This is a genomic window from Salmonella sp. SAL04157 (assembly GCF_046551635.1).
GTDB lineage: Bacteria > Pseudomonadota > Gammaproteobacteria > Enterobacterales > Enterobacteriaceae > Salmonella > Salmonella enterica.
In genome coordinates this window covers 1-57671 of the sequence record NZ_JBGDVS010000013.1, presented here as the reverse complement: position 1 = coordinate 57671, position 57671 = coordinate 1, and the positions used below count along the sequence as shown (strand labels likewise).

Sequence of the window (57671 nt, the reverse complement as noted above, 5' to 3'; positions counted from 1 at the left end):
TGTTTACCTAAATCCATATCCTCCGGCGGCGCGTCCTCTTTATCCAGCGACTGGGCGAAACGTAGTGTCTCTTCGCCGGGCGCAGGAGTATAAACCTGAATCCGACACTTTTCGCGCAGCGGTTCCGGCATCGTGATATCGCTGTCCTGGTCATAATGCATATCGACATAATAAGAGGGATCAAACGTTGAAAAGGTATAAGTTTGACCGCTTAACGGCTGCGGTTCAGCCAGCGGCAGCGTAAAGGTCAATACCGCCTGATGCGCGTCACGCGTCATACCGTATTCTGTCGGCCTGTTTTTAAACTTCACTTTCGCGCCATTGCGCCACACTTCTGTAAAGTAGTGCTGCCCAAGTACGTTAGCCATCACTTCCGCCGCCAACTTTTTCCATATTTCTGACCCCGGCGCCGCGTTTCCGGCGTCATACAGCAGATCTGCGGACGTCAGCGCATCCATTGTCCAGCGCATTTTTAACGCCACAAATTGCTCATTTTCACTGACCACCTGCGTTTGCAGACGGATGAAGCTGTGCGGATGCGCCGCCGCCACGAAAGATAAAACGGCAAGAAATAGTGTTAAGGCGCTGCGTTTCACTGGCTTCATCTGTTCCTCGCGATAAAAATTCTGTGACGCTCCTCAGCATTCCTGGCCTAAAAGCACGCTTATCACATTTTTCACACGCAAACTTTAGCTATCCTTACCAGACAAACTAACGGGAGACCTGACAGATGATGCCGACAATTGCCCCACCATCTGTACTTTCCGCTCCCCAGCGCCGCTGTCAGGTATTGCTGACGCTTTTCCAGCCGGAGCCAATTGCCACGGTGGAAATCTTCAGCGCGCTTAATGGCGTTGATGATGATACTGCCCGTGAGGATATCACTGAGACAAGCCTGGAGATCCAGCGCTATCATCGCCTTGCCATCACAACATGCCAGAACGGTTGCTATCGGATCGAAGGTACAGCACTCGATCAGCGCCTTTGCCTTTTACACTGGCTCAGGCGCGGCCTGCGTTTATGCCCGACCTTCGTCACGCAACAGTTTACCCCGGCCTTAAAAAACGCGCTAAAACAGCGCGGTATCGCGCGTCCGCTGTATGATGATATTAATCTTCACGCGCTCATCAATCTGTGCGCCCGCCGGTTGCAAAAACCATTTGAACATCGCGACGTGCAGTTCCTGCGTCTCTTTTTACAGTATTGTCTGCTACAACACCATGCTGGCATCACCCCGGAATTCAACCCTGTGCAGCAGATTTGGGCGCAGTCGTGCGCGGAATATCCACTCGCCCAGGAAATTGGTCGTCACTGGCAGCGCCACGTGATGCAGGCCGCACCGCTCAATGAAGCGCTGTTTATGGCGTTACTGTTTTCAATGATTCGCCTCCCCGACCCGATTCGCGACACGCATCAACGGGCACAACAACTGCGACTGGAGGTGGCGCGGCTGGTGCTGCGCTTTCGAGAAAAAGGGAACGTACGCTTCAGCGACGAACAAGGGCTTAACGATCAGCTGTATGTCCATCTCGCCCAGGCGCTGAACCGAAGTTTATTCACGATTGGCATCGATAATACGCTTCCGGAAGAGTTCAACCGTCTTTATCCGCGTCTGGTTCGCACCACACGTGAGGCGCTCGCCGGGTTTGAAGCCGAATATGGTATCCACTTTTCCGAGGAAGAGACGGGGCTGGTGGCAGTGATTTTCGGCGCCTGGCTAATGCAGGATAACGATTTGCATGAGAGACAGATCGTATTGTTAGCGGATAAAAATGATGCGCTGGAGACGCATATTGAGCAGCAACTGCGTGAACTGACCCTATTGCCGCTGAATATCAGACGGATATCGCTCCAGGCGTTTCAAAAAGAGGGATGCCCGCGCGGCGTAGCGCTGATTGTTACCCCTTACGCCACGCCGCTACCGCTCTTCTCACCGCCGTTAATTCATGCGGATCGCGCCCTCACAGAGCACCAACAGCAGCAGATCCGCAAGATCCTGGAATCATGACGCGGCAACCACTTTGGGCCGAAGGAAGATAGCGGGCAATGCCACCAGCGCCATAATCCAGAATACGCCGCCGCCCAGATGTTGATACAGAAAACCGGCAAATACTGTCATAATCGCGATGCTGCCGCCCATCGCCACAGCGGAATAGACGGCCTGCAAACGAATCACCTCGCTTCCCTGACGCGCAGCGATATAGCGCATGGCGGCCAGATGGCAAACGGTAAACGTGCCACAGTGCAGGATTTGTATCACAATCAGCCACGGCAACGCCGTACTCCAGCCCATCAGTCCCCAGCGTACCACCCCACACACAGCGGAAAGCAACAGCAAGTCGCGGGCGCTAAACCGGCGGAATAGCTTTTTACTCAGGGCGAAAATGATCACTTCCGCCACCACGCCCAACGACCATAAATAGCCGACCGCCGATGCTGAATAGCCAGCCCCCTGCCAGTAGATGGCGCTAAAACCGTAGTAGGCGGCGTGCGCCCCTTGCAGCAAACAGACGCAGGCGAGAAAACGCCAACTTTGTGCCACCAGCGTACGCCAGGCGGGCCAGCCTGCGCTCTCCTGCTGACGGCTTTCCCCTTGCGGCGGCACGCTGGGACGTAACAACATACCCAGCAACATCGAGGCGACGCCGAGCGTCAGTAGCGCCAGAATCGCCTGGTAATCGTATAAACTCACCAGCTTACCGGTCAGCGCCGACCCAATCACGAAGGCGATGGACCCCCACAGCCGCACCCGACCATAGTCCAGGGTAATTTGCTTTTGCCAGGTATTAGCCAGCGCATCGGTCAGCGGCACCAGTGGTGAAAAGAAGAGGTTAAACCCAACCATCACCACCATTAGCCACGCGACATGCGTTCCTGCCCAAAATGCCAGCGCAAATACCAGCGTCAGCAATGCCAGTACGCGCAGCGCGGAGATCAACCGCGAAGGATCGCTTACGCGAGGCGCAATGAGCAGACTACCGAGAAAACGCGCGACCAGACCCACGCCCAGCAGAAGACCGATGGTTTCCGGCGTTAGCCCAAGACCTTTGAGCCAGACGCTCCAGAAGGGCAGAAAAATACCGTAACTAAAGAAGTAGGTGAAATAACTGAGCGCCAGCCAGCGCGTGGAATGCAATGCCATGATTCCCTCCCGTTTGGAGGCGATAGTCTGGCGGTAAACGGTTGCGCTGGCAAGGGTAACATAAGATTAACAAGCGGAGGGAGAAGTTCAAATGGTAACGCCGCCGGATAATGACTTCCGGTGGCGTCACGTTATGGCGTATAAGTAATGCCCGACAGACGCAGCGCCATCGGGCCATTTTCACAACATAAGCGCTTACGCGTAAACCGGGAAGCGGGCGCAGATATCCAGTACTTTCGCTTTCACGCGTTCAATGGTGGCTTCATCATTGATGTTGTCCAGCACGTCACACATCCAGCCAGCCAGCTCTTTCACTTCCGCTTCTTTGAAGCCGCGACGAGTAACCGCCGGGGAACCGATACGGATACCGGAGGTCACGAACGGGCTCTTCGGATCGTTCGGCACGCTGTTTTTGTTCACGGTGATGTTAGCACGGCCCAGCGCGGCGTCAGCTTCTTTACCGGTCAGGTTTTTATCCACCAGGTCCAGCAGGAACAGGTGGTTCTCAGTGCCGCCAGACACCACTTTGTAGCCGCGGTTCAGGAACACTTCTACCATCGCTTTGGCGTTTTTCGCCACCTGCTGCTGGTAAACTTTGAACTCCGGCTCCATCGCTTCTTTCAGTGCTACCGCTTTACCCGCGATCACGTGCATCAGCGGGCCGCCCTGCGCGCTTGGGAAGACGGCGGAGTTCAGTTTTTTATACAGCTCTTCATCGCCGCCCTTCGCCAGGATCAGGCCGCCGCGCGGACCCGCCAGGGTTTTGTGGGTGGTGGTGGTGACCACATGCGCATGGGGAACCGGGTTCGGGTAAACGCCTGCGGCAATCAGGCCCGCCACGTGCGCCATGTCGACAAACAGGTATGCGCCGATGCTGTCAGCGATTTCACGCATTTTTGCCCAGTCAACCACGCCGGAGTAGGCAGAGAAGCCACCGATAATCATCTTCGGCTTGTGCTCTTTGGCCAGCTTCGCCATCTCGTCATAGTCAATTTTACCGGACTCATCGATACCGTAAGGTACGATGTTGTACAGTTTACCGGAGAAGTTAACCGGGGAGCCGTGAGTCAGGTGGCCGCCCTGCGCCAGGTTCATACCCAGAACGGTGTCGCCCGGCTGCAGCAGCGCGGTGTAAACAGCGAAGTTAGCCTGAGAACCGGAGTGCGGCTGCACGTTAGCGTAGTCGGCGCCGAACAGTTCTTTCGCGCGGTCGATAGCCAGCTGCTCAACGACATCAACGTATTCGCAACCGCCGTAGTAGCGCTTGCCCGGATAACCTTCAGCGTATTTGTTGGTCAGCTGAGACCCCTGCGCCTGCATCACGCGCGGGCTGGTGTAGTTTTCGGAGGCGATCAGTTCGATGTGCTCTTCCTGACGTACTTTTTCCTGCTCCATAGCCTGCCACAACTCGGCATCATAATCGGCAATGTTCATTTCACGCTTTAACATCCGCATCTCCTGACTCAGCTAACAATAAAATTTGTGCCTGAAAAGGCAGTCCGTGGGACTTCGGCCAACAGTATAACCGAATCATTCTTCGATAACAGGTCTTGACAAAGGTTTTTACGCAAACGATTACCTATGCGTCAGATAAGGGTTTCCTGAACGAGAGCCTGATGAATTTCAACGGATTTCTTTTCAGCTTTGTGATGCAGATTTTTCACGTTGTTACCTCCATAACGTAAAGCAGAGAAGAACCATTTACAATGCAAGGGTATTTTTATAAGATGCATTTGATATACATCATTATATTTTCACATAAAGGAAGCACGTATGCTTGACGCACAAACCATCGCTACAGTAAAGGCCACCATTCCCCTGCTGGTTGAAACAGGACCGAAACTGACCGCCCACTTCTACGACCGTATGTTTACGCATAACCCGGAGCTCAAAGAAATCTTCAATATGAGCAACCAGCGTAACGGCGATCAGCGCGAAGCCCTGTTTAATGCTATCGCGGCCTACGCCAGCAATATCGAAAATTTACCGGCGTTGCTGCCGGCGGTAGAAAAAATCGCGCAGAAGCACACCAGCTTCCAGATTAAGCCCGAGCAGTACAACATCGTCGGGACGCATCTGCTGGCGACGCTGGATGAAATGTTCAACCCGGGCCAGGAAGTGCTGGACGCGTGGGGCAAAGCCTATGGCGTACTGGCTAACGTCTTTATTCATCGGGAAGCCGAGATTTATCACGAGAACGCCAGCAAAGACGGCGGCTGGGAAGGCACGCGCCCCTTCCGCATCGTTGCGAAAACCCCGCGTAGCGCACTGATCACCAGCTTTGAGTTTGAACCGGTCGACGGCGGTACGGTGGCGGAATACCGTCCCGGGCAGTATCTGGGCGTCTGGCTGAAGCCGGAAGGTTTTGCGCATCAGGAGATCCGCCAATATTCACTGACCCGTAAACCCGATGGCAAAGGGTACCGTATTGCCGTGAAGCGTGAAGACGGCGGCCAGGTATCAAACTGGTTACACCATCACGCCAGCGTAGGCGATGTGGTGCATCTGGCTGCGCCGGCAGGTGACTTCTTTATGAATGTCGCCGCTGATACCCCCGTTTCGCTGATTTCCGCTGGCGTCGGCCAGACGCCGATGTTAGCGATGCTCGATACGCTGGCGAAAGAACAGCATACCGCGCAGGTGAACTGGTTCCACGCGGCGGAGAACGGCGACGTTCATGCGTTTGCCGACGAAGTGAGCGAGCTGGGCCGTACACTGCCGCGTTTCACTGCCCATACCTGGTACCGCGAGCCGACTGAGGCCGATCGCGCCCAACGCCTCTTCGACAGCGAAGGGCTGATGGATTTAAGCAAACTGGAAGCCGCAATCAGCGATCCGGCAATGCAGTTCTATCTTTGCGGCCCGGTAGGCTTTATGCAGTTTGCCGCAAAACAACTGGTTTCACTTGGCGTGAATAACGAAAACATTCATTACGAATGCTTCGGCCCGCATAAGGTGCTGTAATTGCAAGAAATCCTCTGAAAAAACGGGCGTTATCGTTAAGGCGAACGCCCGTTTTCCTCCCCGTTCCCCTGCTTATTACACTGCTTTTTATGCCTTTCTTTTACAAAAAAGGGGAATAAAAAAAGTCTGTGCAAATCGTGTTATTATTAACGTTTGACTTAGCTCGTTAGGGCATCTTTTTATGCAGCAACCTGTTGTACGCATTGGAGAGTGGCTGGTTACACCTTCTGTTAATCAGATCAGTCGTCAGGGACGCCAGATTACTCTTGAACCACGGCTGATCGATCTTCTGATGTATTTTGCGCATCATCCGGATGAAGTGTTAAGCCGGGATAACATTATTGATCATGTCTGGATGCGCACCATCGTGACCAACCATGTTGTCACCCAAAGCATTTCTGAACTACGCAAATCATTAAGAGATGGCGGAGACAGCAATGCTGAATACATTGTTACCGTACCTAAACGCGGCTATAAGCTGACGGCGCCGGTTATCTGGTGCGAAGAAAATAGCGATGAGATCGATAATTCATCAACGTCGCCGCCGCCGCCGATCGCAGCAACGAATGCAGAACCGGCAGAGGGGGCTACTGCCGCTACGCCTGTGCCGCCCGCCTCTTTGCAAACGCCGACTAAAAAGGCGAAAAAGCCGCGTATCGCCGCTTTCTGGACGTGGGTAATGTTCCTACTCTCGCTGGCGACGCTGGTGGTGTTTATCGTGATGTCGGTGGTAGATCATAATGCCGCGGTAACAAAAACGCGGTTATTACTTAACCCACGAGATATAGATGTTCGTTTTGAAGGCGGCAATTCCTGTAATAACTGGGTCTCGCAGGAGTCCTACGCCATCGGTCTGGGCGGCTTAATCACCGACCTGCTGAACACCTACTCGACCTTTATGGTGCACGATAAAACTAATTACCGGGTCAATGAGCCAAGCAGCTCCGGTAAGACGTTAACCATTCAGTTTGTCAATCAGCGCCACTATCGGGCGCAGCAGTGCTTTATGTCTGTGGTGCTCATTGATAACGCCGATGGTTCAACCATGCTGGATAAGCGTTATTTCGTCACCAATACTAACCAGTTGTCCATCCAGGATGATCTGTTTAATAGTCTGTCTTTCGTTTTAACACAGCCCTGGCCTGATCGTATGCGAGAACAACTGGCCCTGTTCAGAACGCCGCAAAATACCGCGCTGATGCGTTTTTATGAGGCGCGCCAGCTTATTCTGAGCGGCGATGCGCAGGCGCTAGGTAAAGCCAGCGATATTCTGAATGGCATTATTAAGGAAACGCCTGATTTCAACTATGCCTATGAATATAAAGTGCTGGTAGATGTATTACGGCAATCACAGCAGCCGTTTGATAAAGAACAAGTGGCCGCACTGAACGAAGAGTTTAAAAAAATAGATCAAATTCCGGGCGTTGAGAAAACGTCTGTTTATTATAAAATCAAGACCGTTGATCTGTTAGGCAAAGGTGATATCGATGCAGCGTATGAGGAAATCAATAAAAGCATCGAGCTTGAAATGTCGTGGTTTAACTATGTCCTGTTGGGGAAAGTTTACGAAATGAAAGGTGAGAATCGTCTGGCCGCTGATGCCTATCTGACCGCCTTTAATTTACGTCCAGGTGAAAACACTCTGTACTGGATCGAGAACGGCGTATTTCAGACATCCGTTCAGAAAATTGTCCCTTATCTGAATAGTTTTCTGGCAGAAGATTAAATTTAACGCTGAACCATGACAAATAAAAGCGAAAAGATATTAAATTTTTCGCTTTTATTTTGTGAAAAACATGTTGCCAAAAATAGCTTATGTTAATTTTGGCAACATATTCATCGCAAAGATATGTAAATATAACTCTTTGTAATTAAACGATGTTTATCCTTTCATGATATTTTTCATGATATTTATATGTTAATTCAAAAAAATCAATCTATCAGTTTTTTCATGTTTGTGTTTATTTCACTTTTTCTTTAGGACTTATCTCAACCCATTCGTTAATCTTGTCGACAGTTGAACGGGCACGCAGCATATATGAAGCATAAGCCCGGTTCTTAAAAATACAGCTCAGGAGAAATGAACATGAGTTCTGTCAAAAAGATCGGGCTATTTGCCTGTACTGGCGTCGTTGCCGGTAATATGATGGGGAGCGGGATTGCATTATTACCCGCCAACCTTGCCAGTATTGGTGGCATTGCCATCTGGGGCTGGGTAATTTCTATTATTGGGGCAATGTCGCTGGCTTATGTTTATGCGAGGCTGGCAACCAAAAACCCTCAACAGGGTGGCCCTATCGCTTATGCTGGGGAAATATCTCCGGCGTTTGGTTTCCAGACCGGCGTTCTTTATTATCACGCAAACTGGATTGGTAACTTAGCCATCGGCATTACCGCTGTTTCTTATCTTTCTACATTCTTCCCGGCATTAAATAATCCAATACCGGCAGGTATTGCCTGTATTGCTATCGTCTGGCTGTTCACCTTTATTAATATGCTGGGCGGGGCCTGGGTCAGCCGCTTAACAACGATTGGCCTATTCCTGGTGCTGATCCCGGTAGTCTTGACCGCAGTCGCCGGCTGGCATTGGTTCGATATCGCGACCTATCACGCGAACTGGAACACGTCCACGACGACCGACTCTCACGCCATTGTTAAAAGTATTCTGCTCTGCCTGTGGGCGTTCGTTGGCGTTGAGTCTGCCGCCGTCAGCACCGGCATGGTGAAAAACCCGAAACGCACCGTACCGCTGGCAACCATGCTGGGTACCGCGCTGGCAGGCATCATCTATATCGCCGCGACTCAGGTTATCGCCGGGATGTTCCCAGCTTCCGTTATGGCCTCTTCCGGCGCGCCGTTCGCTATCAGTACCTCCACGATTCTGGGGGGCTGGGCTGCGCCGCTGGTTTCCGCCTTTACCGCTTTCGCCTGCCTGACGTCTCTGGGCTCCTGGATGATGCTGGTCGGCCAGGCTGGGGTTCGCGCCGCCAACGACGGCAACTTCCCGAAAATTTACGGTGAAATGGATAAAAACGGTATTCCGAAAAAAGGTCTGCTGTTGGCTGCGGTGAAAATGACGGCGCTGATGATTCTGATCACCATCATGAACTCCAGCGGCGGTAAAGCATCCGACCTGTTCGGCGAACTGACCGGGATTGCCGTACTGCTTACCATGCTGCCGTACTTCTACTCCTGTGTTGACCTGATTCGCTTCGAAGGGTTCAACATCCGTAACTCGGTAAGCCTGATTTGTTCTGTACTGGGCTGCGCATTTTGCTTCATCGCACTGATGGGCGCCAGCTCCTTCGAACTCTCCGGCACCTTTATCGTCAGTCTGATCATCCTGATGTTCTACGGTCGCAAAATGCACCAGCGCCAGAACAACGACAGCGACAACAATACGGCTGAAGCGCTTTAACCGCTAACTCCTTTTTCTCAAAGCCCCTTTCGTCACCTGCTATAGCGTAGCGGGAGGGGCCCACTTTACCAGGAACAAGACTATGAACGTTATTGCTATCATGAACCACATGGGCGTCTACTTTAAAGAAGAGCCTATTCGTGAACTGCATCGTGCACTGGAAGGTTTAAATTTCCGTATCGTCTATCCAAACGACCGAGAAGACCTGCTGAAGCTGATTGAAAATAACTCCCGCCTTTGCGGCGTCATTTTCGACTGGGATAAATATAACCTTGAGCTTTGCGAAGAGATTAGCAAGCTGAACGAGTATATGCCGCTGTACGCCTTCGCCAACAGCTACTCTACGCTGGACGTCAGCCTCAACGATCTGAGAATGCAGGTTCGCTTCTTTGAATATGCTTTAGGCGCCGCAGCCGATATCGCGGCGAAAATTCGCCAGAATACCGATGAATACATCGACAATATTCTGCCGCCGCTGACAAAAGCGTTGTTCAAATATGTGCGCGAAGGGAAATATACTTTCTGTACGCCTGGCCACATGGGCGGGACCGCTTTCCAGAAAAGCCCCGTCGGCAGCATCTTTTATGATTTCTTCGGCCCGAACACGATGAAATCCGATATTTCGATTTCCGTTTCCGAACTGGGTTCGCTGCTGGACCACTCCGGCCCGCATAAAGAAGCGGAAGAGTATATCGCCCGCGTCTTTAACGCCGAACGTAGCTACATGGTGACGAACGGCACCTCTACGGCGAACAAAATCGTCGGTATGTACTCCGCGCCGGCAGGCAGCACGGTACTGATTGACCGTAACTGCCATAAATCGCTGACCCATCTGATGATGATGAGCGACATTACGCCGATTTATTTCCGCCCAACCCGTAACGCCTACGGTATTCTTGGCGGTATTCCGCAAAGCGAGTTCCAGCACGCCACTATCGCTAAACGGGTAAAAGAGACGCCTAACGCAACCTGGCCGGTCCATGCTGTTATTACTAACTCAACCTATGACGGTTTGTTGTATAACACTGACTACATCAAGAAAACTCTGGATGTGAAGTCCATTCATTTTGACTCCGCCTGGGTGCCTTATACCAATTTCTCCCCTATTTATCAGGGTAAATGCGGTATGAGCGGCGACCGTGTAGAAGGCAAAATCATTTATGAAACCCAGTCCACGCATAAACTGCTGGCGGCGTTTTCACAGGCATCCATGATTCATGTTAAAGGCGACATTAACGAAGAAACCTTTAACGAAGCCTACATGATGCATACCACCACTTCTCCGCACTACGGTATCGTAGCGTCTACTGAAACCGCAGCGGCGATGATGAAAGGTAATGCGGGTAAACGCCTGATTAACGGTTCTATTGAACGTGCGATTAAATTCCGTAAAGAAATTAAACGCCTGAAAAGCGAATCCGACGGCTGGTTCTTTGACGTATGGCAGCCGGAACATATCGATGGGGCTGAGTGCTGGCCGCTGCGTTCAGATAGCGCATGGCATGGCTTCAAAAATATCGATAACGAACACATGTACCTCGACCCGATCAAAGTCACTATCCTGACGCCGGGGATGAAAAAAGACGGTACGATGGATGAGTTCGGTATTCCGGCAAGTCTGGTCGCCAAATATCTCGATGAACGTGGCATCATCGTAGAAAAAACCGGTCCATACAACCTGCTGTTCCTGTTCAGCATTGGTATCGACAAAACCAAAGCTCTGAGCCTGCTGCGCGCGCTCACTGAATTTAAACGCGCCTTTGACCTGAACCTGCGCGTCAAAAACATTCTGCCAGCACTGTACCGCGAAGCGCCTGAGTTTTATGAAAATATGCGCATCCAGGAACTGGCGCAGAATATTCATAAACTGGTCGAACATCATAATCTGCCGGACTTAATGTACCGTGCGTTTGAAGTGCTGCCGAAAATGGTGATGACGCCGTATACTGCGTTCCAGAAAGAGCTGCATGGCGAAACGGAAGAGGTGTATCTTGAAGAGATGGTTGGTCGCGTCAACGCCAACATGATCCTTCCTTACCCTCCGGGAGTGCCGCTGGTGATGCCTGGTGAAATGATCACCGAGGAAAGCCGTCCGGTACTGGAATTCCTGCAAATGCTGTGCGAAATCGGCGCCCACTATCCGGGCTTCGAAACCGATATCCACGGCGCCTATCGTCAGGCAGACGGACGTTACACCGTTAAGGTGCTGAAAGAAAATACGAAATAAGTACCAAAGGGAAGTGGCTTGCCACTTCCCTTTTTTCACGCAGCAAGGAGACTTTATGAAAACACCCTCACAACCGCGCGCGATTTTTTACATCGTGGCGATTCAAATTTGGGAATACTTCAGCTTTTACGGCATGCGTGCCTTACTCATCCTTTATCTTACCCACCAGCTTGGTTTTAATGACAGCCACGCGATCAACCTCTTCAGCGCCTACGCCTCTTTAGTTTACGTTACCCCTATTCTTGGCGGCTGGCTTGCCGACCGCCTGCTTGGCAACCGCGTGGCGGTTATCACCGGCGCCTTATTGATGACGCTGGGTCATGTGGTATTGGGCTTAGAATCTGATTCAACGCTGAGTTTATATGCGGCGCTGGCCATTATTATCTGCGGCTACGGCTTGTTTAAATCCAATATTAGCTGTCTGCTGGGCGAACTTTACGCCCCTGATGACAACCGCCGCGACGGGGGATTCTCGCTGCTCTACGCCGCCGGGAATATTGGATCGATAGCCGCGCCGATCGCCTGTGGTCTGGCGGCGCAGTGGTATGGCTGGCATGTCGGCTTTGCGCTGGCGGGCGTGGGAATGTTCATCGGCCTGCTCATCTTTTTAAGCGGTCATCGCCACTTTCAGCAGACGCGCGGTGTTAATCGCCCCGCGTTGCGGGCGGTTAAATTCGCCCTTCCAACCTGGGGTTGGCTGGTATTAATGCTGTGTATCGCGCCGGTATTCTTCACCCTCCTGCTGGAAAATAACTGGTCTGGCTATGTGCTGGCCATTGTCTGCGTCTTCGCGGCGCAACTTATCGCCCGTATTATGGTTAAATTTCCCGAACACCGTCGCGCCTTGTGGCAAATCGTTCTGTTAATGATCACCGGCACTCTCTTCTGGGTTCTGGCGCAGCAGGGCGGAAGTTCGATCAGTTTATTCATCGACCGTTTTGTCAACCGCCACTGGCTGAATATGACCGTCCCCACCGCATTGTTCCAGTCGGTCAATGCGATTGCGGTGATGGCGGCGGGCGTGGTGCTGGCGTGGCTGAGCAGCCCGAAAGAGAGCGCCCGCTCGGTGCTGCGCGTCTGGCTTAAATTTGCCGTGGGGCTGGTATTAATGGGCGGCGGTTTTATGCTGCTGGCGCTAAACGCGCATCAGGCCCGGTTAGACGGGCAGGCATCAATGGGAATGATGATCGCAGGGCTGGCGCTGATGGGCTTTGCGGAGCTGTTTATTGATCCGGTCGCGATGGCGCAAATTACCCGCCTCAACCTGCCTGGCGTCACGGGCGTACTAACCGGTATTTATATGCTGGCGACCGGCGCGGTCGCTAACTGGCTGGCTGGCGTCGTCGCGCAACAAACCACGGAATCGCAAATTAGTGATACGGCGGTAGCCGCCTACGGACACTTTTTCTCGCAAATGGGCGAATGGACGCTAAGTTGCGTGGCGCTGATCGTCGCCATTGTCGGCCTGAGATGGGTTTGCACCCGGACTACATCGGCGCTACCGCAGGGCGATTAAACGGTGGTTCGCTGCCCACAAGGAGGAGACGGGCAGCGAATCGGCACATCAGATAGCCGCGTCGTCTTCTTCGCCAGTACGGATACGAATAACGCGGGCGACATCAAAGACAAAGATCTTACCGTCGCCGATTTTCCCCGTCTGCGCGGTACGAATGATGGTGTCAACACAGGTATCCACGATATCGTCAGGCACAACGATTTCAATTTTTACCTTCGGCAGAAAATCCACCATATATTCCGCGCCGCGATACAGCTCGGTGTGGCCTTTTTGACGGCCAAAGCCTTTGACTTCGGTGACCGTCATGCCGGTAATACCTACCTCGGCCAGCGCTTCACGGACATCGTCCAGCTTGAAGGGTTTAATAATCGCATCAATCTTTTTCATGCTATTCCTTGAAAAGGTCGCCTGTGTTTTGATCGGTTAAACGTAACATATTTCGCGCTACTTTACGGCATGAAAACTACTCTTTGAAATCATTCGCATCCAGTTCGTGGCGGGAGAGTAGCTTATAGAATTCCGTGCGGTTGCGCCCCGCCATCCTTGCCGCGTGCGTCACGTTACCTTTGGTAATTTGCAGTAACTTGCGCAGATAGTTCAGTTCAAATTGGTTTCGCGCTTCGGCAAAGGTGGGCAGCGCGGTGTTTTCGCCTTCCAGCGCCTGCTCGACCAACGCATCGCTGATCACCGGCGAAGAGGTTAACGCCACGCATTGTTCAATGACGTTGACCAGTTGGCGCACGTTGCCCGGCCAGCTTGCCGTCATCAGGCGTTTCATTGCATCAGTAGAAAAGGCGCGAACAAACGGTTTATGCCGCTGTGCCGACTGTCTGAGCAGATGATTAGCCAGCAGCGGAATATCTTCGGTACGCTCCGCCAGCGCCGGAATTTTCAGGCTCACGACATTCAGCCGGTAGTACAAATCTTCACGAAATTCGCCCCGCGCCATCGCCTTCGGCAGATCGCGGTGCGTCGCGGAAATAATTCGCACGTCGATATCAATATCGCGATTGCTGCCCAGCGGTCTGACTTTGCGCTCCTGTAACACCCGCAGCAGCTTCACCTGTAACGGCGCGGGCATATCGCCAATTTCATCCAGAAACAGCGTGCCGCCTTCCGCCGCCTGGAACAACCCTTCACGATTGCTCACTGCGCCGGTAAAGGCGCCGCGCGCATGGCCGAATAATTCGGACTCCAGCAACTGTTCCGGCAACGCGCCGCAGTTAATGGCGACAAACGGCTTGTTACTGCGCGGGCTGGCATTATGAATCGCCTGTGCGAAAATCTCTTTTCCGGTACCGCTTTGTCCGTTAATCAATACGCTGACATCCGACTGCGCGACCATGCGCGCCTGTTCAAGCAGTCGCAGTATCAGCGGGCTACGGGTAACGATAGCGTTGCGCCAGCTATCGTCCGTCGCGGGAGCGGACTGCTCCAGCGCTTCATCTATCGCTTTATATAACGCGTCTCTGTCGATCGGCTTTGTCAAAAAGCTGAATACGCCCTTCTGGGTAGCGGCCACCGCATCCGGAATGGAACCATGCGCCGTCAGAATGATAACCGGCATTCCCGGCTGTACTTTCTGAATTTCTGTGAACAGTTGCATACCATCCATTTCATCCATGCGCAGGTCGCTTATTACCAGATCCACTTTTTCCCGATGCAGTACCCGCAGTCCTTCCTGACCGCTCTCTGCGGTCACGACACTGTATCCTTCACTGGTCAGGCGCATACCGAGCAATTTCAGTAATCCGGGATCGTCATCGACCAGCAACAGGTGCGCCGGTTTACGGCTTATCATGGCGTTACCTCATCTTGTGACGGCGACGGCGCCGCACCATCTTCAGACATCGCGGGTTTGTCATTGGTATGCGGCGTATCGGCGTTGTAATTACCTGCCGGTTTTCGTGTCGAAAGCTGGCGCTCAATATCGGTTAAACTCTCCAGCTTACGAGTGGTAAGATCGAGCTGCGTTTGCAAGGCCTGTTGCTGCTGGCGCAGCGCATCCAGCTCACTATCTGACGTTTGCTGGAGTTTGCTATAACGCTGACGTTCGGCAGAAAGCGCTAATTGCAGCGCCTGACCGTCATGCCAGATTTGGTAGACGGGCCGTACCTGAGCCGGTATTTGCGCGCTTAACGCCTCCAGACGGGTCACTATGGCGCGCCGCTCCGGCGGCGTAATTTTTGCATCCGCCAGTAAGATCCCGCGCCTGAAGGCATTCTGCCAGTTATCATCCGTCAACGCGCGCGCCTCTGCGCGCGACTGAACCGGCATCAGACGATCGGCGCAGTCAATCGTGCGTAGCCAGTACAGCGGATTCGTCTCTACCGCCTGCCCGCGTAGCGACCAGATATCCGCGCACGCCGTCGGGAGATAATCCGCCAGTTGATAATGGGGGAGCGTGTCCTGCGCTGCGCTATCGGGCAGTTGCTGTGAAGCATGGGGAACACATGCGGTCAGCGCCAGACACGATATGCCCACCGGTATTCCCCACCGCAAAAGGCATCGTTTAATAGTTTGGACTAAAACGTGTGACATACGCACCAGGCTTAAATTCATATTAGTGTTTGTCAGATGCAGGCAATGGCAGCGAGATGCGAAAACAGACTTCCTGCGCTTTGTCATCCACCAGTTGGATCTCTCCCTGCATTCGGCGAATACAATCTCTGGCGATACTCAGCCCTAACCCACTGCCTTTTACCGCCCCTTTTCGCTGGTGGCTTCCCTGGAAAAAAGGCTCAAAAATCATTTCTCTTTCGGTTTGCGGAATCGGTTCGCCGCTATTAACCACATCGATATAAACCGTGGAGCCCTGAGAACGACTACGGATACAAATGTTACCGGATTCAGCGCCATAGTGCACCGCGTTGGAATAGAGATTATCCAGCACGCTCATCAGCAACATGGGCTCTGCTATGCAGCGTTCGGCCTCCAGGTCGACATCGGTATGCATCATTTTAGCGCGGGCAGGCAAACAGTGGGCGGAAACCACCATATCCACAAGCGGCGCGATATCGACCGCTTCCAGCTCTGTGGCACTGTCTACCAGTTTCCGGTTGTAATCAAGCAATTGCTCAATCAATTTTTGTAAATTACGACTGCTGTCATCCAGAATATCGACCACCTCTTTTTGCTCCGGCGTCAGCGGCCCAACCACCTGATCGGCCAGCAGCTCTGTCCCCTCGCGCATACTGGCCAGCGGAGTTTTCAGCTCATGGGACAGGTGACGTAGAAACTGATGGCGCTGGGATTCCAGCCACGCCAGACGCTCACTCAGCCAGATAATGCGCTGCCCCACCGATCGTAATTCACGCGGACCGGTAAAGGTGACGGTATTCCCCAAAGAACGGCCTTCGCCCAGGCGATTAATCATCCGTTCAATTCCTTTCACCGGCCCGATAATCATGCGGGTAAAAAGTAGCACCATCGCCAGACTCACCAGAAATAGCACCAGCGCCTGCCAGCCGAAAAATTGTCCGCGCTCGGCGATTTCTTGTTGTAACTGCTGCCCGCGCGAGTAAACCACAGTACGCGTCGCCTGCACCATTTCCGTATTAGCGTTGGCAAAGGCCTCCAGACGCGCGGCCGCTGCCGCTTCCGGGCCGCTATCTTTACACTGCAATTGCGCCAGCGCGTTTAAATCCTGGCGTAACGCCTGATACAACTTATCATCCGGCAAGACGCCGGCATGGGCGTCCAGCATATCGCTATAGCGCTTACGCTGGCTTTGATACACTTTTGCCAGCGTCGGATCGTCAAGCACACAATACTGTCGGTAGCTTCGCTCCATCTCCAGCGCGACGTTGGTCATCGCCTCGCTGCGCCGGGCGTCAATAAGCGTGCTGCGGTTAGTCACCGCAGCCTGATCGCTTAACGCGTTAAGGCTTTGCCACGCCTGCCAGGCCAGAACCAGCAACGGCAGCAGGATTAGCAAAAAGGCCAGCATGACCAATTGTCGTAAAGAACGGGGGAAAACAGACCAGCGCTTCAACGTGTCGCTCACATAAAAGAAGAATAAAAAAGATGCTAACCGAGGGAAGCGCCAGATACAACAAAGCCGGGCTAAACCCGGCTTTGTTATGGAATAAGGCGGTGCCTAACTCGACGTTTCGCCCGGAGGTTGATAAAGCTACGCTATTATCAGAAGTTGGACGGCAGGCACCTTGTTGTGCGTCATTCGAAGTTTATGTAGCGCATCCCTAAGGGGCTGACATAAGAAGGTGAATGAGCCACTGGTTACCATTATGCAGTAATTGTGCCAACATTCAAAAGACTTTGTTAACATAATGATAGATATGAAAAATATCGTTATTCATGCTCAAAATGGCTCTGCCTGTTTTTTACCCTTTCTGTCTCCAATCAGCAACACCTACAACACCTAAAAATAAAATCATTTAAAATCAAATTGTTAAATGTCTCTTTTTGGCGACAACCTACCCCCCGCTCATGTCGGGATTTCCCGACACTTTAATCTTGCGGCATAAGCGCTAGTTTATTGCCGGATGGCGGCGTAAACGCCTTATCCGGCCTACCGCTTGACGTTCAAGACGGTAGCTACAACCGCGCTTCCCCGTGGGCCTGATAAGCGCCGTCTACAAAAAGCCCCTCGTGAAGAGGGGCTTAATGGCTATCGGGCTAATTAACCAAGCTGCTTACGCGCATTACGGAAGATACGCATCCACGGGCTATCCTCGCCCCAGTTTTCCGGGTGCCAGGAGTTGGCGACGGTGCGGAATACGCGTTCCGGATGCGGCATCATAATCGTCACCCGACCGTTTTCGGTCGTCACCGCCGTGATGCCGTTCGGCGAACCGTTCGGGTTAGCCGGATAGGTTTCGGTCACGTGGCCGAAATTGTCTACATAGCGCAGGGCGACCAGGCCTTTGCTCTCAAGCGCGGCAAGATGCGCATCGTCACGCACCTCAACGCGCCCTTCCCCATGGGAAACCGCAATCGGCATCTGTGAGCCTACCATTCCTTGCAGCAGCAGCGATGGGCTTTGCGTCACTTCCACCAGGCTGAAGCGGGCTTCGAAGCGGTCAGAATGGTTACGTACAAAACGCGGCCACAGTTCGCTGCCCGGGATCAGCTCACGCAGATTCGACATCATCTGACAACCGTTGCACACCCCAAGCGCCAGCGTCTGTGGACGATGGAAGAAGGTTTCGAATTCGTCGCGCACCCGATGGTTAAACAGAATGGATTTCGCCCAGCCTTCGCCCGCCCCCAGCACGTCGCCGTAGGAAAAGCCGCCGCAAGCCACCAGAGCGTGGAAGTTACCCAGACCGATACGACCGCCCAGCAGGTCGCTCATATGGACGTCAATCGCGTCAAAGCCCGCACGATGGAACGCCGCCGCCATCTCCACGTGAGAGTTCACCCCCTGCTCGCGCAGTACAGCGACTTTCGGTCGTGCGCCTGTCGCAATGTACGGCGCGGCGATATCTTCATTAATATCAAACGACAGCTTCACGTTGAGGCCCGGATCGGCATCATTCGCTTTCGCCTCGTGTTCCTGGTCGGCACATTGCGGATTGTCGCGCAGACGCTGCATCTGCCAGGTGGTTTCCGCCCACCAGACACGCAGCGTAGTACGGCTTTCGCTGAATACCGTCCGATCATTAGCGGTAATCACAAAGCGATCGCCAGCCAGAGCCTGACCAAGGTAGTGGACGCAGTCAGCAAGGCCGTACTGCGCCAACAGCGCTTCGACCGCGTCTCTGTCTTCAGCGCGTACCTGAATCACGCCGCCCAGCTCCTCGTTGAACAGTGCGGCCAGATGGTCATCGCCCAGCGCGGCGATATCGACCTGCACGCCGCAGTGGCCGGCAAAGGCCATCTCGGCCAGCGTCACCAGCAGACCGCCGTCGGAACGGTCGTGCCAGGCCAGTAATTTACGCGCAGCGACCAGCGCCTGCATGGCGTCATAGAAGCCTTTCAGTTGCGCGACGTCACGCACGTCCGCGGGTTTGTCGCCAAGCTGACGATAGACCTGCGCCAGCGCCGTTGCACCCAGCGCGTTGTGGCCCTTGCCAAGATCGATCAGCAGCAAGGCGTTATCTTCCGTTGACAGCTGCGGCGTAAGGGTGTGACGCACGTCTTCCACGCGGGCAAACGCGGAAATTACCAGCGACAGCGGCGAGGTCATTTCGCGCTGTTCGTTGCCTTCCTGCCAGCGGGTTTTCATCGACATCGAATCTTTGCCCACCGGAATCGTCAGGCCAAGCTGCGGACAGAGTTCCTCTCCCACCGCTTTAACCGCGTCATACAAACCGGCATCTTCGCCAGGATGACCGGCTGCCGCCATCCAGTTAGCGGAAAGTTTGATGCGCTTGATATCGCCAATCTGCGTCGCGGCAATGTTAGTCAACGCTTCACCGACGGCCAGACGGGCGGAGGCGGCAAAGTCCAGCAGCGCCACCGGCGCGCGCTCGCCAATCGACATCGCTTCGCCGTAGTAGCTGTCGAGGCTGGCGGTAGTGACCGCGCAGTCAGCCACCGGGACCTGCCACGGGCCAACCATCTGGTCACGCGCCACCATACCGGTGACGGTACGGTCGCCAATAGTGACAAGGAAGGTTTTTTCCGCCACGGTCGGCAGATGCAGAACACGCTTTACCGCGTCGGTAATCGTGATATCCGCGCGGTTCAGCGCATCGCCTTTCGCCTTCAATGTTTGCACATCGCGGGTCATTTTCGGCGTTTTGCCCAGCAGGACATCCAGCGGTAGGTCGATCGGCTGATTGTCGAAATGGTTATCATGCAACGAGAGATGCTGTTCTTCGGTAGCGTCGCCAATGACCGCATACGGCGCGCGTTCGCGCTTACACAGTTCGTCGAACAGCGGCAACTGGTCAGCCGCGACCGCCAGCACATAGCGCTCCTGGGATTCGTTACACCAGATTTCCAGCGGGCTCATGCCCGGCTCGTCGCTAAGAATGTCGCGCAGTTCGAACTTCCCGCCGCGCCCGCCGTCGCTCACCAGCTCCGGCATCGCATTGGAGAGACCGCCCGCGCCCACATCATGGATAAACAGGATTGGGTTGGCGTCGCCCAACTGCCAGCAGCGGTCGATCACCTCCTGGCAGCGGCGTTCCATTTCCGGGTTGTCGCGCTGTACGGAAGCAAAGTCGAGGTCAGCGTCAGATTGGCCGGAAGCCATTGACGATGCCGCGCCGCCGCCGAGGCCGATATTCATCGCCGGGCCGCCAAGGACGATCAGCTTCGCGCCGACGACGATCTCGCCTTTCTGCACGTGATCGGCGCGGATATTACCGATCCCGCCCGCCAGCATGATCGGCTTATGGTAGCCGCGCAGCTCTTCGCCGTTGTGGCTGTTCACTTTCTCTTCATAAGTACGGAAGTAACCGGTCAGCGCCGGGCGACCAAATTCGTTGTTAAACGCCGCGCCGCCCAGCGGACCTTCGGTCATGATATCCAGCGCGGTGACAATACGTTCCGGCTTGCCAAAATCCTCTTCCCACGGCTGTTCAAAGCCCGGAATACGCAGGTTGGAAACGGAGAAGCCCACCAGCCCGGCTTTTGGTTTCGCGCCACGCCCGGTGGCGCCTTCATCACGAATTTCGCCGCCGGAACCGGTCGCCGCCCCCGGCCACGGAGAGATGGCGGTTGGGTGGTTATGCGTTTCGACCTTCATCAAAATGTGCGCGGGCTCCTGATGAAAATCGTAACGGCCGGTATTGTGGTCGGCGAAGTAGCGCCCCACCGCAGATCCTTCCATCACCGCGGCATTGTCTTTATAGGCAGAGAGCACATAGTCCGGCGTGGTTTCGAAGGTGTTTTTAATCATTTTAAACAGCGACTTCGGCTGCGGTTTACCGTCGATAATCCAGTCGGCGTTAAAAATCTTGTGGCGGCAGTGCTCGGAGTTCGCCTGGGCGAACATGTACAATTCGATATCGTTCGGGTTGCGCCCCAGTTTGGTAAACGCCTCCTGCAAATAGTCGATTTCATCTTCCGCCAGCGCCAGACCGAGACGCAGGTTGGCGTCAATTAACGCCTGACGGCCTTCTCCCAGCAGATCGACACTGGAAACCGGCGCAGGCTGATGGTGGATAAACAGTTTTTCCGCATCGGTTAAAGAAGAGAACACCGTCTCCATCATACGGTCGTGCAGCTCTGCGGCCACTTGTCGCCACTGTTCCGCCGTCAACGTCGAAGCCTCGATATAGTACGCTACGCCGCGCTCCAGCCGATCAACCTGTTGCAGGCCGCAGTTGTGGGCGATATCCGTTGCTTTTGAAGACCAGGGGGAGATGGTACCAGGACGCGGTGTGACCAACAGGAGTTTACCCGCCGGCGTATGGCTGCTAAGCGCCGGGCCGTATTGCAACAGACGGGTAAGCTGCGCCTGCTCGCTATCATTTAACGGGGCGTTCAGGTCAGCAAAATGGACATACTCAGCATATATATTGTGGACCTGGAGGTTGGCAGCCTGAAAGCGCGCCAGCAGTTTATTGATACGGAATGCAGACAGTGCAGGCGAACCACGCAGAATTTCCATCATAAGTCTCTCGTCTTCTAAGCTTTGGTGTGCGCAAGGGGGGAAACGGCCGTCATTATAAAGAATCTGACGCGCCGACGAAACCGTTTGCGTAGAAATAAAATCACCGCTTTTTCTTGTCATACGGTGCGGCTATCGTTGCGAATAAGTTGCCAACTGGCGCATTGTTACGCAAAATGCCGCTCATTAATGACTTATCTATTGCAGCAAAACATCTTTTTCAGCCCGAGGCAACGCACGATCCAGAGAATTAACTAATTGAAAAAATTAAAGATTAATTATCTGTTCATCGGCATATTGACGCTGCTGCTGGCAGCAGCCCTTTGGCCCTCAATCCCCTGGTTCGGTAAAACCGAAAACCATATCGCCGCGATTCAAGCCCGGGGGGTACTGCGCGTCAGTACGATCGACTCGCCATTAACCTATTCCGTTATCAACGGTAAAAAATATGGTCTGGACTATGAACTGGCGCAGCAGTTCGCCAACTATCTCGGCGTGAAGCTGAAAGTGACGGTGCGCCAGAATATCAGCCAGTTGTTTGACGATCTGGATAACGGCAATGCCGACCTGCTCGCGGCTGGGCTGGTCTACGACAGCGCACGCGTTAAAAACTATCAGCCCGGCCCCATGTATTATTCAGTTTCGCAACAGCTCGTCTACCGGGTCGGACAATATCGCCCACGCTCGCTGGCGACCGTTAACGAGAATCAGCTTACCATTGCGCCAGGGCACGTCGTGGTCAATGATTTACAGCGTTTAAAAGAGACAAAGTTTCCCGACCTGAGCTGGAAAGTGGATGATAAAAAAGGCTCGACGACGCTGCTGGAAGAGGTCATCAGCGGCAAGCTGGATTACACCATTGCCGATTCAGTGGCGATCAGTCTGTTTCAGCGCGTCCATCCCGAACTGGCCGTGGCGCTGGATGTCACGGATGAACAGCCCGTGACCTGGTTTAGCCGACTGGACGACGATAATACGCTCTCCGCCGCGCTGCTCGATTTTTTCAATTCGATCAATGAAGACGGTTCTCTGGCGCGGATCGAAGAGAAATATCTGGGGCATGGCGATGATTTCGACTACGTTGATACCCGCTCTTTCCTGCGAGCGGTGGATAACGTCCTGCCGGAGCTGGAACCGTTATTTAAAAAATATGCCAAACAGATAGACTGGCGTCTGTTGGCGGCGATTTCTTATCAGGAATCGCACTGGGACCCGCTGGCGACCTCGCCAACCGGCGTGCGCGGCCTGATGATGCTGACTAAAAATACTGCCCAAAGTCTGGGGCTGACCGACCGTACCGATGCGGAGCAAAGCATCAGCGGCGGCGCTCGCTATCTTGAAGATATGATGGCTAAAGTTCCCGAAACCGTTCCGGAAGACGAGCGTATCTGGTTTGCTTTAGCCGCCTACAATATGGGTTATGCGCACATGCTCGACGCCAGATCGCTAACGGTAAAAACCAAAGGCAATCCGGATAGCTGGACCGATGTGAAGCAGCGTTTGCCGCTGTTAAGCCAAAAACCGTATTACAGTAAGCTAACCTACGGTTACGCGCGTGGACATGAGGCTTATGCTTATGTGGAAAATATCCGTAAATACCAGATAAGTTTAGTGGGGTATTTGCAGGAAAAAGAAAAGCAGGAAGCGGAAGCCATGAAACTGGCGCAGGATTACCCGGCGGTGTCGCCGGAGGAGCTGAATAAAGCGCCCTTCCCCCTCCTGTCGTTTTTATCGCAGTCATCAGGCTACCTGACGCATTCGCCGTCTTTACTGTTTACGCCGCAGAAGAAAGAAGAAAAATAGCGTGATGGTCTTATCGGATGGCGACGCGTAACCTCTTATCCGGCATTGCGCTATACTGTCGGCCCCGCGCCTTGCGCACGGTCGGCTTTCTTCAGGGCTTTAATTTCCTGACGACGCATACGGAAAAAATCACTGAGCAGCGTCGCACATTCATCGCGCAGCACCCCTTCAATAATGTCGACCCGGTGATTCATTCCCGGATGGTGCAGCACATCAATTAGCGATCCGGCCGCGCCGGTTTTTGCATCGCGCGCGCCAAAGACAACGCGTCCAATGCGGCTATGCACCATAGCGCCTGCGCACATCACACAGGGTTCCAGCGTGACATACAGCGTGGTATCCAGTAACCGATAATTCTGCAATACCAGACCGCCCTGACGCAGCGCCATTATTTCAGCATGCGCAGTAGGATCGTGGCGGCCAATGGGTCGATTCCAGCCTTCGCCAATGACGCGATGGTTATGCACCAATACCGCGCCAACCGGAACCTCGCGTTCGTCCCAGGCGCGTTTCGCCAGCGTCAGCGCGTGGCGCATCCAGTATTCGTGATCTAATTCGACATCAGACAAAGAGATAACTCCGGTAATGAAAGCGGGCGGCATTATACACAGACGCTATGCGTTTCACTATTCGAGCTGCTGCAACTCGCCGTGCGGCGTCACCCGCCAGCGATGCTGGCAAAAATAAAGCAGCGGGTTATCCTGTTTGCTGTCGCTGTAGCCGCTATAAAGACGCAGCGGCGTACCGATTTTACGTTCCAGTTGCGCGACTTTTTCATGGCCCAGACAGCGCACGGTTAATACCCAGCCGCCATACCGTCGCGCCATCTGGCTGGCGATGAGGTTAACGCGCGGCAACCACGGCGTATCAAAATAGACTTGCTCTACCAATGATTGCGGAGAACCGGTAATAAGCCAGATATCCGCGTCAGAGCTCAATAGATAGGTGGTCAGACGCTCCTGTACAACCGGAAATGCCGTGACGTTAGCGCGAAACCAACGGACAAAATCCGCCTGATGCGCCTGCAAACGCGTTTCGCTATGGCCAAAAGTACAGCCCCACAACAACAGACTCATCGGCCAGCGGGCCGCACGCCCTTTTACCAGTAAACCGATACCGATAATGGGTAACAACGGCAGTACGAGCAGCGCATTTAGCGGCTGACGGCGCAGCAAATAACGCAGAAAACTGCCGAACATATCCTGTTGATGTAACGTTCCATCCAAATCAAAAAAGACGACACGACGCTCGTGGCTGACCAAACCTTACTCCTCTGGATCATTGAACCCCAGCAGCCAGGTAAAAATAAACCCGGCAATTACCGCTATTAAATAGCCTAACAGATAGAACAGGACTTTTCCGGCAACAATTGTTAATGCCAGCGGCAAACCGGAAATACCAAAGGTAATTACCGTCGCCACTTTCCAGTAGCTGATCAACGCCCCGCCTACCGCACCGCCAAGACAAGCGCCAATAAATGGCTTACCCAATGGCAGCGTGACGCCAAAAATCAGCGGCTCGCCAATTCCCAGCAGTCCGACCGGAAGCGCGCCTTTAATCACCTTTTTGAGTCGCGCATTGCGGGTTTTCATCAGTACGGCAATGGCCGCGCCTATCTGACCAACGCCCGCCATCGCCAGGATGGGAAACAACGCGTTATAGCCGTGCGCTTGTACCAGCTCCACATGAATAGGCACCAGTCCCTGATGTAGCCCGGTCAGTACCAACGGCAGGAAGGTTCCGGCTAACACCGCGCCCACCAGAAAACCGCCGCGATCGATAGCCCAGGACGCGCCGTGAGCGATAGCGTCTGAAATCCAGCCGCCAAGCGGTTGCAGAGCGACAATCGCTACCGCGCCGGTGATAACAGTCGTCAATAAAGGGTTAAGAATTAACTCCAGCGACCCCGGCAGCAGCTTACGGAACTGGCGCTCAATCCAGCACATTAACGCCACCACCAGCAGGACGGCGATGACGCCGCCCCGTCCCGGCTGAAGCGCCTCGCCAAAGAGCGTAATCTGCGCCAGTTGCGGGCTGGAAAGGATCCCCGCCATCACGCCGCCTAACGCCTGCGATCCGCCAAAGACTTTCGCGGTATTGACGCCAACCAGAATGTTCATGATAGCGAATACCGCGCTGCCAAATATCCCCATCAGGCCCAGCAGGTTAGGATAGTGGACGGCAACGTCGCCGACGATATCTGGACGTTTAAGAATGTTGATAATGCCGGTAATCAAGCCGGATGCGATAAAGGCGGGGATAAGCGGAATAAAAACATTCGCCAGCTTACGCAACGCATCGCTCATCGGCGCTTTATACTTCGCTTTCACCTCGGATTTGGTACGCGCCATAGCGTCGTCCGGCTTTACACCACCTGCGGCAATCTGCACGCGCATCGCATCAACCACCTGCGCAGCCTTCCCCGGCCCAACGATCAGCTGATGTTGCTCCCCTTGCTTTACGTATCCACTGACGCCAGGCAACGCTTTTAAGCGCGGAATATCCAGTTGGCTGTCGTCCTGTACCTCCACCCTGACTCGCGTCATACAGTTTTCCAGGCGCAGAATATTTTGCTCTCCGCCGATACCACGTAAAATGTCGCTGGCGAGCGCTGCCGTCTTATCCATACACACCTCTTTAGTGTTCTAACGCCGCCCTTAAAAAGCCCTGATGAGCGGCGAGTTTTTCCCTGGCGGCTGCAGCATCCAGCCCCGTAAGCGCCATCAAAATGGCGGGCTTAACCTCAAAATCGGTCTGTTTCAGCAACGTTTCCGCCTCTTCACGACCTATCCCGGTCGCTTCAACGACCATCCGACACGCACGATCGACCAGTTTGACGTTGGTGGCTTTCATATCCACCATCAGGTTTTGATAGACCTTGCCGAACTTCACCATCGCGCCGGTAGAAATCATATTGAGCACCATTTTCTGCGCGGTGCCGGATTTCAGCCGCGTGGAGCCGGTAAGCGCTTCCGGCCCGACAACGGGCGAAATAGCGATATTAGCCTCCCGCGCAATAGGCGAATCTGGATTACAGGAGACGGCAACAGTGGTACAACCGGACTGTCGCGCATAGCGCAGGCCGCCAATCACATAGGGTGTACGACCCGACGCCGCGAGCCCCACGACCAGATCCTGTTCTTGCAGATTTAGCGCGACAAGATCGTCTTCGCCTGCCTGTTGGCTGTCTTCCGCGCCTTCGACCGCTTTCAACAACGCGCCCGGCCCGCCGGCAATCAGTCCGACGACCAGACCGTGCGGAACGCCAAACGTCGGGGGGCATTCTGAGGCATCCAGTACGCCAAGCCGACCACTGGTGCCCGCGCCCATATAGATGATACGTCCGCCAGCCTTCAGCGCCGCCGCTGCGGCATCCACCGCACGCGCGACGTCAGGCAGAGTGGCTTTTACTGCTTCCGCTACCAGCGTATCCTGTTCATTAAAACGCTTAACTAATTCAGGGGTAGGCAACGCATCCAGATCCATCGTTTGCGGGTTACGGGTTTCAGACACTAAGGTACCAAGATTCATTTTTGTCCCTCTGGAATTTTTAATTCATAATAAGCGTCCATGATGGAATAGAATATTCCCCCAGGCGAGTGAAATTTCGTTTTGTCGTCGCCATCACGTTTCGCAGGAGCTGCCCATGAACTGTTTGATTCGTATTCGCCAGCGTTATCCGGATCTCGCGCAAAGCGACAGGAAACTGGCGGATTATCTGCTCGCGCAACCGGATACGGCGCGGCATCTGAGCTCGCAGCAACTGGCGGCCGAAGCGGGCGTCAGCCAATCCAGCGTAGTCAAGTTCGCGCAAAAACTGGGGTTTAAAGGGTTTCCTGCATTGAAACTGGCTATCAGCGAAGCGTTGGCCAGCAATCCTAATCCGCATTCCGTTCCCGTTCATAACCAGATTCGCGGCGACGATCCGATGCGCCTGGTCGGGGAAAAATTAATTAAAGAGAATGTGGCGGCGATGCACGCCACGCTGGACGTTAACAGTGAAGAAAAGCTGTTAGAAAGCGTCACGATGCTGCGCCACGCCCGCCGTATTGTGATCACCGGGATTGGCGCCTCTGGGCTGGTGGCGCAAAATTTTGCCTGGAAGCTACTGAAGATTGGCATTAACGCGGTGGTTGAGCGCGATATGCACGCCCTGCTGGCGACGGTGCAGGCGCTGGCGCCGGAGGATCTGCTGCTGGCGATCTCTTATTCCGGGGAACGGCGCGAGCTGAACCTGGCGGCGGACGAAACATTACGCGCAGGCGCGAAGATCCTGGCCATTACCGGTTTTTCTCCCAACGCCTTGCAGCAGCGCGCCACCCGCTGTCTGTATACGATTGCTGAAGAGCAGGCGACGCGCAGCGCCGCTATCTCCTCGACACATGCGCAAATGATGTTGACCGACTTACTGTTTATGGCGCTGGTACAACAGGATTTAGAGCGGGCGCCGGAGCGTATTCGCCATAGCGAGGTGCTGGTAAAAAAACTGGTTTGAAAATGGCTCTTCCGCCTCATGCAGAAGAGCTATCAAGTTTATTGCGCTTCTTTAGCGTGAATCAATTGCGTCAGGAGTGTGTTAACCGGTACGGCAATATTGTTCTGAGCGCCGATTCGCGCAATCGCACCATTTAAATAGTCGATTTCGGTCAGTCGGCCTTTATGTAAATCCTGATGCATAGAAGGATAGTGGTGGCCGCTCTCACGCGGATCGAACACTTTCTTCACCGTATTCATCACCATTTGCTCAGTCAACGGAATATTCTGGCTGGCAGCAACTAACACAAACTCATCAACTACCGCTTGCGCTAAATCTAAAGCACCAGGCCGCTGACCAAATCCGCCGACATTACAATCCAGTAGCGCGCAATAGGTGTTCATTACGCTATTAAAGGCTGCTTTCTTCCAGATCGATAATAATACGTCAGGGCTTATTTCAGCATTCAATCCAGCGCTATTAAGGGTGGCAATGACCTTAGCCTCTTGAGCCGCATCCTGGCTGGCAATCGGCTGCAGTTCAATCGTTCCGGTACCGGTGGCCATAATATGCCCAGCCCCCTCCAGTTCGCTGGACCATAACGTCACACCCGCATAGATTTTCTGCCGATCGACATATTTCTCCAGCGTTTCGATATTTCCCAGGCCGTTAGATAAAATCATCACTACTTTCGCGGCTGGCAGTAATGGCTTGATACGCTGTAACATGCTATCCAGCTGCATTGCTTTGGTAAACAGAATAACCAGCTCAAACTCCCCCTGGGATTCATCAGCCAACATAGCAGGGATGGGGTAATACTTCTGAGTCGTTTCCGTTTCGACAAACAACCCCTTGCTACGAATAGCGTCGACATGCTCCTGCCAGCTATCGATAAGCGTCACGTCGTGCCCGGCCTCCAGCAGCATATAGCCAAAACGACATCCCATAGCGCCTGCACCTGCGATTGCAATTTTCATTTTTATTTCCTTATTATCTGATTAATGAATTTTGGCTAAAACCGTTGCGACATATTTTTTCGTTATCAGGGTCAACACGACTCCAATAAGCAATAGCACCGTGGTCAAAATAAATACCGTATTGTAGCTTCCGGTATATTTTGCAATAGCGGACGTGACGTAAGGAGCAATAACCGCACCGACGGCAAAACCAAAATACATAAAGCCGTAGTTTAGTCCCTGGTTACGCATACCAAAATTCTGGCTGGTCAAGCCAGGGAAGATAACTAATATACCGGCATAAGCAAAGCCCACGCCCAGAGCGCTGAAATAGAATACCGAAGTATTGCCGTTGAAGAACAACAATAGCAGCATACAGACGCAGGTAAAAAGGTAAACGATAACCAGAGTATTGTAGCCGCCTAATTTATCGGTTAACCCTCCCCAGAACAGGCGACCAATTGAGTTAAATATCGATACCAGGCTAACGACTAATGCACCGGACAGTAAACCGTACTGTGTCATACCAATTTGCGCAGAGCTTGAGCTAATTACCATCCCAGAGAACACGCCCAGCGCCAGAATCATAAACAGCAGCCAGAAGCGCAGATCTTTCAGCATGTGCCGATAGTCTTTATCCATTGGCGATGCTTTAATTCCTCCGCTATCTTTTGCTGGCGCGCTACGAATAAAGAACTGGACGATAAAAATAACCACCAGATAAACAATGCCCAGATATAACAGCGCCCGACTAACATCGTGAGTTTGCGCCATAAAATATTCGGCCAGGCGGGTGCAAAGTAGCGTCCCGACGCCAACACCCGCCAGTACGATACCGCTGGCAAGACCGCGACGGTCAGGGAAAAATTTCAGAATATTATTCAGATTACCCGTAAAAGCCAGGCCCGATCCCAACCCGGCAATGACGCCGTAGGTTAAAAACAGCATGGGCAAATTATCCACAAACCCGGACAAGATAAAACCTAAAGAAAACAGGATACCGCCGATAACTATCGCCTGCTTTCCTTTACCATTGTCGATCATTCTCCCGCCCCAAATCATCGGTAAAGGAATGATCCCCATGTTGATAGAGAATGCTAACGCCAGCGTAGCCGGATCCCAGTGATATTGCGCCATGAGTGGTGTTTTGAAATAGCTAAATGCGTAGACGCCCCCGAGCACAAAATTGATGCACACGTGAGCGGCAAGCATTCCCCAGCGGTTGATTGATGCCGACATAATTTTCCCTTTTTAAAATGCACTGATCACAGTTTAAAAAAAGCAAAATAGGCAAACAATTTGGTATTTTTTATAATCGTTATAACAAAACCCAATCGATTGGCATTAAATTTTAATGAATATCAAACAACTACATTCCTTCCTGATATTGTGTGATGAATTACATTATGGTCGGGCAGCCAGTCGCCTGTTTATCACTCAGCCATCATTAAGTCAGCAAATCAAACAACTTGAGTCATCACTTAAAACAATATTATTTAAGCGAAAAGGTAGAGGAATTAAATTAACAAAAGCAGGTATTATTTTGCAACGACACGCTAACAAAATAATGCTGGATTTAAAAAATGCCGAAAATGAACTTCTTCCCTATCAGGATCAACAGCGCGATACTATTTCAATCGGGGTGTCAGGCAGCTACCTGGTCCTGCCCGCTTTTCGCAGCTTTATGGCGCACCATCCGGAAATATCTTTAAATGTTAAAGAGTTCTCAACTGAGCAAACCATTAAAAGGCTGACGGATAGCGCCGTTGATATTGGCATTGTTTATCGAACAGCGCTCCCTGCCCAGCTAAGTTCGACCATGCTGTTTGAAGATGAAATTATCGCTGCAATCCCACTTTCTCATCCTCTGGCGACACGCGAACGTCTGCAGCTAAAAGATTTAAACGACCAGCCCATTATCGTGCTTAATGACTCTCTGCTATTAAGAGGGATCATCACCACTGAATTTAATAACCGCAAAGTCGTTCCTAACGTCATCTGCGAACTGGATAACCACTACTCATGCCTTGAGTATGCCGAAGCGCAGATTGGCATCGCATTTATTACCCGCTCGCTAACCCATTTATCGACACCCAAAAATGTTCGCCTGGTTTCACTGGGCATCCCCGCATTCTTTATTCCTGTCATGCTGGTGCACAGTAATGACCTTTCACTGGATAACGCAACCATCTGCCTGCTCAAGCAGATCAAAAATTTTTACACTGTAGATAACAAATCAGCGCCAGAAAAGAGCTGGCCCGAGTAGAAAATAGGCGTATAATGCCCGCCCGATTTGTGTTGTTTCTGAGAATTTCCTGATGGCGCTGTTAATCACCAAAAAATGTATCAATTGCGATATGTGCGAGCCGGAGTGCCCGAATGAGGCGATTTCAATGGGCGACAGCATTTATGAGATTAACAGCGACAAATGCACCGAGTGTGTAGGCCATTACGAAACGCCGACCTGTCAGAAAGTCTGCCCAATCCCCAATACGATTTTGCAGGATCCCGCCCATGTCGAAAGCGAAGAACAGTTGTGGGATAAGTTTGTTCTGATGCATCACGCAGATAAACTGTAAGCGGGTTAACGCACTTCCAACGCAACAATGCCTGATGGCGCTATGCTTATCAGGCCGACAATATATCGGCCTGTAGGTCAGATAACGTGTTTACGCCGCCATCCGGCAAATCTAACTTTCCAGAATGACCGTAGCGCAGGCGTAATGGCGTTCATCGGCCAACGTGACATGCATGTGCGCCACACCGAGTTTTTCCGCCAGCGTTAACGCCTCGCCCCACAGCCGCAAACGTGGTTTTCCCAGCTCATCGTTAAACACTTCGAACTGATTAAACGCCAGACCGTTGCGGATGCCGGTGCCAAAAGCTTTCGCTGCCGCCTCTTTGACCGCAAAACGCTTGGCGAGAAAACGCACCGGCTGCTGATGCGTCTCCCAGATAGCCCACTCGTTGTCACTGAGCACACGCCTTGCCAGACGTTCGCCGGAACGGGAGATCACTGCCTCAATGCGGGCAATCTCTACAATATCCGTTCCCAGGCCGAGAATCGCCATTAGCCGCGCGCTTCCAGCATCAAACGTTTCATTTCAGCCACCGCCTCTTTCAGGCCCGTCATCACCGCCCGACCAATAATGGCATGACCGATATTAAGTTCGTGCATTTCCGGCAGCGCGGCAATAGCTTTGACGTTATGGTAGGTCAGGCCATGACCCGCATTTACTTTTAGCCCCAGGCGAGCCGCCAGGGTCGCGGCGCTGGCAATACGCGCCAGCTCTTTTGCCTGTTCCGCATCGGTTTCTGCGTTGGCGTAGCAGCCGGTATGGATTTCGATAAACGGCGCGCCGACTTCCGCCGCCGCGTTGATTTGCGTTTCATCGGCATCGATAAAGAGCGAAACCTGGATGCCAGCCGCCGCCAGGCGCGCACAGGCATCACGCATTTTATCGCGCTGTCCGGCCACATCCAGACCGCCTTCGGTGGTGACTTCCTGGCGTTTTTCCGGCACCAGACAACAGAAATGCGGCCTGGTTTCTACGGCGATCGCCAGCATCTCTTCGGTCACCGCCATCTCCAGATTCATACGCGTATGCAGCGTCTGACGCAGAATGCGCACATCGCGATCGGTAATGTGGCGACGATCTTCGCGCAGGTGTACGGTAATGCCGTCCGCGCCTGCCTGTTCAGCAATAAACGCCGCCTGTACCGGATCCGGATAGTCGGTGCCGCGCGCATTACGTAACGTGGCAATGTGGTCAATATTGACGCCTAACAGTAATTCAGCCATGACAATCCTCGTTAATCTTTCTTCGTTTTTACTGTGCGTTTGGGCATAAATTGCCGGAACAGCTCCCGGCTTTTTAACGGTTTTCCCCCAAGATACGGCTTTAATGCCATACGGGTAAAGCGTTTAGCGGCACGCAAGGTATCTACATCCGGAAATTCCCGCGCCTCCAGCGCTTTCAGGTGCCGTCCGGTAAAGGTGTTGTTATCAATGACGACGCTGGCGAAAAAGCCTTTTTCTTCGCGGTAACGGTAGGTCATGGTGTCATCCACCCGTTCGCCGCTGCCTGCACAGTGGGTGAAATTGACGCCATACCCCAGATGTCCCAGCAACGCCAGTTCGAAACGTCGCAACGCCGGTTCAGGCGAGCCGGTGGTTCCCGCCAGCGCCTGAATACAGTTCAGATAATCAAAAAAGAGTTCGGAGAAGCGCGTTTCATATTCCAGTACGCGAGAGAGGAGTTCGTTGATATACAGGCCGCTATAGAGCGTAATACCGCTTAACGGCAGCGCCAGAGAAACTGCCTCGGCGCTGCGCAGGGTTTTCACCTCGCCGCGTCCGCTGTAGCGTAGCAATAACGGCGTAAAAGGCTGCAACGCGCCTTTCAGATTGGAACGTTTAGATCGCGCGCCTTTGGCGACAAGGCGCACGCGCCCCGATTCTTCCGTGAAGACGTCCAGCATCAGGCTGGTTTCGCTCCAGGGGCGACTGTGCAGGACAAATGCGCGCTGCCACCCTTCCACGCTGTGTTAACTCACAGATCGTCTACGTAACCGAGACTGCGCAGAGCGCGTTCGTCATCGGCCCAGCCGGATTTCACTTTCACCCACAATTCCAGGTGTACCGGCGCTTCGAACATCTCCTGCATGTCTTTACGCGCTTCAATACCAATGGTTTTGATCTTGGCGCCTTTGTTGCCAATCACCATCTTCTTCTGCCCTTCGCGCTCGACGAGGATCAGCCCGTTGATATCATAGCCGCCGCGTTCGTTGGTAACAAAACGTTCAATCTCAACGGTAACGGAATACGGCAGCTCGGCGCCGAGAAAACGCATCAGCTTTTCACGGATGATTTCAGACGCCATAAAGCGCTGAGAGCGATCGGTGATGTAATCTTCCGGGAAGTGATGAATAGCTTCCGGTAAATGTTTACGCACGATACCGGCAATGGTATCGACGTTCATACCCGTTTCAGCAGAGATCGGTACGATATCAAGAAAGTTCATCTGGCTTGCCAGGAACTGGAGGTGCGGCAGCAAATCGGCTTTTTCCTGCACGTTATCCACCTTGTTAACGGCGAGAATAACCGGCGCTTTGCCATCGCGCAGTTTGTTCAGGACCATTTCGTCGTCCGGCGTCCAACGGGTGCCTTCCACAACGAAAATCACCAGCTCAACGTCGCCAATCGAACTGCTCGCCGCCTTATTCATCAAACGGTTAATGGCGCGCTTTTCTTCCATATGCAGTCCCGGGGTATCGACATAAATTGCCTGATACGGGCCTTCGGTATGAATACCGACAATGCGGTGGCGCGTGGTCTGCGCTTTACGGGAAGTGATCGAAATCTTCTGCCCGAGCAGTTTGTTCAGCAAGGTGGATTTGCCAACGTTCGGACGTCCGACGATGGCAATAAATCCGCAGTAAGTTTTGTCGGTGCTCATTCCAACTCCAGTTTTTTCAGCGCCTGTTCGGCGGCAGCCTGCTCCGCCTTACGACGGCTGGAACCCGTGCCAACCACCGGTTCGCTCAGGCCGCTGACCTGGCAGTGGATAGTAAATTCCTGATCGTGCGCCTCGCCGCGTACCTGCACAACCAGGTAAGATGGCAGCGGCAGATGGCGACCCTGCAAATACTCCTGCAAGCGCGTTTTAGGATCTTTTTGTTTATCGCCCGGACTTATCTCATCCAGACGGGTTTTATACCAGTTAAGGATCAACTGCTCGACGGTCTGGATATTGCTATCGAGAAATACTCCGCCGATTAACGCTTCAACGGTGTCCGCCAAAATGGACTCTCGACGGAATCCGCCGCTTTTTAATTCGCCCGGCCCTAAACGCAGGCACTCGCCTAAATCAAATTCACGGGCTAATTCCGCCAGCGTATTACCACGTACCAACGTGGCGCGCATACGGCTCATATCTCCCTCATCCACCCGTGGGAAACGGTGATAAAGCGCGTTAGCGATAACGAAGCTCAGGATTGAATCGCCTAAAAACTCCAGGCGTTCGTTATGTTTACTGCTGGCGCTGCGGTGAGTCAATGCCTGCTGCAACAGCTCCTGATGATTAAAAGTGTAGCCCAGCTTCCGTTGAAGCCGATTAATTACGATGGGGTTCATGCGATACCAATAAATGAATGCGTCAACAATCCAGCACACGAAACAGACCTGATACACGCCATCTGTCCTGCCGCATCGCTGCAGCGGAAAGAAGGTTGTCTATAACCAACGCTGTTTCGTGTGCCGTGGCGACCAAACGGCGCCAACCTAAAACTTCGGGGGAATATTCTATACACAACGACAGGGGATGTCGTTAGTCTGAGGGAATTTATCCAGGAAATAATTCACGCTGCCGCTAAAAAGACGGCAGCGTGAACGATCATTTCGTCACAGTTAGTAAATACCGCCGATACGACTCAGGCGTACGCCTGTCGGCCACTCCCCTTCCTGCTTGTCAAAGCTCATCCAGATAGCGACCGCTTTACCGACCAGATTCGCTTCCGGAACAAATCCCCAGTAACGGCTATCCGCGCTGTTATCGCGGTTGTCGCCCATCATGAAATATTGTCCCGGTGGTACAACCCAGGTCGCCAGCGGTTGTCCTGGCTGTTGGTAATACATGCCCAACTGATCCTGGGCTATCGGCACCATCAGGATGCGATGAGTTACATCGCCTAACGTCTCTTTACGTTCGGTCAGGCGAATGCCGTTTTCTTTTGTCTCGTTTAGCGGAACCTCAAAGAAACCGCTGGTCGCTTCTCCACCGTTACGGCGGGCAAAGGTCTGTACAAAATCGCTCGGCTCAACGTTAGAGTAGGTAACCGGCAGCGCATTTTCGCACGCCTGACCGGAGCTACAGCCAGGCTGAATCGTCACCTCTTTTGCAACCGGATCATAAGTGATTTTATCGCCCGGCAAACCGACGGCGCGTTTGATGTAATCTAACTTAGGATCTTCCGGATATTTAAATACCACAATATCCCCGCGCTTTGGATGACCGGTTTCAATCAGGGTTTTCTGGTAGATCGGATCTTTAATGCCGTAGGCAAATTTTTCCACCAGAATAAAATCGCCGATAAGCAGTGTCGGCATCATTGAGCCTGACGGGATCTGAAAGGGTTCATAAAGAAATGAACGAACGATCAGAACGATCGCCAGAACCGGGAAAACCGACGCCCCGGTCTCCAGCCAGCCCGGCTTAGGCGCCACTTTATTGAGCGTAGCGTTATCCAGCGCATCTCCCGACGCCGTTTGCGCGGCAGCCTGGCGCGCCCGACGTTTTGGCGCGAAAACAAACTTATCAACGCACCATAAAATGCCCGTCACCAGTGTGGCTATCACCAGAATCAGGGCAAACATGTTCGCCATGCCAACTCCTTAGGGATTATTTATTGTCTTTACCGACATGCAGAATGGCGAGGAACGCCTCCTGAGGCAGCTCGACGTTACCGATCTGCTTCATGCGTTTCTTACCTTCTTTCTGTTTCTGCAGCAGTTTTTTCTTACGACTGATATCACCGCCGTAGCACTTCGCCAGCACGTTTTTACGTAACTGTTTTACCGTCGAACGGGCAATAATATGCGTACCAATCGCCGCCTGAATCGCGATATCAAACTGCTGGCGTGGGATCAAATCTTTCATCTTCTCCACCAGCTCGCGACCACGGCTTTGCGAGTTATCGCGGTGCGTGATCAGCGCCAGCGCATCGACACGCTCGTTGTTGATTAACACATCAACACGCACCATATCGGAAGCCTGGAAGCGCTTGAAGTTATAATCCAGAGACGCATAGCCGCGCGACGTCGATTTCAGACGGTCAAAGAAGTCGAGCACCACTTCCGCCATCGGGATTTCATAGGTCAACGCGACCTGGTTACCGTGATACACCATGTTAGTTTGTACGCCGCGTTTCTCAATACACAGCGTAATAACGTTACCTAAATAGGCTTGTGGTAACAGCATATGACATTCGGCGATAGGCTCGCGCAGTTCATAAATGTTATTCAACGGCGGCAGCTTGGAGGGGCTATCAACATAGATAGTCTCTTTCGCCGTTGTTTCTACTTCATAAACCACGGTCGGCGCAGTGGTGATCAGATCCAGATCGTATTCGCGTTCCAGACGCTCCTGAATGATCTCCATGTGCAACAGGCCGAGGAAGCCGCAGCGGAAACCAAAACCCAGCGCCGAGGAGCTTTCCGGTTCATAAAACAGGGAGGCGTCGTTCAGGCTTAGCTTGCCGAGCGCGTCGCGGAAACTTTCATAATCGTCGGAGCTGACCGGGAACAGACCTGCATAGACCTGCGGTTTCACCTTCTTAAAGCCCGGCAACGCTTTTTCCGCTGGGTTACGCGCTGAGGTTAAGGTATCGCCAACCGGCGCGCCGAGGATATCTTTAATGGCGCAGACCAGCCAGCCTACTTCGCCGCACTTCAGCTCGGTACGATCAACCTGTTTCGGCGTGAAGATCCCCAGGCGGTCAGCGTTGTAGGTCTGCCCGGTGCTCATCACTTTAATTTTGTCGCCTTTACGCATGGTGCCGTTTTTAATACGCACCAGCGATACCACGCCCAGGTAGTTATCGAACCAGGAGTCAATAATCAGCGCCTGCAGCGGGCCGTCCGGATCGCCTTGCGGCGGCGGGATATCGCGCACCAGGCGTTCCAGAACATCCGTCACGCCGACACCCGTTTTGGCGGAGCAGCGTACCGCGTCCGTCGCATCAATACCGACAATGTCTTCGATTTCTTCCGCCACACGCTCCGGATCGGCGGCCGGCAGGTCAATCTTGTTAAGCACCGGCACCACTTCAAGATCCATTTCCATCGCGGTGTAGCAGTTCGCCAACGTTTGCGCTTCTACGCCCTGGCCGGCATCCACCACCAGCAGCGCGCCCTCGCAGGCGGCTAACGAACGGGAAACTTCATAGGAAAAGTCAACGTGTCCCGGCGTGTCGATAAAGTTCAGTTGATAAGTTTCACCATCAGACGCTTTAAAATCCAGCGTCACACTCTGGGCTTTAATAGTAATACCGCGCTCACGCTCAAGATCCATCGAATCAAGTACCTGAGCTTCCATTTCACGGTCAGACAGGCCACCGCAGATTTGGATAATACGGTCAGACAGCGTCGATTTACCGTGGTCAATGTGAGCAATGATCGAAAAGTTACGTATGTTCTTCATAGAGATAAATATTATGCCTTACGCCTGGTTGACCAGACTTTAGAGGTCGCTGTTCTGAGCTTAACGTCTGTTTTAACTGAAACGCCGCATTCTACACTACAACGCTAAGGCGAGGAAATGTTCATAGTGTAAGGAGAACGGGAACTGGAAAACGCCTCGCTTTTTTCCTGTAAAACACCGCAACGCAGGAAAAGCGCATGCTTATCGGGACAACAACCCAACGCGGCAGGTGTACCGTTGGGCAAAACGTTTACTGGCGCGTTTCGATTGAGGTAGTTTCGACGCGAACAAGGTCCGGCGGGAGGGCAACGTTTAAAATCACCGGCTGCCAGGCGTCGCGCTCCGCCAGTTTTCGGGAATAGCCGCGGGCAACCAGAAAACCGCCCACGCCGCCCAACACGGCCCCGCTTAATGCGGCAAGGTCAGATCCAAACAGCATCTGAAAAAGCGCCGCACAAAGAAATAGCCCCGCTAAAGGCGACATATAGACCAGCAATGCCGAACCTAAAAGGCTTTTTTCGGAGATGCCCAATTCGACTTTCTGCCCCGGCGCCAGCGGCTCCGCGCTTGGCACAACAATGGTATGTGTGGTTTGCGGCCCTAATTTATTCAGCACGCGACTGCCGCATCCCGCACGGGAGGCGCAGCTGCTGCATGACGCTTTAACGTCGCAGCTCACCACCGCCTGACCATTCTGCCAGGAGACAACGGTTGCCCACTCTTTAATCATTGTACTGCCCTGAATTTGATACTGTCGGCAATGCGCTTCGCCGTTTGCGGCGGAAGCTCGCCGACAATGGTGATTTCCGCGTTGTCGCGAACGCTGCTATAAACCGTTCGGCGCCCGGTGCGCAGCATCTGATCGCTGCTGTTTTGCGTCGCCCGGTTCACATTGACGGAAAAGCTAAACAGACCGTCAGAATAAAGCCGCGATTCGATAGGCAGGTTATCCATCGTCGGCAACGGACGACGGCTGCTGGAAACTTCGCTAAAGCCTTGCGGTACCCAGGATGGACTCCAGTTAAATTTCGTTTTTTCGCCACCGGGAACAGAAAGCAGCGGCGGCAGATTCGCCTTCGCCAGCGCCTGCATGTTGCTGCCGATATCCTGACTCACCGTGAACGCAATAACGCGGAACTGCTCCAGCGTCTCGCCATCGCGATCCAGCAGATCAACGCGCATCGGCAGTTTGGTGTCCATGTCCATCCAGACGATATAGCTGTAACGCGTACCATCGCGCGCCACAACGCGGATAACTTCGCACAATCTGTCTGCGATACGGGTGCGTCCGACAGAAATAAAGTCGTAGTAAGGCGCCAGACGCTTGAAATCGGTGTAAATCAGGGAAGGCAGAGAATCGACAATATAATCACCGTTCAGGGTGAACGGCTCAAGGCCCGGTTCAAAATAACTGATTTCATTACCACGTTGTACGACCTCCCGGCGGGGACCGTCCAACTGTAGCAATTGCGCAAGCGGGCGACTATCCAGGCGTGCGTGTCGATAACGCAGAGATTCAACGCCTTGTTTCGTGATGCTGACGAATGACAGCTCGTAATTCAGTGACTGACTGGCGATGTTCATCTGCTGCAATAACGCCCCGGACGCAGGGTCGGCCGAGGCGTTTACTGAGAAGAACAGGCTAGCCGCCACAAGGGACATGGCAAACCAAAGTTGCTTCATTACTGCGATTGCGTTCCTAAAGTTTGGATTCCTGGCACCTGTACCGCGGCTTGCTGGGTTTGCGCCTGCTCAAACTGAAGCTGTTCGGAGTGCAGTCGGCGCTGCAGTTCATAGTCCTGCAACATGGCATTAATGCGACGACGCTGCTCCTGTACCTGCTGTTGCTGACTGCCGACAGGCGCTGCTTCAGAAGGCACTCCCAGACTTACCGGGCTGGCTTTCCCCATCATAGGCAGGGTATTGAAAACCGGCGTTTCAGGTTGTTGGGATGTTTCAGATTGCCCATTATAGTGCTGGACACCGACGATAACTGCAAGTGAAACGCACGCCGCCACGCCCATTTGGGTAAGCTGCGCCGCCCACGGACGCACTTTTTTCCAGAACGGCATTTTCTGCCATTGCTGCGGAGCGGGTTGGGCCTCAGGGATTAATGGCGACACCTGACGTACTGGCTCGTTTTCAATAGCGGCCATCACGCGAGCGGATATATCGAAATGGAGAACGTCAGGCGTATCCCCGCGCATTGAATCGCGGATCAGGTGATAACTCTCCCAGGTTTTCTGCATTTCCGGGTCGTGCGTAAGCGCTTTGAGCAGCTCACTATCCAACGTTTCGCCATCCATCAAAGCGGAAAGTTTTTCTTTCTGCATGCCTAATACCTTTTCCAGTATCCCGCTATCGTCAACGCCTGATAAGCGGTTGAACTTTATTATCAATAGCTTCCCGCGCCCGGAAGATACGTGAACGCACCGTCCCCACCGGACAATCCATGATAGCCGCTATCTCTTCATAGCTCAGGCCATCCAGCTCCCGTAAGGTGATTGCCATACGTAAATCTTCCGGGAGGGACTCAATAGTTCGGAAAACTATCTGTCTCAGTTCTTCTGACAACATTAAGTTCTCAGGGTTCGAAATTTCTTTCAGCGCGCCGCCGCTTTCAAAGTTTTCTGCTTCAATCGCGTCTACATCACTGGAAGGCGGACGACGCCCCTGCGCAACCAGGTAGTTCTTCGCGGTATTGACCGCAATGCGATACAACCAGGTATAAAAAGCGCTATCCCCCCGGAAAGAATCCAGCGCGCGATAGGCCTTAATAAATGATTCCTGTACGACATCGGGAACGTCGCCCGATGGCACATAGCGGGAAACCAGACTCGCCACTTTATGCTGGTAGCGCACTACCAGTAAGTTAAAGGCTTTCTGATCTCCCTTCTGGACCCGTTCAACCAGGACCTGGTCCGTTAACTGCTCGCTCATCCGAGGTAATGTCTCCCCAAACCAAATTTCCACGCGCTTTCGAAACGCCACTCCATAAGCCGCACTATGAGCAAGCAACAGGTTAGAGTGTCTATGTTTCGTAAAGTTCCGTTACGCATTTGTTTTTGTTTGTCATGTTGTAGACAGGTCTTATCTTCCATTATAAGTCTACAGATGCTGAACAACGCACTATCTGTACAGAAATGCCCATTTCGTCGTTTGCAGAGTAACCTAACAGCATCTTTATTTCACTACAAAATCCGACGCTAACACCCTGCCCTATAAAATATTTTTTGCCGTTTATCTCTCGCCGTATTTTTATTTTATGTTTAATAAGCACAACACTTTTGAAATCATAACGTGCTTTTTAGCGCCATATAGTGCTAATCTGCCGCAACCATGTTTAGTAAATTAAACAAGAACCATGATGACAACTCCTGAACTGTCCTGTGATGTGTTAATTATCGGCAGCGGCGCGGCCGGACTCTCGCTGGCGCTGCGTCTGGCTGAAAAACATAAGATTATCGTCCTGAGTAAAGGGCCGGTGAGCGAGGGCTCCACGTTTTATGCGCAGGGCGGTATTGCCGCCGTGTTTGATGAAACCGACAGTATAGCGTCGCATGTCGAAGATACGCTGATTGCCGGCGCCGGAATTTGCGATCGCCACGCGGTGGAGTTTGTCGCCAGCAACGCCCGTACCTGCGTGCAGTGGCTTATCGATCAGGGCGTCCTGTTTGATACGCATGTCCAGCCAAACGGCAAGGAGAGCTATCATCTCACGCGTGAAGGCGGCCATAGTCATCGCCGTATCCTTCATGCCGCCGACGCTACCGGAAAGGAAGTCGAAACCACGTTGGTCAGTCGGGCACAAAATCATCCTAATATTCAGGTGCTGGAACGCAGCAACGCCGTTGATTTAATTATTTCCGATAAAATGGGTCTGCCGGGGCCTCGCCGGGTCGTCGGCGCCTGGATCTGGAATCGCAATAAAGAGTGGGTTGAAACCTGTCATGCGAAGTCGGTGGTGCTGGCGACCGGCGGCGCCTCAAAGGTGTATCAATATACCACTAACCCGGATATTTCCTCCGGCGACGGTATCGCGATGGCCTGGCGCGCGGGCTGTCGGGTCGCTAATCTGGAATTTAACCAGTTTCATCCCACCGCCCTTTATCACCCGCAGGCGCGTAATTTTCTCCTTACCGAAGCGCTGCGCGGCGAAGGCGCATACCTTAAACGTCCGGACGGTTCACGGTTTATGCCGGACGTTGACGAACGCGGGGAACTGGCGCCGCGCGATATTGTCGCCCGCGCTATTGACCATGAGATGAAACGACTCGGCGCAGACTGTATGTTTCTCGATATCAGCCACAAGCCTGACGATTTTGTCCGCCAACACTTCCCGATGATCTATGCGAAACTGCTCGATTTGGGGATGGATTTAACCAAAGAACCGATTCCCGTTGTTCCTGCCGCGCACTATACCTGCGGCGGCGTGGTCGTCGATGATTATGGTCGTACCGATGTAGACGGCTTATATGCCATTGGCGAAGTCAGTTACACCGGTCTGCACGGCGCTAACCGTATGGCGTCCAACTCGTTGCTGGAATGCTTAGTGTACGGCTGGTCCGCAGCAATGGATATCGACAGGCGAATGCCTTCTGTCCACAGCGTTGACGCCCTTCCCGCCTGGGATGAAAGTCGCGTGGAGAACGCCGATGAGCGGGTGGTGATTCAGCATAACTGGCATGAACTGCGCCTGCTGATGTGGGACTATGTGGGCATTGTGCGCACGACGAAACGGCTGGAGCGCGCCCTACGGCGTATTACTATGTTGCAACAAGAGATTGACGAATATTACGCCAACTTTCGCGTCTCGAATAATTTACTGGAGCTGCGCAATCTGGTGCAAGTGGCCGAACTGATTGTGCGTTGCGCGATGATGCGTAAAGAGAGCCGGGGGCTGCACTTTACGCTGGATTATCCGCAACAACTGGCTGAATCAGGCCCATCGATCCTTTCGCCGTTAACGCCTCACATAAACAGATAAAATGCCTGGGTCAGCGCCGTATAACTTTCAGAATAATGCTGGTCTGACCCGCGAATTACTAATCTGTCGCTAAAGCACTCTCCGGCTTGCGGGGAGAATGCGAGCAAAACCCGGTGCGGCAAGCGCGCTTCGTTTTCCGCAACGTCAGTACGTAATCGCAAATGCCATCCCATGTTGAGCGCTTGCTGTGTAAAAGCGTTACCTATTTGTTCCGGCAAGACTACGCAAAAAAAGCCGTCTTCGGTAATACAATCCGCCGCAATAGCCAATAACGTCTGGTGATCCAGCGTAGCGGTGTAACGCGCCTGCTCCCGCTGCGGCGTGGCGCATTCCACACCGGGTTCGTAATAAGGCGGGTTGCTGATAATAAGATCAAAGCGTACCGTCTGGCGAGGCGCCCAACGCTGAATATCGTCAGTATGCACCGTTATTCGATGCGGCCAGGGAGAGTGAGCAACGTTTTCCTGCGCTTGCATGGCAGCCCCGGCATCCAGTTCCACGGCGTCAATAGGCACATTGTCATCCGTCCGCTGCGCCAGCATTAACGCCAGTAGACCGCTTCCAGTACCGATATCCAGAATTCGCTTTACATCCGCGACCGGTGCCCACGCCCCGAGTAAAATACCGTCAGTTCCCACTTTCATCGCACACCGATCGTGTGCGACAAAAAACTGTTTAAACGTAAATCCGTTACGACGAAGAACGGAGCCAGACTGAGACATGTAAAAACAACCTTGCAAAAAACGGCGACAGCGCCGGGTGAAAACAATACCTGAGAAGGGATATCCATACAAACAGATGAAGATTGTGGCCGTAACGTCTATAATCAGCGCCCCACACAGAGGTAGAACATGACTGTAACGACTTTTTCCGAACTTGAACTCGACGAAAGCCTGCTGGATGCCCTCCAGGATAAAGGTTTCACTCGCCCGACCGCCATTCAGGCTGCCGCCATTCCGCCTGCGCTCGATGGCCGTGATGTACTCGGTTCTGCGCCGACAGGCACCGGTAAAACGGCGGCATATCTGCTGCCGGCGTTGCAGCACCTGCTCGACTTTCCGCGTAAAAAATCGGGGCCGCCGCGTATTCTGATCCTGACGCCAACCCGCGAACTGGCAATGCAGGTTGCCGATCACGCTCGTGAACTGGCTAAGCATACTCATCTGGATATCGCCACGATTACCGGCGGCGTGGCCTATATGAACCATGCTGAAGTGTTTAGCGAAAACCAGGATATCGTGGTCGCCACAACGGGCCGTCTGCTGCAATATATAAAAGAAGAGAACTTTGACTGCCGGGCGGTTGAAACACTGATCCTTGACGAAGCTGACCGGATGCTCGACATGGGCTTCGCTCAGGACATTGAACATATCGCTGGTGAGACCCGCTGGCGTAAACAGACGATGCTGTTCTCCGCCACGCTGGAAGGCGATGCGATTAAAGATTTTGCCGAGCGTCTGCTGGAAGACCCGGTTGAGGTTTCCGCCAATCCGTCAACCCGCGAGCGTAAGAAAATTCACCAGTGGTACTACCGTGCCGACAATTTCGAACATAAAGTTGCGCTGTTGAAGCACCTGCTAAAACAAGACGATGCAACCCGTTCTATCGTGTTTGTACGTAAACGTGAACGCGTCCATGAACTGGCTGAAACGCTGCGTCTGGCCGGGATCAACAATTGCTATCTTGAAGGCGAGATGGCGCAGATCAAACGTAACGAAGGTATTAAGCGTCTCACCGACGGTCGCGTTAACGTGCTGGTCGCGACCGACGTCGCGGCACGCGGGATTGATATTCCTGACGTTAGCCACGTCATTAACTTCGACATGCCGCGCAGTGGCGATACCTATCTGCATCGCATTGGTCGTACAGGCCGTGCGGGTCGCAAAGGCACTGCAATCTCGCTGGTAGAAGCCCACGACCATCTGTTGCTGCTGAAAATCGGTCGCTACATCGAAGAGCCGCTAAAAGCGCGCGTCATTGATGAGCTTCGCCCGACCACGCGTGCGCCCAGCGAAAAGCTGACCGGCAAACCGTCGAAAAAAGTGCTGGCGAAACGCGCCGAGAAGAAAAAAGAGAAAGAAAAAGAGAAGCCGCGTGTGAAGAAACGTCACCGCGATACAAAAAATATCGGTAAGCGCCGCAAGCCAAGCGGTACGAAAATGCAGGAGCAATCCAGCGAAGAGTGATGATACTGCCGGGTTCGTTAACCCGGCATTTTTTTATCTTCCACGGTAAAACACGCCTCCATACACTGCATAAATATCTGCATTGCCGGGCTGACCGCTTTCCCGGCATGATGGGCGCACAGCGCCATGATCGATAGCGACGGCGCGCCAAACGGCAGCTCTTTCAACTGACCGGTACTAAGTTCTCGTTCAACGGTAAAACGTGGTAAAAAGCTGATGCCCAGGTTAGCAGCCACACACTGTTTAATGCTTTCAATACTCCACAGTTCAATGGTGTTTTCCAGCGTAATCCGCCTCTGCCGTAGCGTACTTTCAAACAGCTGGCGGAAGACACATTGCGGTTCATTGATGATGAAGCTACAGGGAATATGCTGATCTGGCTGCGTAAAATCAGCATCCTGTAGCAGTGGAGAGGCCACCAGCGCCAGCGACTGCTCCCCCAGTTGCTGCATCGTGAGCGCATCATCATTACCTACGCGATAAAAAACGCCCAGATCGACCTCGTCATTCAGCAACGCATCACGTATTACATAGCAATTCAGCGACTGTAGCGACAATCTGACATTCGGCGCTCGCAGCTTAAATCGTTGTAAAACCTGCGGCATTTTGTACGCCAGTAAGGTTTCACCTGTCGCCACGCGCAGCTCTCCGCCGGGTTCCGCATCCTGTCTTGCGGCTTCACGAATCGACTCCATCACACGCGTCAGTTCATGGATATGCGGCATCAGCTTTTTCCCCTCATTGGTCAGGCACATTCGGCGCCCTATTTTCTCGAACAGTTGCAGGGAAAACTCACGTTCAAGCTGTTGAATATGAAAAGTTACCGTCGACTGAGTACAGCACAGCTTTTGCGAAGCCCGCAGAAACGAGCCCTCTTCCACTACCGTTTTCAGCGTAATAAACCGACGCAGATCCATAACCACCAACCTATCGAAAATCTCGAATTCAGAATTAAAAAACATTCATTTTTTTAAATATTTCATATCGGGTACTGTCTGCTAAAACAGAGGAGATGACAAGTGACACCGATGCTTTTAAGCGCTTTCTGGACTTATACATTAATCACCGCCCTTACCCCCGGCCCAAACAATATTCTCGCGCTTAGCGCAGCAACTGCACATGGTTTTCGGCAGAGTATTCGTGTACTGGCAGGTATGAGTCTGGGATTTTTGGTCGTCATGCTGCTGTGCGCCGGGATCGCGTTTTCCCTTGCGGTTATCGATCCGGCAATCATTCATTTACTCAGTTGGGTGGGGGCTGCGTATATCCTGTGGCTGGCGTGGAAAATTGCCACCAGTCCAGCGGCGGATGAAAACGCCAGACCAAAACCGGTTGGCTTTTGGGTAAGCTTTGGCCTGCAGTTTGTGAACGTCAAAATTATTCTGTACGGCATTACCGCTCTGTCTACATTTGTTTTACCGCAAACGCAGGCGCTGAACTGGGTCATCGGCGTCAGTATATTGCTGGCATTGATCGGCACGTTCGGTAATGTGTGTTGGGCGCTGGCGGGACATCTGTTTCAGCGGGCGTTTCGCCATTATGGTCGCCAGTTAAATATCATTCTGGCATTACTGCTGGTGTACTGCGCGGTGCGGATTTTTTACTGACCCAAATAAAATAAAAGCGGAAAAGGCCCGGCCTCTTCCGCTTGTTATTACCGGATAAGCCTTACAGGCTTTCGGTAAAGGTACGAGCGATAACGTCGCGCTGCTGTTCCGGCGTCAGGGAGTTAAAACGCACCGCATAACCAGAAACACGAATAGTCAGCTGCGGGTATTTTTCCGGATGCTTAACCGCGTCTTCCAGAGTTTCACGACGCAGAACGTTAACGTTCAGATGCTGACCGCCTTCAACGCGTACTTCCGGTTTAACTTCCATCGGAATTTCACGGTATTCAATCTCGCCCAGTTTGCTGACAGCCACGACTTCATCTTCAGCAAAGCCGGATTTTGCAACGATGCAGCGCGCTTCGCCTTTTTCGCTGTCCAGCAGCCAGAAGGAATTCAGCAGGTCGTCGTTAGCGGCTTTAGTAATCTGGATACCTGTAATCATGTGATGCCTCCCCAGGCAAAATTATTTGATTTCGGTCGGCCTAATCCCGGCCAATTGGTAAAACCATTGTTGCTTGAGTGTATATATACCCTTCGATCACCCTTCATTCTTTGATTTAAATCAATAAAAACCACACCATAAAAAGGGTGATGAAGGGAATTTATTGTTTTACATCAACTTACACCATTCAGACCTATAAACTTTTTACATAAATTTTCAACTATCTTTTGTAGGTAACCGTTTTTGTAGCACGCAGGATTTTGCACTGCAGAAAGAAGCAGTTAAGCTAAGGGAACTGGAAATTCGCAGGAGAGCGAGATGGCGACTGAGTTAACCTGGCACGATGTGCTGGCTGATGAGAAACAGCAACCTTACTTTATCAATACGCTTCACACTGTTGCTGGCGAGCGTCAGTCGGGTATCACGGTCTACCCGCCGCAAAAAGATGTGTTTAACGCCTTTCGCTTCACGGAACTGGGCGACGTTAAGGTGGTGATCCTGGGACAAGATCCTTACCACGGCCCCGGCCAAGCACATGGTCTGGCGTTTTCCGTGCGTCCTGGGATCGCTCCCCCGCCGTCATTAGTGAATATGTACAAAGAGCTGGAAGCCTCCATTCCCGGCTTTGTTCGCCCCGCGCACGGTTATCTGGAAAGCTGGGCGCGCCAGGGCGTACTGTTACTGAATACGGTGCTCACGGTACGGGCAGGCCAGGCGCACTCTCATGCCAGCCTGGGGTGGGAAACTTTTACGGATAAAGTGATAAGCCTGATTAACCAACACCGCGAAGGGGTCGTCTTCTTGCTGTGGGGCTCGCACGCCCAGAAGAAAGGCGCGATTATTGATCCACAGCGCCACCATATTCTGAAAGCTCCGCATCCCTCGCCACTCTCTGCGCACCGCGGATTTTTTGGCTGTAACCATTTTGCGCTAACGAACCAATGGCTGGAACAACACGGCGAGAAAACTATCGACTGGACGCCAGTATTACCGGCTGAGAGTGAATAACGTTGGCGACTCGCCGTTTTATCGCCCGGATAACGGCGCGAAAGCGCCTTGTCTGACCGGGCGGTAGGAAGTACATCATTGGCCCGGCGCGCGTTGCGTCACCGGGCTGCAGCCCTTACGCTTTATTCTGTCGCCACCACTCGGCGAGGAGTACGCCTGTCGCAACCGACACATTCAGGCTTTCCACGTTCCCGGTGCCGTTAATTTTCACGCACAGATCGCCGGGTTCGCGCGCCGCTTCCGGCAGGAAGTCATATTCACGGCCTAAGACCAGCACCATCTTTTCCGGCAGGGTCGTACTAAAGAGCGCCTGACCGCGATCGCTGGACGTCGTCACCACGGTGTACCCCGCCTGACGAAAATCATCCAGTACGTCAACAATGCTTTCACCAGTGATCGGCTGGACATGCTCCGCCCCGCCTTCCGCAGTACGAATCGCCGCGCCGGACTCCAGCAACGCCGCATCCTGTACCACCACGCCCTTCACGCCGAAGTGCGCGCAGCTACGCATCATGCCGCCCAGATTATGCGGGTTAGCGACATCTTCCAACGCCAGCACGCAGTCTTGATCCGCCGCCTGCTTTACCCATTGCTTAACGGTCGTACCGTTACGCTTTTTAATCAGGAAACACACGCCGCCGTGGTGCTCAGTCCCGGAAGCTTTTGCCAGTTCGGCTTCATCCACCACATGGTAGGCTTTACGATTCGCCGCCATCCAGCGCAGCGCCTCTTTAAAACGCGGGGTCACGCTTTGGATAAACCATGCGCGCACGATGGCGTCAGGACGGCTCTGGAATAGCGCCTGGCAGGCATTTTCGCCGTAGACGCGCGTCTCTTCCGCACGCTGGCGACGCAAAACTTCAGGGTCGATAAAACTTTTACCGCTAATACCACCATGATCGACTTTCTCAGGCGTTTCATCGCCTGGCGCACGGGACACGGTGCGCCACGGCGAAGTTTCATGTTTACGGTCACGGCTCTGATTATTTCGCTCATCACGGGCGGGGCGACGTCCACCGTCAGTGCGAGACTTTGCTGGGCGGCCTCCCCCTTTCCCGGTACGCGGGTTATGGGTGCGTTTATCAGAGTCATCATCACTACGGACATACATCACTTTGACTTTGCCGCTTTTGTTTTTTAATTCATCGTTCATGCTTTTCTCCACCAGCGCTGCGCGAAGCGCGAAGATTACCCGATGTGCATCCGGTTAGCCATGATTTCGTTTAAAAGCTTGCGACTATTGTACTCATTGAATAAAACACATTGTTGTTTAGCACAGACTCCTCGATAATATGTAACATTATAGAAACATCCCGCGCGTAGCGGGACGTCTTCCGACGTATTCAGAGGTTAGCTATGAACACCGTTTGTACCCATTGTCAGGCCATTAACCGCATCCCCGACGATCGGCTTCAGGACGCGGCAAAATGTGGACGCTGCGGTCATGAGTTGTTTGACGGAGAAGTCATTAATGCGACCGGCGAAACGCTGGACAAACTGTTGAAGGACGATCTTCCAGTGGTGATCGACTTTTGGGCACCCTGGTGCGGCCCTTGCCGTAACTTTGCACCAATCTTCGAGGATGTCGCAGAAGAGCGCAGCGGTAAAGTCCGTTTCGTCAAAGTAAATACCGAGGCGGAACGGGAACTCAGCGCCCGTTTCGGTATTCGCAGCATCCCGACGATTATGATTTTTAAACATGGACAGGTGGTCGATATGCTTAATGGCGCAGTGCCTAAAGCGCCTTTCGACAGCTGGCTGAACGAAGCGCTGTAAACGCCACGGGGCGCATCTTGTGCCCCGTTTTCACCTCTGCCACAATAGCGTTTTTCTCCGCAAACGCTTTCTATGACCAATAACGCTGTCCTTCAGTTACGCGCCGAACGGCTTGCGCGCGCTACACGCCCTTTTCTTGCCAGAGGCAATCGGGTTCGCCGCTGTCAACGCTGCCTGCTGCCGCTAAAATCTTGCCTGTGTGATACGTTAACGCCTTCTCAGGCGAAAAGCCGTTTTTGTCTGGTCATGTTTGACACTGAACCGATGAAACCCAGCAATACCGGCCGGCTGATAGCCGATATTTTGCCGGATACCGCGGCGTTTCAGTGGTCGCGTACCGAGCCGCCGCAGGCGTTGCTGGAGCTGGTACGGCATCCGGATTATCAGCCGATAGTGGTCTTTCCTGCGTCCTACGCCGGCGAAGCGCGCGAGGTCATTTCCACCCCGCCCGCCGGGAAACCGCCGCTGTTTATTATGCTGGACGGCACCTGGCCCGAAGCACGTAAAATGTTTCGTAAAAGCCCTTATCTGGATCATCTGCCGGTCATTTCCGTCGATTTATCGCGTCTTTCAGCTTATCGTCTGCGTGAAATCCATGCCGAAGGGCAATATTGTACCGCCGAAGTCGCCATAGCGTTGTTAGATCTGGCGGGAGATACCGAGGCGGCAACCAGTTTAGGTGAACATTTTACCCGTTTTAAAACGCGCTATCTGGCAGGAAAAACGCAACATCCGGGAAACGTCACAGCATAAAATAGCGAAAGCGTTTAAAATTATCCGGTCACTTCTGTGTAAGGGAAACCGGTATGAGCCAGCAAGGACTGGAAGCGCTACTGCGACCAAAATCGATCGCGGTGATTGGCGCATCAATGAAGCCCCACCGCGCGGGTTACCTGATGATGCGTAACTTGTTGGCGGGCGGATTCAATGGCCCCGTCCTTCCCGTGACGCCCGCCTGGAAAGCCGTTTTAGGCGTCATGGCCTGGCCGGATATCGCCAGTCTTCCTTTCACCCCCGATCTGGCTATTTTATGCACTAACGCCAGCCGTAACCTGGCGTTAGTGGACGCGCTTGGCGCGAAAGGGTGTAAAACGTGCATTATCCTTTCTGCTCCCACGTCGCAACATGAAGAACTTCTTGCCTGTGCCCGGCATTATAAAATGCGTCTGCTGGGTCCAAACAGTCTTGGGCTCCTCGCGCCGTGGCAAGGGCTGAATGCCAGCTTTTCTCCCGTCCCGATTAAACAGGGCAAGCTCGCTTTTATTTCCCAGTCTGCCGCCGTTTCCAATACTATTCTTGACTGGGCGCAACAGCGTGAAATGGGCTTTTCCTACTTTATCGCGCTGGGCGATAGCCTGGATATTGATGTCGATGAACTACTGGACTATCTGGCGCGCGATAGCAAGACCAGCGCAATTTTGCTCTATCTGGAACAGTTAAGCGACGCCCGCCGTTTTGTTTCCGCCGCCCGTAGCGCTTCACGTAACAAACCGATTCTGGTGATTAAAAGCGGCCGAAGCCCGGCAGCCCAGCGTTTACTTAATACCAGCGCGGGAATGGACCCTGCGTGGGATGCGGCCATCCAGCGCGCAGGCCTGCTGCGAGTCCAGGATACGCACGAGCTTTTTTCCGCCGTCGAAACACTAAGCCATATGCGTCCGCTACGCGGCGACAGACTGATGATCATCAGCAATGGCGCCGCGCCTGCCGCGCTGGCGTTAGATGAGTTGTGGTCGCGTAACGGCAAACTGGCGACGTTGAGCGAAGAGACCTGCCTGCAATTACGGCAGGCGCTTCCCGCGCACATTGATATTGCCAATCCGCTGGATCTGTGTGATGACGCCAGCAGCGAACATTACGTCAAAACGCTGGATATCCTGCTCGCCAGTCAGGATTTTGACGCGCTTATGGTTATCCACTCTCCCAGCGCTGCCGCGCCGGGTACGGAAAGCGCCCATGCCCTGATCGAGACGATTAAGCGCCACCCCAGAGGCAAGTTTGTTACGCTGCTGACAAACTGGTGCGGCGAGTTCTCGTCTCAGGAAGCAAGACGGCTATTCAGCGAAGCCGGATTACCAACCTACCGCACGCCGGAAGGCACGATTACCGCGTTTATGCATATGGTGGAATACCGGCGTAACCAGAAGCAACTGCGGGAAACGCCAGCGTTGCCGAGTAACCTGACGTCCAATACCGCTGAGGCGCATAATCTGTTACAGCGGGCGATTGCGGAAGGCGCCACCTCACTGGATACCCATGAAGTACAGCCGATTTTACACGCCTATGGGCTGCATACGCTCCCAACCTGGATTGCCAGCGACAGCGCTGAAGCGGTGCATATCGCCGAACAGATAGGCTATCCGGTAGCTCTCAAGCTGCGCTCGCCCGACATTCCGCATAAATCTGAAGTTCAGGGGGTCATGCTTTACCTGCGGACCGCAAGCGAGGTACAACAGGCCGCGAACGCCATTTTCGATCGTGTAAAGATGGCCTGGCCGCAGGCGCGGATTCACGGTTTGCTGGTACAAAGTATGGCTAACCGCGCCGGCGCGCAGGAGCTGCGTGTGGTGGTCGAGCACGATCCGGTGTTTGGTCCTTTGATTATGTTGGGTGAAGGCGGTGTAGAGTGGCGTCCGGAAGAGCAGGCGGTCGTCGCGCTGCCGCCGCTCAACATGAATCTGGCGCGCTATCTGGTAATTCAGGGCATTAAACAGCGGAAAATTCGCGCCCGTAGCGCGCTGCGTCCGCTGGATATTGTCGGTTTAAGCCAGCTGCTGGTCCAGGTTTCAAACCTGATTGTCGACTGTCCGGAAATTCAGCGTCTGGATATCCATCCGCTGCTGGCTTCCGCCAGTGAGTTTACCGCGCTGGATGTGACGCTGGATATTGCCCCGTTTGATGGCGATAACGAAAGTCGACTTGCGGTACGCCCCTATCCCCACCAGCTCGAAGAGTGGGTGGAGATGAAAAACGGCGATCGCTGCCTGTTCCGTCCGATCCTGCCGGAAGATGAGCCCCAACTGCGACAATTCATCGCCCAGGTCACCAAAGAGGATCTTTACTACCGTTATTTCAGCGAGATCAACGAATTCACCCATGAAGATTTAGCCAACATGACGCAGATCGACTACGATCGAGAAATGGCCTTTGTGGCCGTGAGGCGGATGGACAACGCTGAAGAGATCCTCGGCGTAACGCGCGCGATCTCCGATCCTGACAACGTAGATGCCGAATTTGCCGTATTGGTGCGTTCAGATCTCAAAGGGTTGGGTTTAGGACGCCGTTTAATGGAGAAATTGATTGCCTATACTCGCGATCACGGATTGAAGCGGCTGAACGGTATTACGATGCCGAACAATCGCGGCATGGTCGCGTTGGCCAGAAAACTGGGATTTCAGGTCGATATCCAGCTCGAAGAGGGCATCGTGGGATTGACGCTGAATCTGGCCAAATGTGATGAATCGTGAGTAATGTACTGGAAATGTTGACCACTTTAACGGGTACTGATGTTATTATTGCTCGCTTATGTCGTCTGCATAGCACAGAGGACCCTTCAATGAACAGAGAAGAAATGCACTGTGATGTTGTCAAAATTTAAGCGTAATAAACATCAACAACACCTTGCCCAACTCCCTAAGATTTCTCAGTCAGTTGATGATGTAGATTTCTTTTATACTCCTGCTACTTTTCGGGAGACACTGCTGGAGAAAATCGCCAGCGCGACGCAGCGTATTTGTATCGTTGCCCTGTATCTGGAACAGGACGATGGGGGTAAAGGTATACTCGACGCGCTCTATGCGGCTAAACGGCAGCGTCCTGAACTGGACGTGAGGGTGCTGGTCGACTGGCATCGCGCGCAACGCGGGCGCATTGGCGCAGCAGCCTCGAATACCAATGCAGACTGGTATTGCCGACTGGCGCAGGAAAACCCCGGCATTGATGTCCCGGTTTACGGCGTACCGATTAATACGCGAGAAGCGCTTGGCGTACTGCATTTTAAAGGCTTTATCATTGATGATAGCGTCCTGTACAGCGGCGCCAGCCTGAACGATGTCTATCTCCATCAGCATGACAAATATCGCTACGATCGCTACCAGCTGATTCGCAATCGGCAAATGGCAGACATCATGTTTGACTGGGTGACGCAAAATCTGATGAATGGCCGTGGTGTGAATCGTCTGGATAATACCCAGCGTCCGAAAAGCCCGGAGATTAAAAACGATATCCGCTTATACCGTCAGGAGCTGCGTGATGCGTCATATCATTTTCAGGGTGACGCTAATGACGAGCAACTCTCCGTTACGCCGCTGGTCGGGCTTGGCAAATCCAGTCTGCTGAACAAAACCATTTTCCATCTCATGCCCTGTGCGGAGCATAAGCTCACCATTTGTACCCCTTACTTCAATCTACCAGCGGTACTGGTGCGGAATATTATTCAGCTACTGCGCGACGGAAAGAAAGTCGAAATCATTGTTGGCGATAAAACCGCGAATGATTTTTACATTCCGGAAGATGAACCGTTCAAGATCATTGGCGCGTTACCCTATCTCTATGAGATTAACCTGCGCCGCTTCCTGAGCCGTTTACAGTATTACGTCAATACCGATCAGCTTGTGGTGCGTCTGTGGAAAGATGACGACAATACCTATCATTTGAAAGGGATGTGGGTAGATGATAAATGGATGCTACTCACCGGCAACAATCTGAATCCTCGCGCCTGGCGTCTGGATCTGGAAAACGCCATTCTGATCCACGATCCTAAGCAAGAGCTTGCCCCTCAGCGGGAAAAAGAGCTGGAACTTATCCGAACGCACACAACCATCGTAAAACATTATCGTGACCTGCAGAGCATTGCCGACTATCCGATAAAAGTGCGTAAATTGATTCGCCGTCTGCGCCGGATCCGCATCGACAGATTAATTAGCCGTATCCTGTAATCGAAGCCCCGTCCTGTACGGGGTTTTCTCTTAGGAGTGAACTGGTGCGCGTGTTGATTCCTTTTACGGTGTTGTTTCTCTCCGGGTGCAGCCATCTGGCTAACGACCGCTGGAGCGGTCAGGATAAAGCCCAGCATTTTATGGCATCAGCGATGCTATCGGCAGCCGGTAATGAGTATGCGCGTCGCCAGGGAGTAAGCCCTGACCGCAGCGCAGCGATAGGGCTGATGTTTTCTTTGAGTCTCGGAGCCTCAAAAGAACTCTGGGACAGCCGCCCGGAAGGCAGCGGCTGGAGCTGGAAAGATTTTGTCTGGGATGTCGCTGGCGCGACAACCGGTTACGCTATCTGGCAAATGGCGCAATACTAAAGGCGCAAGCCCTTTCCTTTACGGTGCAACATCAGCGAAACCAGGAAAGCCAGAACGGCCATCGCGGTAACATACCAGAAGAATGAACTCTCCATACCGACAGATTTTAGCGACAGCGCGACATATTCCGCAGAGCCGCCAAATAACGCGTTTGCTACCGCGTAAGATAAACCGACGCCCAGGGCGCGAACCTGCGCCGGAAACATCTCCGCTTTCAGGATCCCGCTAATCGAGGTATAGAAACTCACAATCAATAGCGCGCACATCACTAAAGCAAATGCGGCATAAGGCGACGTCACATTCTGCAACGCGGAGAGAATTGGAACGGTGAAAAGCGTCGCGAGCGCGCCAAAACATAGCATAGAAGTGCGCCTGCCAATCTTATCGGATAACGCGCCGAATAACGGCTGCACCAACATGAAAACACACAGCGCGACCGTCATAATGCCGCTGGCGACATTGGCATGCATACCTGCTGTATTTACCAGATATTTCTGCATATAGGTGGTGAAAGTATAAAAGCACAGCGAGCCTGCCGCGGTGAAACCAAGCACCATCAAAAAGGCTTTGCGATTACGCCACAAACCTTTCAACGAACCGGCTTCTTTTAACGCGCGAGTCTCATGCTTCGAGGTTTCATCCAGCTGGCGACGTAGCCATAATGCCACAACCGCCAGCACGGCGCCCAACGCAAAGGGAATACGCCATCCCCAGGCACGAAGCTCAGCATCCTCCAGAACCTGCTGCAAAATCACAACGACCAGCAATGCCAGTAGTTGGCCACCGATAAGCGTAACGTACTGAAACGAGGCGAAAAATCCCTTACGACCTTCAAGCGCAACTTCACTCATATATGTCGCGCTGGTCCCATACTCTCCCCCTACCGAGAGCCCCTGAAATAACCTTGCAATAAGTAGCAGCGCCGGTGCCCAGGTGCCGATGGTATCGTAACCAGGTAAGCAGGCAATCACCAGCGACCCCATGCACATCATGCACACCGAAATCAACATTGAGGCTTTGCGCCCGCGTCGATCGGCAATGCGTCCAAACAGCCAACCACCGATAGGTCGCATTAAAAAACCGGCGGCAAAGACGCCTGCCGTTTGCAAAAGCTGAGTGGTGGTATTACCAGAAGGAAAGAAGATATGTGCAAAATAGAGCGAGCAGAAAGAGTAGACGTAGAAATCAAACCATTCCACTAAGTTTCCGGAAGATGCCCCCACGATAGCCCATATGCGTCGCCGCATCTCCGGAGCCTCAGCGTTGTTTTTATCTATACGCTGAATAATTTCTGCCATACTGTTCTCCTTGTTGCCAGGCTTAATCGGCCTTTTATTTTGGAGATTCAGATTACGCGAGACCAAAAAGTAAATAAAGTGTTAATTATTTGTTTGCTAATTTTTATCCCCACCGTGCCTGATGCTGGCGTTTCCGTTTCAGATAGTCTTCGTCCTGACGAATTTTATCCCACCAACCTTTGAAAACCGTTGCCGCCGCGGCCTTAATAGGATCATTACCCCGTGTATTCAGGCTGCCGTCTTCTGCATACTTTTTACCGCCTTTATAGTTAGCGTATCGCCTGGCGCGGGTGTATCCCATCTGAATAAATTTACGCGCCATGTCCATACCAACGAAATCATCCTGCTGCCGGTAAGCTTCGAACAACTGGTAGATCTGCTCTGCGGATTTCATCGCCGATGCTTCATCTTTATAGCGCCAGAAAGGAAGAATTTCGCTTTTGTAGGGTTCAACCAGTAGCACCCCCTGCTCGCCTCGTCCAACCTGATACAATTCAGGCTGCTGGCGGAAGTCGATGCTGGAAAAGTCTTGCTGGTAGTTAAAAGGTTTGATAGCCAATGAAAATCCTCACTGCTTATATAAGCACGTGTAAAGGATAGTTCATCGTTAACGATTGGGTGGGTTGTGCTCTTATCGGTTCTACAAGAACACCAGCTTCGTAGGCGGGATAATTCCTGTGGGCCGAATAAGGCGGAGCCGCCATCCGGCAGAAACAGACAAAAACAAAAGGCCCTGTCTTCCGACAGGGCCCTTCGTTTTATTTGATGCCTGGCAGTTCCCTACTCTCGCATGGGGAGACCCCACACTACCATCGGCGCTACGGCGTTTCAC

The 57671-nt window shown here is 53.0% G+C and carries 52 protein-coding genes (1 of these 52 running past the window's edge); 20 read left to right on the top strand and 32 right to left on the bottom strand.

Going from position 1 to position 57671, the window contains the following annotated elements; genetic code table 11:
* Positions 1-605: the 5' portion of a DUF1007 family protein gene (locus tag ACLJRE_RS20725; RefSeq protein WP_000805728.1), read on the bottom strand. The gene continues 34 nt to the left of window position 1, outside the view; 605 of the gene's 639 nt are visible here — the first part of the coding sequence; the start codon lies at positions 603-605; the stop codon falls past the left edge of the window.
* Between the two features lie 125 nt (positions 606-730).
* On the opposite strand from ACLJRE_RS20725, the gene csiE reads away from it, so the two are divergent.
* Positions 731-2008 (top strand): stationary phase inducible protein CsiE, encoded by a 1278-nt coding sequence (gene csiE / locus ACLJRE_RS20720; protein ID WP_000982961.1) that lies wholly within the window; start codon positions 731-733, stop codon positions 2006-2008.
* Here the strand turns inward: csiE and ACLJRE_RS20715 are convergent.
* Positions 2003-3142, bottom strand: coding sequence for a 3-phenylpropionate MFS transporter (locus tag ACLJRE_RS20715; RefSeq protein ID WP_001173729.1), 1140 nt, complete (start codon positions 3140-3142; stop codon positions 2003-2005). The genes csiE and ACLJRE_RS20715 overlap by 6 nt on opposite strands.
* A gap of 195 nt (positions 3143-3337) precedes the next feature.
* Entirely contained in the window at positions 3338-4591 is a 1254-nt protein-coding gene (glyA, locus tag ACLJRE_RS20710) for a serine hydroxymethyltransferase (protein WP_000919178.1), read from the bottom strand.
* 324 nt (positions 4592-4915) lie between these two features.
* Here glyA and hmpA point away from each other — a divergent pair, with 324 nt between their 5' ends.
* The 5 genes from hmpA to dtpD all read left to right on the top strand — a co-directional run bounded on the left by hmpA (position 4916) and on the right by dtpD (position 13267).
* Positions 4916-6106 (top strand): NO-inducible flavohemoprotein, encoded by a 1191-nt coding sequence (gene hmpA / locus ACLJRE_RS20705; protein WP_000883146.1) that lies wholly within the window; start codon positions 4916-4918, stop codon positions 6104-6106.
* 181 nt (positions 6107-6287) lie between these two features.
* A complete protein-coding gene (cadC, locus tag ACLJRE_RS20700; RefSeq protein WP_410957490.1) occupies positions 6288-7832 on the top strand; it encodes a transcriptional regulator in 1545 nt (514 codons plus the stop codon).
* Positions 7833-8192: 360 nt separating this feature from the next.
* The gene (gene cadB / locus ACLJRE_RS20695) at positions 8193-9524 is read left to right on the top strand and encodes a cadaverine/lysine antiporter (RefSeq protein ID WP_000100008.1); all 1332 of its coding nucleotides are present in this window, start codon (positions 8193-8195) and stop codon (positions 9522-9524) included.
* 82 nt (positions 9525-9606) lie between these two features.
* A complete protein-coding gene (gene cadA, locus ACLJRE_RS20690) occupies positions 9607-11751 on the top strand; it encodes a lysine decarboxylase CadA (protein ID WP_001100652.1) in 2145 nt (714 codons plus the stop codon).
* A gap of 55 nt (positions 11752-11806) precedes the next feature.
* The gene (dtpD, locus tag ACLJRE_RS20685) at positions 11807-13267 is read left to right on the top strand and encodes a dipeptide permease DtpD (RefSeq protein WP_000856793.1); all 1461 of its coding nucleotides are present in this window, start codon (positions 11807-11809) and stop codon (positions 13265-13267) included.
* 48 nt (positions 13268-13315) lie between these two features.
* Here the strand turns inward: dtpD and glnB are convergent, their stop codons facing one another.
* From glnB to purL, 5 genes are all read right to left on the bottom strand, one after another.
* On the bottom strand, positions 13316-13654 hold the full coding sequence (glnB, locus tag ACLJRE_RS20680; RefSeq protein ID WP_000717694.1) for a nitrogen regulatory protein P-II: 339 nt from the start codon (positions 13652-13654) through the stop codon (positions 13316-13318).
* Positions 13655-13730: 76 nt separating this feature from the next.
* The gene (glrR, locus tag ACLJRE_RS20675; RefSeq protein ID WP_024146984.1) at positions 13731-15065 is read right to left on the bottom strand and encodes a two-component system response regulator GlrR; all 1335 of its coding nucleotides are present in this window, start codon (positions 15063-15065) and stop codon (positions 13731-13733) included.
* Positions 15065-15829 carry a two-component system QseEF-associated lipoprotein QseG gene (gene qseG / locus ACLJRE_RS20670; RefSeq protein WP_076735153.1) on the bottom strand — a complete coding sequence of 255 codons (765 nt, stop codon included), beginning with the start codon at positions 15827-15829 and terminating at the stop codon, positions 15065-15067. The genes glrR and qseG overlap by 1 nt, the downstream gene beginning before the upstream one ends.
* Before the next feature lies 1 nt (position 15830).
* Positions 15831-17261 carry a two component system sensor histidine kinase QseE/GlrK gene (gene qseE / locus ACLJRE_RS20665; protein WP_023212131.1) on the bottom strand — a complete coding sequence of 477 codons (1431 nt, stop codon included), beginning with the start codon at positions 17259-17261 and terminating at the stop codon, positions 15831-15833.
* Between the two features lie 648 nt (positions 17262-17909).
* Positions 17910-21797, bottom strand: coding sequence for a phosphoribosylformylglycinamidine synthase (gene purL, locus ACLJRE_RS20660; protein WP_000970053.1), 3888 nt, complete (start codon positions 21795-21797; stop codon positions 17910-17912).
* Positions 21798-21818: 21 nt separating this feature from the next.
* Here purL and ACLJRE_RS20655 point away from each other — a divergent pair, with 21 nt between their 5' ends.
* Complete coding sequence (locus ACLJRE_RS20655; RefSeq protein ID WP_001747289.1) at positions 21819-22052, top strand: hypothetical protein; 234 nt, start codon at positions 21819-21821, stop codon at positions 22050-22052.
* A complete protein-coding gene (mltF, locus tag ACLJRE_RS20650; protein WP_000734250.1) occupies positions 22053-23597 on the top strand; it encodes a membrane-bound lytic murein transglycosylase MltF in 1545 nt (514 codons plus the stop codon).
* A 50-nt stretch (positions 23598-23647) separates the two neighbouring features.
* Here mltF and tadA read toward each other — a convergent pair whose 3' ends face one another.
* Genes tadA through murQ form a run of 4 tightly spaced genes read right to left on the bottom strand, consistent with a single transcriptional unit; the run spans position 23648 to position 27128 of the window.
* Entirely contained in the window at positions 23648-24199 is a 552-nt protein-coding gene (gene tadA / locus ACLJRE_RS20645; protein ID WP_001134560.1) for a tRNA adenosine(34) deaminase TadA, read from the bottom strand.
* A gap of 24 nt (positions 24200-24223) precedes the next feature.
* A complete protein-coding gene (gene yfhb / locus ACLJRE_RS20640) occupies positions 24224-24859 on the bottom strand; it encodes a phosphatidylglycerophosphatase C (RefSeq protein ID WP_000253558.1) in 636 nt (211 codons plus the stop codon).
* A gap of 3 nt (positions 24860-24862) precedes the next feature.
* Positions 24863-26224, bottom strand: coding sequence for a PTS transporter subunit EIIC (locus tag ACLJRE_RS20635; protein WP_000361667.1), 1362 nt, complete (start codon positions 26222-26224; stop codon positions 24863-24865).
* Between the two features lie 10 nt (positions 26225-26234).
* Positions 26235-27128 (bottom strand): N-acetylmuramic acid 6-phosphate etherase, encoded by an 894-nt coding sequence (gene murQ / locus ACLJRE_RS20630; RefSeq protein WP_001048527.1) that lies wholly within the window; start codon positions 27126-27128, stop codon positions 26235-26237.
* Positions 27129-27243: 115 nt separating this feature from the next.
* Here murQ and ACLJRE_RS20625 point away from each other — a divergent pair, with 115 nt between their 5' ends.
* The gene (locus ACLJRE_RS20625; RefSeq protein ID WP_023212132.1) at positions 27244-28092 is read left to right on the top strand and encodes a MurR/RpiR family transcriptional regulator; all 849 of its coding nucleotides are present in this window, start codon (positions 27244-27246) and stop codon (positions 28090-28092) included.
* Positions 28093-28130: 38 nt separating this feature from the next.
* Here the strand turns inward: ACLJRE_RS20625 and ACLJRE_RS20620 are convergent, their stop codons facing one another.
* Entirely contained in the window at positions 28131-29048 is a 918-nt protein-coding gene (locus tag ACLJRE_RS20620) for an oxidoreductase (protein ID WP_000684034.1), read from the bottom strand.
* Between the two features lie 21 nt (positions 29049-29069).
* Positions 29070-30266, bottom strand: a complete 1197-nt coding sequence (locus ACLJRE_RS20615) for an OFA family MFS transporter (RefSeq protein WP_001607053.1) — start codon at positions 30264-30266, stop codon at positions 29070-29072.
* Between the two features lie 115 nt (positions 30267-30381).
* On the opposite strand from ACLJRE_RS20615, the gene ACLJRE_RS20610 reads away from it, so the two are divergent.
* Both ACLJRE_RS20610 and ACLJRE_RS20605 read left to right on the top strand, forming a co-directional pair.
* On the top strand, positions 30382-31293 hold the full coding sequence (locus ACLJRE_RS20610) for a LysR family transcriptional regulator (protein ID WP_024146986.1): 912 nt from the start codon (positions 30382-30384) through the stop codon (positions 31291-31293).
* 52 nt (positions 31294-31345) lie between these two features.
* On the top strand, positions 31346-31606 hold the full coding sequence (locus ACLJRE_RS20605; protein WP_001196290.1) for a YfhL family 4Fe-4S dicluster ferredoxin: 261 nt from the start codon (positions 31346-31348) through the stop codon (positions 31604-31606).
* A 111-nt stretch (positions 31607-31717) separates the two neighbouring features.
* Here the strand turns inward: ACLJRE_RS20605 and acpS are convergent, their stop codons facing one another.
* The 12 genes from acpS to rseD all read right to left on the bottom strand — a co-directional run bounded on the left by acpS (position 31718) and on the right by rseD (position 41328).
* Entirely contained in the window at positions 31718-32098 is a 381-nt protein-coding gene (gene acpS, locus ACLJRE_RS20600) for a holo-ACP synthase (protein ID WP_000986043.1), read from the bottom strand.
* Positions 32098-32829: a pyridoxine 5'-phosphate synthase gene (gene pdxJ, locus ACLJRE_RS20595; protein ID WP_000818972.1), complete on the bottom strand. Its 732-nt coding sequence runs from the start codon at positions 32827-32829 to the stop codon at positions 32098-32100. Before pdxJ ends, acpS begins: the two co-directional genes overlap by 1 nt.
* An 11-nt stretch (positions 32830-32840) precedes the next feature.
* Positions 32841-33569 carry a DNA repair protein RecO gene (recO, locus tag ACLJRE_RS20590; protein ID WP_000399380.1) on the bottom strand — a complete coding sequence of 243 codons (729 nt, stop codon included), beginning with the start codon at positions 33567-33569 and terminating at the stop codon, positions 32841-32843.
* Between the two features lie 11 nt (positions 33570-33580).
* On the bottom strand, positions 33581-34486 hold the full coding sequence (era, locus tag ACLJRE_RS20585) for a GTPase Era (protein ID WP_000102230.1): 906 nt from the start codon (positions 34484-34486) through the stop codon (positions 33581-33583).
* Positions 34483-35163, bottom strand: coding sequence for a ribonuclease III (gene rnc, locus ACLJRE_RS20580; RefSeq protein WP_001068341.1), 681 nt, complete (start codon positions 35161-35163; stop codon positions 34483-34485). The genes era and rnc overlap by 4 nt, the downstream gene beginning before the upstream one ends.
* Positions 35164-35436: 273 nt before the next feature.
* On the bottom strand, positions 35437-36411 hold the full coding sequence (gene lepB, locus ACLJRE_RS20575; protein ID WP_000002560.1) for a signal peptidase I: 975 nt from the start codon (positions 36409-36411) through the stop codon (positions 35437-35439).
* Positions 36412-36427: 16 nt separating this feature from the next.
* A complete protein-coding gene (lepA, locus tag ACLJRE_RS20570; protein ID WP_000790154.1) occupies positions 36428-38227 on the bottom strand; it encodes a translation elongation factor 4 in 1800 nt (599 codons plus the stop codon).
* Between the two features lie 250 nt (positions 38228-38477).
* Positions 38478-38957, bottom strand: coding sequence for a SoxR-reducing system protein RseC (gene rseC / locus ACLJRE_RS20565; protein ID WP_023212134.1), 480 nt, complete (start codon positions 38955-38957; stop codon positions 38478-38480).
* A complete protein-coding gene (gene rseB, locus ACLJRE_RS20560; RefSeq protein WP_000812021.1) occupies positions 38954-39910 on the bottom strand; it encodes a sigma-E factor regulatory protein RseB in 957 nt (318 codons plus the stop codon). The genes rseC and rseB overlap by 4 nt, the downstream gene beginning before the upstream one ends.
* On the bottom strand, positions 39910-40560 hold the full coding sequence (gene rseA, locus ACLJRE_RS20555; RefSeq protein WP_001168374.1) for an anti-sigma-E factor RseA: 651 nt from the start codon (positions 40558-40560) through the stop codon (positions 39910-39912). The genes rseB and rseA overlap by 1 nt, the downstream gene beginning before the upstream one ends.
* A 31-nt stretch (positions 40561-40591) precedes the next feature.
* On the bottom strand, positions 40592-41167 hold the full coding sequence (gene rpoE, locus ACLJRE_RS20550; protein WP_000003307.1) for an RNA polymerase sigma factor RpoE: 576 nt from the start codon (positions 41165-41167) through the stop codon (positions 40592-40594).
* Positions 41164-41328, bottom strand: a complete 165-nt coding sequence (gene rseD, locus ACLJRE_RS20545) for a rpoE leader peptide RseD (RefSeq protein ID WP_014344135.1) — start codon at positions 41326-41328, stop codon at positions 41164-41166. The genes rpoE and rseD overlap by 4 nt, the downstream gene beginning before the upstream one ends.
* Positions 41329-41591: 263 nt before the next feature.
* Between rseD and nadB the strand changes: the two genes are divergently transcribed.
* Positions 41592-43214: an L-aspartate oxidase gene (gene nadB, locus ACLJRE_RS20540; protein WP_023212135.1), complete on the top strand. Its 1623-nt coding sequence runs from the start codon at positions 41592-41594 to the stop codon at positions 43212-43214.
* Here the strand turns inward: nadB and trmN are convergent.
* Positions 43199-43936 carry a tRNA(1)(Val) (adenine(37)-N(6))-methyltransferase TrmN gene (trmN, locus tag ACLJRE_RS20535; protein ID WP_000083343.1) on the bottom strand — a complete coding sequence of 246 codons (738 nt, stop codon included), beginning with the start codon at positions 43934-43936 and terminating at the stop codon, positions 43199-43201. The two genes, nadB and trmN, sit on opposite strands and share 16 nt — an antisense overlap.
* A 129-nt stretch (positions 43937-44065) precedes the next feature.
* On the opposite strand from trmN, the gene srmB reads away from it, so the two are divergent.
* On the top strand, positions 44066-45400 hold the full coding sequence (gene srmB, locus ACLJRE_RS20530) for an ATP-dependent RNA helicase SrmB (protein ID WP_000219174.1): 1335 nt from the start codon (positions 44066-44068) through the stop codon (positions 45398-45400).
* Between the two features lie 17 nt (positions 45401-45417).
* On the opposite strand, the gene ACLJRE_RS20525 is transcribed toward srmB, so the two are convergent.
* Positions 45418-46317: a LysR family transcriptional regulator gene (locus tag ACLJRE_RS20525; protein WP_000365861.1), complete on the bottom strand. Its 900-nt coding sequence runs from the start codon at positions 46315-46317 to the stop codon at positions 45418-45420.
* Between the two features lie 102 nt (positions 46318-46419).
* Here ACLJRE_RS20525 and eamB point away from each other — a divergent pair, with 102 nt between their 5' ends.
* The gene (gene eamB / locus ACLJRE_RS20520) at positions 46420-47007 is read left to right on the top strand and encodes a cysteine/O-acetylserine transporter (protein WP_000188414.1); all 588 of its coding nucleotides are present in this window, start codon (positions 46420-46422) and stop codon (positions 47005-47007) included.
* 61 nt (positions 47008-47068) lie between these two features.
* Here the strand turns inward: eamB and grcA are convergent, their stop codons facing one another.
* Complete coding sequence (gene grcA / locus ACLJRE_RS20515; RefSeq protein ID WP_000627811.1) at positions 47069-47452, bottom strand: autonomous glycyl radical cofactor GrcA; 384 nt, start codon at positions 47450-47452, stop codon at positions 47069-47071.
* A 318-nt stretch (positions 47453-47770) separates the two neighbouring features.
* On the opposite strand from grcA, the gene ung reads away from it, so the two are divergent.
* Positions 47771-48460 (top strand): uracil-DNA glycosylase, encoded by a 690-nt coding sequence (gene ung, locus ACLJRE_RS20510; RefSeq protein ID WP_000179978.1) that lies wholly within the window; start codon positions 47771-47773, stop codon positions 48458-48460.
* A gap of 115 nt (positions 48461-48575) precedes the next feature.
* On the opposite strand, the gene ACLJRE_RS20505 is transcribed toward ung, so the two are convergent.
* Positions 48576-49613 (bottom strand): tRNA/rRNA methyltransferase, encoded by a 1038-nt coding sequence (locus ACLJRE_RS20505; protein ID WP_000997366.1) that lies wholly within the window; start codon positions 49611-49613, stop codon positions 48576-48578.
* 203 nt (positions 49614-49816) lie between these two features.
* On the opposite strand from ACLJRE_RS20505, the gene trxC reads away from it, so the two are divergent.
* The 5 genes from trxC to ACLJRE_RS20480 all read left to right on the top strand — a co-directional run bounded on the left by trxC (position 49817) and on the right by ACLJRE_RS20480 (position 55541).
* The gene (gene trxC, locus ACLJRE_RS20500) at positions 49817-50236 is read left to right on the top strand and encodes a thioredoxin TrxC (protein WP_001098732.1); all 420 of its coding nucleotides are present in this window, start codon (positions 49817-49819) and stop codon (positions 50234-50236) included.
* A 72-nt stretch (positions 50237-50308) separates the two neighbouring features.
* A complete protein-coding gene (gene tapT, locus ACLJRE_RS20495) occupies positions 50309-50989 on the top strand; it encodes a tRNA-uridine aminocarboxypropyltransferase (protein ID WP_000183647.1) in 681 nt (226 codons plus the stop codon).
* A gap of 53 nt (positions 50990-51042) precedes the next feature.
* Positions 51043-53703, top strand: coding sequence for a protein lysine acetyltransferase (gene pat / locus ACLJRE_RS20490; protein ID WP_000082660.1), 2661 nt, complete (start codon positions 51043-51045; stop codon positions 53701-53703).
* Between the two features lie 114 nt (positions 53704-53817).
* On the top strand, positions 53818-55173 hold the full coding sequence (gene pssA / locus ACLJRE_RS20485) for a CDP-diacylglycerol--serine O-phosphatidyltransferase (RefSeq protein WP_000949286.1): 1356 nt from the start codon (positions 53818-53820) through the stop codon (positions 55171-55173).
* Positions 55174-55217: 44 nt separating this feature from the next.
* Positions 55218-55541 carry a YfiM family lipoprotein gene (locus ACLJRE_RS20480; protein WP_001264480.1) on the top strand — a complete coding sequence of 108 codons (324 nt, stop codon included), beginning with the start codon at positions 55218-55220 and terminating at the stop codon, positions 55539-55541.
* Here the strand turns inward: ACLJRE_RS20480 and ACLJRE_RS20475 are convergent.
* Positions 55538-56839: an MFS transporter gene (locus ACLJRE_RS20475; protein WP_000807818.1), complete on the bottom strand. Its 1302-nt coding sequence runs from the start codon at positions 56837-56839 to the stop codon at positions 55538-55540. The two genes, ACLJRE_RS20480 and ACLJRE_RS20475, sit on opposite strands and share 4 nt — an antisense overlap.
* Before the next feature lie 103 nt (positions 56840-56942).
* Positions 56943-57398 carry a DUF4385 domain-containing protein gene (locus ACLJRE_RS20470; RefSeq protein WP_000985653.1) on the bottom strand — a complete coding sequence of 152 codons (456 nt, stop codon included), beginning with the start codon at positions 57396-57398 and terminating at the stop codon, positions 56943-56945.
* Between the last annotated feature and the right edge of the window lie 273 nt (positions 57399-57671).

Coding starts and splice junctions, on each gene's coding strand:
- tadA (WP_001134560.1), bottom strand. CDS start 24,199: ATGCCGCCCGCTTTCATTACCGGAGTTATCTCTTTGTCTGATGTCGAA.
- rpoE (WP_000003307.1), bottom strand. CDS start 41,167: ATGAGCGAGCAGTTAACGGACCAGGTCCTGGTTGAACGGGTCCAGAAG.
- grcA (WP_000627811.1), bottom strand. CDS start 47,452: ATGATTACAGGTATCCAGATTACTAAAGCCGCTAACGACGACCTGCTG.
- ung (WP_000179978.1), top strand. CDS start 47,771: ATGGCGACTGAGTTAACCTGGCACGATGTGCTGGCTGATGAGAAACAG.
- rseC (WP_023212134.1), bottom strand. CDS start 38,957: ATGATTAAAGAGTGGGCAACCGTTGTCTCCTGGCAGAATGGTCAGGCG.
- cadB (WP_000100008.1), top strand. CDS start 8,193: ATGAGTTCTGTCAAAAAGATCGGGCTATTTGCCTGTACTGGCGTCGTT.
- murQ (WP_001048527.1), bottom strand. CDS start 27,128: ATGAATCTTGGTACCTTAGTGTCTGAAACCCGTAACCCGCAAACGATG.
- srmB (WP_000219174.1), top strand. CDS start 44,066: ATGACTGTAACGACTTTTTCCGAACTTGAACTCGACGAAAGCCTGCTG.
- nadB (WP_023212135.1), top strand. CDS start 41,592: ATGATGACAACTCCTGAACTGTCCTGTGATGTGTTAATTATCGGCAGC.
- acpS (WP_000986043.1), bottom strand. CDS start 32,098: ATGGCGATTCTCGGCCTGGGAACGGATATTGTAGAGATTGCCCGCATT.
- qseG (WP_076735153.1), bottom strand. CDS start 15,829: ATGAATTTAAGCCTGGTGCGTATGTCACACGTTTTAGTCCAAACTATT.
- ACLJRE_RS20715 (WP_001173729.1), bottom strand. CDS start 3,142: ATGGCATTGCATTCCACGCGCTGGCTGGCGCTCAGTTATTTCACCTAC.
- ACLJRE_RS20625 (WP_023212132.1), top strand. CDS start 27,244: ATGAACTGTTTGATTCGTATTCGCCAGCGTTATCCGGATCTCGCGCAA.
- lepB (WP_000002560.1), bottom strand. CDS start 36,411: ATGGCGAACATGTTTGCCCTGATTCTGGTGATAGCCACACTGGTGACG.
- csiE (WP_000982961.1), top strand. CDS start 731: ATGATGCCGACAATTGCCCCACCATCTGTACTTTCCGCTCCCCAGCGC.
- ACLJRE_RS20505 (WP_000997366.1), bottom strand. CDS start 49,613: ATGAACGATGAATTAAAAAACAAAAGCGGCAAAGTCAAAGTGATGTAT.
- purL (WP_000970053.1), bottom strand. CDS start 21,797: ATGATGGAAATTCTGCGTGGTTCGCCTGCACTGTCTGCATTCCGTATC.
- trmN (WP_000083343.1), bottom strand. CDS start 43,936: ATGTCTCAGTCTGGCTCCGTTCTTCGTCGTAACGGATTTACGTTTAAA.
- tapT (WP_000183647.1), top strand. CDS start 50,309: ATGACCAATAACGCTGTCCTTCAGTTACGCGCCGAACGGCTTGCGCGC.
- glnB (WP_000717694.1), bottom strand. CDS start 13,654: ATGAAAAAGATTGATGCGATTATTAAACCCTTCAAGCTGGACGATGTC.
- ACLJRE_RS20615 (WP_001607053.1), bottom strand. CDS start 30,266: ATGTCGGCATCAATCAACCGCTGGGGAATGCTTGCCGCTCACGTGTGC.
- ACLJRE_RS20635 (WP_000361667.1), bottom strand. CDS start 26,224: ATGGATAAGACGGCAGCGCTCGCCAGCGACATTTTACGTGGTATCGGC.
- rseB (WP_000812021.1), bottom strand. CDS start 39,910: ATGAAGCAACTTTGGTTTGCCATGTCCCTTGTGGCGGCTAGCCTGTTC.
- rseD (WP_014344135.1), bottom strand. CDS start 41,328: ATGGAAGATAAGACCTGTCTACAACATGACAAACAAAAACAAATGCGT.
- ACLJRE_RS20525 (WP_000365861.1), bottom strand. CDS start 46,317: ATGGATCTGCGTCGGTTTATTACGCTGAAAACGGTAGTGGAAGAGGGC.
- ACLJRE_RS20610 (WP_024146986.1), top strand. CDS start 30,382: ATGAATATCAAACAACTACATTCCTTCCTGATATTGTGTGATGAATTA.
- lepA (WP_000790154.1), bottom strand. CDS start 38,227: ATGAAGAACATACGTAACTTTTCGATCATTGCTCACATTGACCACGGT.
- ACLJRE_RS20620 (WP_000684034.1), bottom strand. CDS start 29,048: ATGAAAATTGCAATCGCAGGTGCAGGCGCTATGGGATGTCGTTTTGGC.
- hmpA (WP_000883146.1), top strand. CDS start 4,916: ATGCTTGACGCACAAACCATCGCTACAGTAAAGGCCACCATTCCCCTG.
- cadA (WP_001100652.1), top strand. CDS start 9,607: ATGAACGTTATTGCTATCATGAACCACATGGGCGTCTACTTTAAAGAA.
- rnc (WP_001068341.1), bottom strand. CDS start 35,163: ATGAACCCCATCGTAATTAATCGGCTTCAACGGAAGCTGGGCTACACT.
- rseA (WP_001168374.1), bottom strand. CDS start 40,560: ATGCAGAAAGAAAAACTTTCCGCTTTGATGGATGGCGAAACGTTGGAT.
- trxC (WP_001098732.1), top strand. CDS start 49,817: ATGAACACCGTTTGTACCCATTGTCAGGCCATTAACCGCATCCCCGAC.
- era (WP_000102230.1), bottom strand. CDS start 34,486: ATGAGCACCGACAAAACTTACTGCGGATTTATTGCCATCGTCGGACGT.
- cadC (WP_410957490.1), top strand. CDS start 6,288: ATGCAGCAACCTGTTGTACGCATTGGAGAGTGGCTGGTTACACCTTCT.
- dtpD (WP_000856793.1), top strand. CDS start 11,807: ATGAAAACACCCTCACAACCGCGCGCGATTTTTTACATCGTGGCGATT.
- ACLJRE_RS20605 (WP_001196290.1), top strand. CDS start 31,346: ATGGCGCTGTTAATCACCAAAAAATGTATCAATTGCGATATGTGCGAG.
- ACLJRE_RS20475 (WP_000807818.1), bottom strand. CDS start 56,839: ATGGCAGAAATTATTCAGCGTATAGATAAAAACAACGCTGAGGCTCCG.
- pat (WP_000082660.1), top strand. CDS start 51,043: ATGAGCCAGCAAGGACTGGAAGCGCTACTGCGACCAAAATCGATCGCG.
- glyA (WP_000919178.1), bottom strand. CDS start 4,591: ATGTTAAAGCGTGAAATGAACATTGCCGATTATGATGCCGAGTTGTGG.
- pdxJ (WP_000818972.1), bottom strand. CDS start 32,829: ATGGCTGAATTACTGTTAGGCGTCAATATTGACCACATTGCCACGTTA.
- pssA (WP_000949286.1), top strand. CDS start 53,818: ATGTTGTCAAAATTTAAGCGTAATAAACATCAACAACACCTTGCCCAA.